The sequence below is a fragment of the Foetidibacter luteolus genome (assembly GCF_009650435.1).
Lineage (GTDB): Bacteria > Bacteroidota > Bacteroidia > Chitinophagales > Chitinophagaceae > Foetidibacter > Foetidibacter luteolus.
Window position 1 is genome coordinate 1 of sequence record NZ_VVIP01000044.1, and the last position, 57,671, is coordinate 57,671.

General features: G+C 43.3%; 54 protein-coding genes and 3 pseudogenes. 26 read left to right on the plus strand and 31 right to left on the minus strand.

The window, feature by feature from the left end; genetic code table 11:
- Positions 1-208 (plus strand): annotated as a pseudogene (locus F0364_RS14010) (hypothetical protein); the annotation flags it as partial.
- A gap of 875 nt (positions 209-1,083) precedes the next feature.
- The gene (locus F0364_RS14020; RefSeq protein ID WP_153798422.1) at positions 1,084-1,626 is read left to right on the plus strand and encodes a hypothetical protein; all 543 of its coding nucleotides are present in this window, start codon (positions 1,084-1,086) and stop codon (positions 1,624-1,626) included.
- A 24-nt stretch (positions 1,627-1,650) separates the two neighbouring features.
- On the opposite strand, the gene F0364_RS14025 is transcribed toward F0364_RS14020, so the two are convergent.
- From F0364_RS14025 to F0364_RS14060, 8 genes and pseudogenes are all read right to left on the minus strand, one after another.
- Positions 1,651-1,875 (minus strand): hypothetical protein, encoded by a 225-nt coding sequence (locus F0364_RS14025; protein ID WP_153798423.1) that lies wholly within the window; start codon positions 1,873-1,875, stop codon positions 1,651-1,653.
- Between the two features lie 180 nt (positions 1,876-2,055).
- Positions 2,056-2,328, minus strand: coding sequence for a hypothetical protein (locus tag F0364_RS14030; RefSeq protein ID WP_153798424.1), 273 nt, complete (start codon positions 2,326-2,328; stop codon positions 2,056-2,058).
- 375 nt (positions 2,329-2,703) lie between these two features.
- Positions 2,704-3,872 (minus strand): annotated as a pseudogene (locus tag F0364_RS29440) (IS91 family transposase).
- Positions 3,873-3,886: 14 nt separating this feature from the next.
- Positions 3,887-4,330 carry a tyrosine-type recombinase/integrase gene (locus F0364_RS14040; protein ID WP_153798425.1) on the minus strand — a complete coding sequence of 148 codons (444 nt, stop codon included), beginning with the start codon at positions 4,328-4,330 and terminating at the stop codon, positions 3,887-3,889.
- Between the two features lie 114 nt (positions 4,331-4,444).
- Positions 4,445-4,783, minus strand: a complete 339-nt coding sequence (locus F0364_RS14045; protein WP_153798426.1) for a phage integrase N-terminal SAM-like domain-containing protein — start codon at positions 4,781-4,783, stop codon at positions 4,445-4,447.
- A 367-nt stretch (positions 4,784-5,150) separates the two neighbouring features.
- A complete protein-coding gene (locus tag F0364_RS14050) occupies positions 5,151-5,984 on the minus strand; it encodes an oxidoreductase (protein WP_153798427.1) in 834 nt (277 codons plus the stop codon).
- 35 nt (positions 5,985-6,019) lie between these two features.
- Entirely contained in the window at positions 6,020-6,748 is a 729-nt protein-coding gene (locus tag F0364_RS14055; RefSeq protein WP_153798428.1) for a pirin family protein, read from the minus strand.
- A gap of 102 nt (positions 6,749-6,850) precedes the next feature.
- Complete coding sequence (locus F0364_RS14060) at positions 6,851-7,426, minus strand: isochorismatase family protein (RefSeq protein ID WP_153798429.1); 576 nt, start codon at positions 7,424-7,426, stop codon at positions 6,851-6,853.
- A 195-nt stretch (positions 7,427-7,621) separates the two neighbouring features.
- Between F0364_RS14060 and F0364_RS14065 the strand changes: the two genes are divergently transcribed.
- Complete coding sequence (locus F0364_RS14065; protein ID WP_153798430.1) at positions 7,622-8,200, plus strand: Crp/Fnr family transcriptional regulator; 579 nt, start codon at positions 7,622-7,624, stop codon at positions 8,198-8,200.
- Positions 8,201-8,350: 150 nt separating this feature from the next.
- Here the strand turns inward: F0364_RS14065 and F0364_RS14070 are convergent, their stop codons facing one another.
- Positions 8,351-9,205: a fibrobacter succinogenes major paralogous domain-containing protein gene (locus tag F0364_RS14070; RefSeq protein ID WP_153798431.1), complete on the minus strand. Its 855-nt coding sequence runs from the start codon at positions 9,203-9,205 to the stop codon at positions 8,351-8,353.
- A gap of 1,332 nt (positions 9,206-10,537) precedes the next feature.
- Here F0364_RS14070 and F0364_RS14075 point away from each other — a divergent pair.
- Entirely contained in the window at positions 10,538-10,720 is a 183-nt protein-coding gene (locus F0364_RS14075; RefSeq protein WP_153798432.1) for a hypothetical protein, read from the plus strand.
- A 307-nt stretch (positions 10,721-11,027) separates the two neighbouring features.
- Here the strand turns inward: F0364_RS14075 and F0364_RS29445 are convergent.
- From F0364_RS29445 to F0364_RS14105, 6 genes and pseudogenes are all read right to left on the minus strand, one after another.
- Positions 11,028-11,228: pseudogene (locus tag F0364_RS29445) on the minus strand (helix-turn-helix domain-containing protein); the annotation flags it as partial.
- Between the two features lie 408 nt (positions 11,229-11,636).
- Complete coding sequence (locus F0364_RS14085) at positions 11,637-12,149, minus strand: hypothetical protein (protein ID WP_153798433.1); 513 nt, start codon at positions 12,147-12,149, stop codon at positions 11,637-11,639.
- Positions 12,150-12,165: 16 nt separating this feature from the next.
- A complete protein-coding gene (locus F0364_RS14090) occupies positions 12,166-14,367 on the minus strand; it encodes a peptidase domain-containing ABC transporter (RefSeq protein ID WP_153798434.1) in 2,202 nt (733 codons plus the stop codon).
- Positions 14,368-15,225: a hypothetical protein gene (locus tag F0364_RS14095; RefSeq protein WP_153798435.1), complete on the minus strand. Its 858-nt coding sequence runs from the start codon at positions 15,223-15,225 to the stop codon at positions 14,368-14,370.
- On the minus strand, positions 15,222-16,265 hold the full coding sequence (locus tag F0364_RS14100) for a glycosyltransferase family 2 protein (protein WP_207632674.1): 1,044 nt from the start codon (positions 16,263-16,265) through the stop codon (positions 15,222-15,224). Before F0364_RS14100 ends, F0364_RS14095 begins: the two co-directional genes overlap by 4 nt.
- Before the next feature lie 333 nt (positions 16,266-16,598).
- Positions 16,599-18,248 carry a vitamin K epoxide reductase family protein gene (locus tag F0364_RS14105; RefSeq protein ID WP_153798437.1) on the minus strand — a complete coding sequence of 550 codons (1,650 nt, stop codon included), beginning with the start codon at positions 18,246-18,248 and terminating at the stop codon, positions 16,599-16,601.
- Positions 18,249-18,748: 500 nt separating this feature from the next.
- Between F0364_RS14105 and tnpA the strand changes: the two genes are divergently transcribed.
- Positions 18,749-19,042, plus strand: coding sequence for an IS66 family insertion sequence element accessory protein TnpA (gene tnpA, locus F0364_RS14110; protein WP_153798438.1), 294 nt, complete (start codon positions 18,749-18,751; stop codon positions 19,040-19,042).
- Here tnpA and F0364_RS14115 read toward each other — a convergent pair.
- Both F0364_RS14115 and F0364_RS14120 read right to left on the minus strand, forming a co-directional pair.
- Positions 19,039-19,848, minus strand: a complete 810-nt coding sequence (locus tag F0364_RS14115) for a hypothetical protein (protein ID WP_153798439.1) — start codon at positions 19,846-19,848, stop codon at positions 19,039-19,041. The genes tnpA and F0364_RS14115 overlap by 4 nt on opposite strands.
- A 236-nt stretch (positions 19,849-20,084) precedes the next feature.
- The gene (locus F0364_RS14120; protein WP_153798440.1) at positions 20,085-21,596 is read right to left on the minus strand and encodes a serine hydrolase; all 1,512 of its coding nucleotides are present in this window, start codon (positions 21,594-21,596) and stop codon (positions 20,085-20,087) included.
- A gap of 274 nt (positions 21,597-21,870) precedes the next feature.
- Between F0364_RS14120 and F0364_RS14125 the strand changes: the two genes are divergently transcribed.
- From F0364_RS14125 to F0364_RS14140, 4 genes are all read left to right on the plus strand, one after another.
- Entirely contained in the window at positions 21,871-22,788 is a 918-nt protein-coding gene (locus F0364_RS14125) for a hypothetical protein (protein ID WP_207632675.1), read from the plus strand.
- Positions 22,789-23,389: 601 nt separating this feature from the next.
- Positions 23,390-24,265, plus strand: coding sequence for an AraC family transcriptional regulator (locus F0364_RS14130; RefSeq protein WP_153798441.1), 876 nt, complete (start codon positions 23,390-23,392; stop codon positions 24,263-24,265).
- Between the two features lie 79 nt (positions 24,266-24,344).
- A complete protein-coding gene (locus tag F0364_RS14135) occupies positions 24,345-25,055 on the plus strand; it encodes an FAD-binding oxidoreductase (protein ID WP_153798442.1) in 711 nt (236 codons plus the stop codon).
- A gap of 166 nt (positions 25,056-25,221) precedes the next feature.
- The gene (locus tag F0364_RS14140; RefSeq protein ID WP_153798443.1) at positions 25,222-25,446 is read left to right on the plus strand and encodes a hypothetical protein; all 225 of its coding nucleotides are present in this window, start codon (positions 25,222-25,224) and stop codon (positions 25,444-25,446) included.
- A gap of 156 nt (positions 25,447-25,602) precedes the next feature.
- Here F0364_RS14140 and F0364_RS14145 read toward each other — a convergent pair whose 3' ends face one another.
- From F0364_RS14145 to F0364_RS29455, 5 genes are all read right to left on the minus strand, one after another.
- The gene (locus F0364_RS14145) at positions 25,603-26,760 is read right to left on the minus strand and encodes an ankyrin repeat domain-containing protein (protein ID WP_153798444.1); all 1,158 of its coding nucleotides are present in this window, start codon (positions 26,758-26,760) and stop codon (positions 25,603-25,605) included.
- 445 nt (positions 26,761-27,205) lie between these two features.
- Positions 27,206-30,010, minus strand: coding sequence for a hypothetical protein (locus F0364_RS14150; RefSeq protein ID WP_153798445.1), 2,805 nt, complete (start codon positions 30,008-30,010; stop codon positions 27,206-27,208).
- A 689-nt stretch (positions 30,011-30,699) separates the two neighbouring features.
- On the minus strand, positions 30,700-32,349 hold the full coding sequence (locus F0364_RS14155) for a hypothetical protein (RefSeq protein ID WP_153798446.1): 1,650 nt from the start codon (positions 32,347-32,349) through the stop codon (positions 30,700-30,702).
- 385 nt (positions 32,350-32,734) lie between these two features.
- The gene (locus F0364_RS29450) at positions 32,735-32,842 is read right to left on the minus strand and encodes an endo-1,4-beta-xylanase (protein WP_153798479.1); all 108 of its coding nucleotides are present in this window, start codon (positions 32,840-32,842) and stop codon (positions 32,735-32,737) included.
- 656 nt (positions 32,843-33,498) lie between these two features.
- Positions 33,499-33,705, minus strand: a complete 207-nt coding sequence (locus F0364_RS29455; RefSeq protein ID WP_207632676.1) for a DUF892 family protein — start codon at positions 33,703-33,705, stop codon at positions 33,499-33,501.
- A gap of 226 nt (positions 33,706-33,931) precedes the next feature.
- Between F0364_RS29455 and F0364_RS14170 the strand changes: the two genes are divergently transcribed.
- The 3 genes from F0364_RS14170 to F0364_RS14180 all read left to right on the plus strand — a co-directional run bounded on the left by F0364_RS14170 (position 33,932) and on the right by F0364_RS14180 (position 35,510).
- A complete protein-coding gene (locus F0364_RS14170) occupies positions 33,932-34,579 on the plus strand; it encodes an alpha-ketoglutarate-dependent dioxygenase AlkB family protein (RefSeq protein ID WP_207632677.1) in 648 nt (215 codons plus the stop codon).
- A gap of 177 nt (positions 34,580-34,756) precedes the next feature.
- Complete coding sequence (locus F0364_RS14175; RefSeq protein WP_153798447.1) at positions 34,757-34,978, plus strand: hypothetical protein; 222 nt, start codon at positions 34,757-34,759, stop codon at positions 34,976-34,978.
- A 259-nt stretch (positions 34,979-35,237) separates the two neighbouring features.
- Positions 35,238-35,510, plus strand: a complete 273-nt coding sequence (locus F0364_RS14180) for a hypothetical protein (RefSeq protein ID WP_153798448.1) — start codon at positions 35,238-35,240, stop codon at positions 35,508-35,510.
- A gap of 125 nt (positions 35,511-35,635) precedes the next feature.
- Here F0364_RS14180 and F0364_RS14185 read toward each other — a convergent pair whose 3' ends face one another.
- Genes F0364_RS14185 through F0364_RS14195 form a run of 3 tightly spaced genes read right to left on the minus strand, consistent with a single transcriptional unit; the run spans position 35,636 to position 37,960 of the window.
- The gene (locus F0364_RS14185) at positions 35,636-36,508 is read right to left on the minus strand and encodes a tyrosine-type recombinase/integrase (RefSeq protein ID WP_153798449.1); all 873 of its coding nucleotides are present in this window, start codon (positions 36,506-36,508) and stop codon (positions 35,636-35,638) included.
- Positions 36,505-37,389, minus strand: a complete 885-nt coding sequence (locus F0364_RS14190; RefSeq protein WP_153798450.1) for a tyrosine-type recombinase/integrase — start codon at positions 37,387-37,389, stop codon at positions 36,505-36,507. Before F0364_RS14190 ends, F0364_RS14185 begins: the two co-directional genes overlap by 4 nt.
- A gap of 34 nt (positions 37,390-37,423) precedes the next feature.
- Positions 37,424-37,960 (minus strand): hypothetical protein, encoded by a 537-nt coding sequence (locus tag F0364_RS14195; RefSeq protein WP_153798451.1) that lies wholly within the window; start codon positions 37,958-37,960, stop codon positions 37,424-37,426.
- A gap of 372 nt (positions 37,961-38,332) precedes the next feature.
- On the opposite strand from F0364_RS14195, the gene F0364_RS14200 reads away from it, so the two are divergent.
- The 6 genes from F0364_RS14200 to F0364_RS14220 all read left to right on the plus strand — a co-directional run bounded on the left by F0364_RS14200 (position 38,333) and on the right by F0364_RS14220 (position 45,399).
- Positions 38,333-39,193, plus strand: coding sequence for a tyrosine-type recombinase/integrase (locus F0364_RS14200; RefSeq protein WP_153798452.1), 861 nt, complete (start codon positions 38,333-38,335; stop codon positions 39,191-39,193).
- Complete coding sequence (locus F0364_RS14205; protein ID WP_153798453.1) at positions 39,190-40,077, plus strand: tyrosine-type recombinase/integrase; 888 nt, start codon at positions 39,190-39,192, stop codon at positions 40,075-40,077. Before F0364_RS14200 ends, F0364_RS14205 begins: the two co-directional genes overlap by 4 nt.
- The gene (locus tag F0364_RS14210; RefSeq protein WP_153798454.1) at positions 40,070-40,282 is read left to right on the plus strand and encodes a hypothetical protein; all 213 of its coding nucleotides are present in this window, start codon (positions 40,070-40,072) and stop codon (positions 40,280-40,282) included. Before F0364_RS14205 ends, F0364_RS14210 begins: the two co-directional genes overlap by 8 nt.
- Before the next feature lie 472 nt (positions 40,283-40,754).
- Positions 40,755-43,901 (plus strand): TonB-dependent receptor, encoded by a 3,147-nt coding sequence (locus tag F0364_RS14215; protein WP_153798455.1) that lies wholly within the window; start codon positions 40,755-40,757, stop codon positions 43,899-43,901.
- Positions 43,902-44,146: 245 nt separating this feature from the next.
- Positions 44,147-44,320 carry a DUF6496 domain-containing protein gene (locus F0364_RS29190; RefSeq protein WP_235921111.1) on the plus strand — a complete coding sequence of 58 codons (174 nt, stop codon included), beginning with the start codon at positions 44,147-44,149 and terminating at the stop codon, positions 44,318-44,320.
- A 224-nt stretch (positions 44,321-44,544) separates the two neighbouring features.
- Positions 44,545-45,399, plus strand: a complete 855-nt coding sequence (locus tag F0364_RS14220) for a DMT family transporter (RefSeq protein WP_153798456.1) — start codon at positions 44,545-44,547, stop codon at positions 45,397-45,399.
- A 171-nt stretch (positions 45,400-45,570) separates the two neighbouring features.
- On the opposite strand, the gene F0364_RS14225 is transcribed toward F0364_RS14220, so the two are convergent.
- Positions 45,571-46,680, minus strand: a complete 1,110-nt coding sequence (locus F0364_RS14225) for a class I SAM-dependent methyltransferase (protein WP_153798457.1) — start codon at positions 46,678-46,680, stop codon at positions 45,571-45,573.
- Positions 46,681-46,775: 95 nt separating this feature from the next.
- Between F0364_RS14225 and F0364_RS14230 the strand changes: the two genes are divergently transcribed.
- The 5 genes from F0364_RS14230 to F0364_RS14250 all read left to right on the plus strand — a co-directional run bounded on the left by F0364_RS14230 (position 46,776) and on the right by F0364_RS14250 (position 51,532).
- Positions 46,776-47,372, plus strand: coding sequence for a PPC domain-containing DNA-binding protein (locus tag F0364_RS14230; protein WP_153798458.1), 597 nt, complete (start codon positions 46,776-46,778; stop codon positions 47,370-47,372).
- Positions 47,373-47,598: 226 nt separating this feature from the next.
- The gene (locus F0364_RS14235; RefSeq protein WP_153798459.1) at positions 47,599-47,790 is read left to right on the plus strand and encodes a hypothetical protein; all 192 of its coding nucleotides are present in this window, start codon (positions 47,599-47,601) and stop codon (positions 47,788-47,790) included.
- Positions 47,791-47,815: 25 nt separating this feature from the next.
- Positions 47,816-49,897, plus strand: a complete 2,082-nt coding sequence (gene ligD, locus F0364_RS14240) for a DNA ligase D (protein ID WP_235921112.1) — start codon at positions 47,816-47,818, stop codon at positions 49,895-49,897.
- 193 nt (positions 49,898-50,090) lie between these two features.
- Positions 50,091-51,083: an SDR family oxidoreductase gene (locus F0364_RS14245; protein WP_153798460.1), complete on the plus strand. Its 993-nt coding sequence runs from the start codon at positions 50,091-50,093 to the stop codon at positions 51,081-51,083.
- A 173-nt stretch (positions 51,084-51,256) separates the two neighbouring features.
- Positions 51,257-51,532 (plus strand): hypothetical protein, encoded by a 276-nt coding sequence (locus tag F0364_RS14250; protein WP_153798461.1) that lies wholly within the window; start codon positions 51,257-51,259, stop codon positions 51,530-51,532.
- A 24-nt stretch (positions 51,533-51,556) separates the two neighbouring features.
- On the opposite strand, the gene F0364_RS14255 is transcribed toward F0364_RS14250, so the two are convergent.
- Positions 51,557-52,126, minus strand: a complete 570-nt coding sequence (locus F0364_RS14255; protein WP_153798462.1) for a Crp/Fnr family transcriptional regulator — start codon at positions 52,124-52,126, stop codon at positions 51,557-51,559.
- Positions 52,127-52,241: 115 nt separating this feature from the next.
- Here F0364_RS14255 and F0364_RS14260 point away from each other — a divergent pair, with 115 nt between their 5' ends.
- The 3 genes from F0364_RS14260 to F0364_RS14270 all read left to right on the plus strand — a co-directional run bounded on the left by F0364_RS14260 (position 52,242) and on the right by F0364_RS14270 (position 54,964).
- Positions 52,242-53,021, plus strand: a complete 780-nt coding sequence (locus F0364_RS14260) for an SDR family NAD(P)-dependent oxidoreductase (protein ID WP_153798463.1) — start codon at positions 52,242-52,244, stop codon at positions 53,019-53,021.
- A 190-nt stretch (positions 53,022-53,211) separates the two neighbouring features.
- Positions 53,212-53,952 carry an SDR family oxidoreductase gene (locus tag F0364_RS14265; protein ID WP_153798464.1) on the plus strand — a complete coding sequence of 247 codons (741 nt, stop codon included), beginning with the start codon at positions 53,212-53,214 and terminating at the stop codon, positions 53,950-53,952.
- A 778-nt stretch (positions 53,953-54,730) separates the two neighbouring features.
- Positions 54,731-54,964, plus strand: a complete 234-nt coding sequence (locus tag F0364_RS14270) for a hypothetical protein (protein WP_153798465.1) — start codon at positions 54,731-54,733, stop codon at positions 54,962-54,964.
- A gap of 358 nt (positions 54,965-55,322) precedes the next feature.
- Here F0364_RS14270 and F0364_RS14275 read toward each other — a convergent pair whose 3' ends face one another.
- From F0364_RS14275 to F0364_RS14290, 4 genes are all read right to left on the minus strand, one after another.
- The gene (locus F0364_RS14275; RefSeq protein WP_153798466.1) at positions 55,323-55,508 is read right to left on the minus strand and encodes a DUF3606 domain-containing protein; all 186 of its coding nucleotides are present in this window, start codon (positions 55,506-55,508) and stop codon (positions 55,323-55,325) included.
- 111 nt (positions 55,509-55,619) lie between these two features.
- A complete protein-coding gene (locus F0364_RS14280) occupies positions 55,620-55,982 on the minus strand; it encodes a hypothetical protein (RefSeq protein WP_153798467.1) in 363 nt (120 codons plus the stop codon).
- Between the two features lie 34 nt (positions 55,983-56,016).
- Positions 56,017-56,796: an exodeoxyribonuclease III gene (xth, locus tag F0364_RS14285; protein ID WP_153798468.1), complete on the minus strand. Its 780-nt coding sequence runs from the start codon at positions 56,794-56,796 to the stop codon at positions 56,017-56,019.
- Positions 56,797-56,802: 6 nt separating this feature from the next.
- Positions 56,803-57,069 (minus strand): hypothetical protein, encoded by a 267-nt coding sequence (locus tag F0364_RS14290; RefSeq protein ID WP_153798469.1) that lies wholly within the window; start codon positions 57,067-57,069, stop codon positions 56,803-56,805.
- Between the last annotated feature and the right edge of the window lie 602 nt (positions 57,070-57,671).

Consider the following 57,671-nt stretch of genomic DNA (forward strand, 5'->3'; position numbering starts at 1 on the left):
GCTGGAAAAGGGTGTGGATGTCAAATATATTAAGGATCTGCTGGGTCATGCGAGCCTGATGACCACGGAACGCTATTTACATGTTGCCAGGGAGAAACTTGTTGTTATTGCCAGCCCGCTCGACTACCTTTTTAAACAGCCGGAGGCAAGTCCGCAAAACGGATTTGCGCAACTCAACGACAAAAAACAGAAAAACGTAACAAATTGATAATCATCACTATTGATACCGTAGTTTTTGGATATCCTGTACCCCCTAACCGCGGATATTAATAGTTATGTGCCATTCGAGATGAACTTCCTTCAAAAAATATTCGGACATAAGCAACCTGACAAGCAATCGAACGAACCTGCTTCCCAGCCTCGTACAGTCGAGCAAATTCAGGAAGCCACAAACAGGCTTTGGGCATTGCTTCGAGAGACCGTAGAATATTATAAGTCGGTTGCTTGTCCTTGTGCTTTTCCTCGTTTCATTCAATATACAAGCATTGACTGTCGGGAGACACATAACTCATTTTATACGAGCGAAACAGAAGGGTTCATTCAGACTTCGGGTGACTGTTTTGAAGGCAAAGAGATTGACAAAGACGACGAATGCTATAAAGCAATATATACTTGCAAAACTTGTGGTTCGACATACCTCAACGCATGGAGCGACTTCAGCATACGGGTGAGCCGGACATACTTGAAGCCAATTGAACTCAAAGCGAAACAAATTGGCGCTGACGCTGAGCAACCCACGCCTTTCTTTGTTGGACTGTTCGGACACAGTTATCCAGACAGGGCAGACTTTAAACATTTGGGCTTTGACGAATTCCGAGGCTACGTCCGAGCATTGAAGAACGGCACATAACAACAGTTTTGCAATAGGCTGGCTGACGGAGGAGCGATCGGCAACAAATCGCTAATCGGTAGCAGTCATCAGCAGGACGTTCACTAATCATCTTTTGTTTTTATTTTCATCTTTAGTAAACGTATCGACATTTGTATCGGCAGACGAAACACAGAAGTCCAGCCCATCGCAAAGCTGATAAATGTTGTATGTAACCAATTAGCGACACTGCTTACATCAGCAGATAATTAATTATGAGCGACCATAGTATTTCAATTGTACCAAGACAATCGGTGTACCCTGACAAAGAAATTAAAGCAAAGGAAATTTTGGATTGGCTTGTTTCTCTTGACATAGTTAAGCCGACAACTTCAGACTGTATTTTAAGTTCCACTGACGGCTATCCAATTTCGGAAGGGGCAAGAACTGTATCAAGTGATCCAGATTTATTACCATTTGGCTTATGGACGAGTGGACTTGAAATAATAACAGAGCGACAAGTTTTCCATACAGGACAAAACGGAATGGAAGGACTTATCTGTCCTAATTGCAAACAAGACATTGCGAATGAGGATTGGGATTTTTTAAGTGAATGGGGCGACAATAAAAGTAACCATTTGACTTGTCCATTATGCAATGTTGCTACTGACATTCATCAATTCAAATTCACACCTGAATGGGGGTTTAGCGACTTAGGATTTACGTTTTGGAATTGGTCAAGCTTGACCGATAGTTTTATTAGTGACTTCAAGCAGAAGTTAGGCTGCGACATTAATTTGGTTTATACATGGATTTGACATACATCAACTGACTGACTTTGGCTACATACAACAGGCGGTTTGGCAATATGGCGGGGCGACGAATATATGTTCAGCTTTTTGTTCACTAATCGGCTTCAGTTCCTGCCGACGAATAGCGCCGAGCAATAGAATAAACAATGAGCTTTTATTTATAAATTTAGCAGCGGTTACGGGCTGACGATTTTCAAATGCCGCCACATCGCCAAGCCGTAGCCGTTGCAAGCAATGCGGCAACTGGTCTCCCATTCGCAGGGGTTAGACAGAAAACATTTATCAAAGCATAGATTGACTTGAAGAAAAGCCCACATAGGCTTGACGTTCGCCGTTCATCTTTTGTACATTTTTTGTTCTTTGGTTTTTCAATTGGGCATTTGTATCGGCTGGACTTTTATTCAAGTCATTTTATGGCGGGACACAAACGCATTTTTAGGTCGGACACTGCGGACAGACAAAAACTAATTGCCGCATCGTTTGCAACGACCAACAACAGTTCTTTATTTTTTTTGCAGCAGCTTTTAGGTTGACAAAATCTGCTTCGCCAGACACCTGCTTTTTTTGCGGAGAAAAAGATTGCAAGTTGCGTTTGTTGTTTGCGGCAGCTTTCGGTGGACACAGGACTTGTGGTTTGACACAATCAATTTTTGAAAAATGAAAATTTTGAAACCGTATTTTTTTTCGCAATTGCTTTTTGGCAGACAAAGAACATTTGCTTTTGTCAACATTGTCTTGTACGACAATTGACAAAAACAATTAGCAGGCTTCTAACTGAATGCACTGCTTGCAACATATAGGGCTTAAACGAAGCGGAGCGCAGCGGAGGTTCGATTTAAGCCTATGTTGACTGAAGCTTGGGTAGCCGTGCAAATTAGTTATGGATTTTGAATGGAGCGAATGCCTGCATTGTAAAGATGCTGACGGGCTTGCCGGGTTGTTGATGTCGGCATTATTTATTTGGGTTAAGCTTTTTAAGGGTGTTCTCTATGCAAAGACAGTTCTTTTTGTGCCTGTAAAGGTTGTTTTTGTACGCCAGCTACAATAGGGTTCCATTTCAAAGGCCCCGCTTTGAAAAAATAATCAGCCATTTGTTTTCTGCTGTTGTGTTTTCCATTGGGCCATCATATCACAGGGAGGGCCGTTGGCGCCGAAACTTAACAGTGTTATCATTTTGCCTGTTTTGCAGCAGGGACACTGTTCTACATCAAAATGCAATTTTTCTTTGGTGATGATTTTCCAGTCCTGTTTTACTTTTTGTTGGGGCACTATGCCCATCTGCATTTGCTGCATTTTTAACCGCGGCCTGCAGCGGCTGGATAAAAACCCATAATGCCTTATTTTCCTGAAACCCTTTGGCAATATATGCAGGCAGAAACGCCGCAGGAACTCTTCCCCATCCAGCACCATCAGCTTTTGTTTGCTGCCATCGGCATAATCTTTATAGCTGAAGGTTACTTTTCCATTGTCAATGCTTTTGATGCGGTGGTTGCTGATGGCTACTTTATGAGAATAACGCCCCAGGTATTCTATTACCTGTGCAGGCCCTCCAAAGGGTTGTTTGGCATATACCACCCACGCTTTATTGTATAATGTTTGCCGCAGGGTGGCATCCATGGCCAGGCCTTTGTTCTTCAACAACAACAGCAGGCCTTCCATGTACTTGTGCTTAAAAATGGGGCTCATCACTTTTGCCGGGAACAAAACCTGCCTTTGCTTTTGGCGGGTTTCCATACACCTGTATCATCTATACCACCACCTGGTACAATCATGTGCATATGCGGGTGCAGGCTGAGGTTTTGCCCCCAGGTATGCAGCACACTGATTATGCCCGGTTGGGCGCCCGGGTGTTTTTCATCTCCTGCAAGCTGAACGATGGTATCCTTACTGCACCGGAACAACAGGTTATACATCTCACGGGGATGGTGCAGGCAATAGCTGTTCAACTCCTGCGGCAGGGTGAATACCACATGAAGGTAAGTTGATGGCAACAGGTTTAACTGCCGGGCATCTATCCATCTTTCCCTGGCGGTATTTTGACATTTGGGACAATGACGATTACGGCAACTGTTATAGCTGATGCGCAGGTGGCCGCAACTATCACATGCATCTACATGGCCGCCCATCGCTGCCGTACAGCATTGCTCTATGGCATGCAGTGCAGACAGGTGCTGTTTAAGCGGATGATGTTGATGGATGAAGGATGCTTTGTACAAGCTTACCACCTGCGCCAGTTCATATACCGGCTTCATATTGTGCAGATGGTTTACTTGATGTTATACAGGCTGTCCAACGGACTATGCGCCGGTTTTATCTTTACCTGTGCCACATGCAGGTACACCAGTGTGGTCATCACGTCTGCGTGCCCCAGCAGGTGTTGTATGGTATGTATGTCTATACCGTCTTCCAGCAAATGGGTGGCGTAGCTGTGGCGGAGGGTATGCATGCTTACCTGTTTTTTGATATTGGTTTTTTGCAAAGCTTCGGTGATGATGTACTGTATGCTGCGTTCGCCCATGGGTTCCGCGGAGGTAAGACCTTCAAACAAATACACCTGCGGCTTCACTTCCTGCATGTAAAGGGGCAGCTTGCGGGCGATGAATTTGGAGAGGCCTACATACCGGTTTTTTTTGCCTTTGCCCAGGCGGATATGGATTTGGTTGCGCTGCACATCTACATCCGTTATCTTGAGCAGCCGCAGTTCATTCATCTGCAGCCTGCGTAGGCAAAGGTTAACAGGAAGCGGTGCTTTAAGGTGCGGGGGCTTTGAACAACTCTTTGCATTCCTGTTTGGATAACACGACAGGCAGCTTCTTTTCTTTCTTTACAGGCGGCATCTGGATGGCCTTATCTTACTATTAAACAGCCGGAACCAGTAACGCAGCGCAAAAACCGCATGCTTGAAATAGGTAAGGGAACATTGCTCATGCACCATCATGCGGTAGAGGTAACTGTTAATCTCTTCTACCGTGACAAGGTGCGGCGGCCGGTTAAAATGAATAGCGATATACGCCAGGCTGCGGCTGTAATTTACCAGCAGGCTTTTACTGCTTTGTTCTATTGTTGCCTTTTCAATAAATTTGGCGTATGCATCTGAAAAACCCGGTACGCCTTTCTTTGCCTGCGATACAACTGTGTTGTACTGTCTCTTGATGGAACTCATAATGTAATGTTTTTGTTGAACCTATAAGTTCCGAATTTGGCATACGGCAGGAGAGGCTACCGAAGGTTTAGTTCAACATGGGGTTTTCTGCTATGCTGGCCGACAAATATGTGCTGATCGTCCCGTTCGCTTATCGGCTGGAGTGCGGGCTTAACGTATAAAGCCCAGCAACAGAATATAACATCAAGAGTTATCTCCCGACTGAAAGTTGTTACATAAACATACCCATTGGCTGTACCTAATTTAGAAACTTGAATGTAAAATGTCCCTTGCTCTTCTAAGAGTCGAGGTTTCACGGCAGAGTTATAATGAATTGTTGCAACAGACTGTGAAAACCCTCCGAGACAAAAAGCAAATTGAGTTGGAGTTAAAAATCAGTTGACTGGCTTACATGCTTCCATTTTTCTAATTCCTGTAGTCGTTTTTCATCATTTGCTGCCACTGCAGCCACTGCATCTGACCCCAGCAAAAGCCGCAATGGCGGCTTCCCGGTGTTGACTATTGCTAAGATAGCCGCTGCTGCTTTGTCCGGGTCGCCAGGCTGGTTACCGTTATACTGCTGTTGAAACCATGCGGTTACACCCACCGTTTCTGCGTAGTCAGGCAATCCTGCTGCAATGGTGTAAGACGCTCCCGCAAAGTCTGTCCTGAAACCGCCGGGTTCAATGATCGTTACTGCAACATTGAATGGCTGTACTTCTTTTGCCAATACTTCTGAAAAGCCTTCCACACCCCATTTTGCAGTAGCATATGCCCCTCTCCCGATTGGCCCTATTAGGCCGCCTACAGATGAAAATTGTACAATATGCCCTGACCTGTTTTTCCGCATAAAAGGTAACACTGCCTTCGTTAAGATGATAGTACCAAAAAGATTTGTTTCTATCTGCGCCCTGAAATCTTCCAGCGATGTTTCTTCTATCGAGTTGATGTAGCCATACCCTGCATTGTTAACCAACACATCAATCCTGCCATATTTTTCAATGGCGGCGTGTACCGTTTCATTTGCATTAACGGCATCAGTCACATCCAATTTTGCAATCGTTACCTGCTGAGGGTAATGCATTTTAAGGAAATCAATGTCACCGGTGTTGCGTGCTGTTGCAATTACATGGTCACCGGCATTGAGCGCGGCTTGCGTAAGTGCTTTTCCTAATCCTCTTGAAGAGCCTGTTATCAGCCATACTTTAAATCCTGTTGCCATAACATTTGTTTAAGTAAATTTAATTGTAGCGCAACTTAAGACTGGTTGCCGCTAAACATCCCGGTATCACTATATTTGGCGCCTTTTAATATTTGAAACATTAACAAATCACTTTCCTTAGCAGCTACAATACCGGGTGACTGTATATCCAACACTGCACTATCTCCTTTGCTTAACAATTGGTCGCCGATATCGATTGCCCCGTTAAAAACGTACAGGAAATTAACCACTTCCGGTTCGGAAAAAGGAATATTTATTTTACTGCCTGCGCTGAGCCTGATGTCATAAATATTTGTTTGCGCACGCAATTGCAAAGGCGCTACTGCGGAGTTGCCTGCCACAAGCCGCCACTGATCAATACTGTGAACCTGATTAAACTGGTGAAATTGTACTGCAGGCGCAAGGCCGTTTTCAGAAGGCCGCATAAAGATCTGCAGCATTTCCACACCCTCCTCCGCTATTTCCTCATGCTCTATCCCAGCTCCTGCATTCATCATCATCAGCCTTGATGCGTTTAAATGTTCAGTATGTCCTTTGGTATCCTTATGTATTTGAGCACCCGATCTCATGTAGGAGAGAATCTCGTCATCCCTGTGCGGATGCATGGGCACCACGCCTGGTGGCCTGAAGAAGGCATGGTCAATCCGACCAATCGTTAAAAAACCGGTGTCGTTTGTATTCAATGCGGCACCAGGATAAAGGATGTCTATATGAAAAGGGCCGCCGCCGTAATTGCGTCTTTTAGATGCCTTGATGATTTTCATTGTTGATTTTTTAACTGATGAATATTTGATCGTAACATCAAATATTTAAATAACAGTGTGTGCCATGCAACCTGGGATCGCACACACTGTGATAAGAATTGATTAATGGTAATTTAAAATTCCCATCAATTTTTGGCCGTTAGGGCTTGTCCAGTCAATGGCCAGTTCTGAAATGATCTGGTCTACTGTAGTAATGGCAGCACCTGCCTCACGCATTCTTTGCAATGCTAATTCGTCGCCATATTTAGTGTAAGATGCAGAAGAGTCTGCAGCCACCTGCACATCGTAACCTTCGTCTAACATTTGAAGCACCGGGAACAACACACAAATTTCAGTGGTGATACCTGCCACAAACAGTTTCTTACGGCCCAGCGCTTTTACTGCATTGTTGAAGCCTTCATGATGCATGGCATTCACAATGCCCGGGCGCTGGATTCTTGCTGCGAATGCTTTAGGTAAGATCTGTTCCAGTTCAGGTATCAACGGGCCCTGTACATTTGTTTCCATGCTTGAGGTGAGTGCAACCGGTAGATTCAATGCGGCAGCAATCTTGGCCAGCTTAATGGCATTTTGTTTTACAAGATTTACGTCGTGTGAGTGTGTCCACCCCATGGTGCCTGTCTGGTGATCAATAAGCAGCATGGCTGCGTTGTCTGGATTGAATGCATTTTTGTGCACGATTGATAATTTTTTTGTTATTAATTTGTTTTTTAAAATTGTAATTGTTCGTATCAATTACGATGTAAAATTGCACTGCGATGAATGCTCAAAACGATGACCGACGGCAAATAAAAACGTTGACCTGCGTCAACAAAAACGGGTTGAGCAAATGCTGTGATTGATAATGTGTGCACATGATTAAAGAATGATTTTATGTACGAGAGCCTGTTTAACTACATCAGTTTATATTCCACCGAAAGTCTTTCAGAAACTGAAAAGGAGTTGATAAAAAGTATTTGGGAACCAAAGCGGCTTAAGAAGCATCAATTCTTTCTTGAGGAAAACAAAGTGTGCACCTACACAGGTTTTATTCTCAAAGGCGCACTGCGACAATACCGGGTGGATAATGTCGGCGTAGAACACATCATTCAATTAGCCATTGAAAACTGGTGGGTGGCAGATCGTGACAGTTTCTTTAACAGAACGCCTTCTAAATACTACATAGATGCCTGGGAAACTACTCAACTGCTTATTATGCACCGTGATAACCTGGATGCATTTTTAAAAATACCTGCAGTAAAAGAAATGTTTTGGGAGATGAACCAGAAGAATCACATTGCTTCGCAAAAAAGGCTGGATGACGCGATGAATTTATCAGCCGCAGGCAAGTATCATAATTTCCAGGATCAATATCCTGAGCTGATACAACGCTTTCCCCAGCACCAAATTGCTTCCTACCTAGGTATAGCTAAGGAAACATTGAGCCGGCTCCGAAGGCCTAGCGCTAAATAAAGGCTGGTATCTTATCCCCTTACTTTGGCGCAAGCGTCCGCTTGCGCCAAAGTAAGGGGAATAGCAACAAAGAATTTTGTAGAAATTATTAGTAACAATGCCCGTTGCGAAAGGAAACTACTCAACTACTGTGTGGATTTGCCGTCAGCCTTAATCTTTTAGGCACCGCACCGAATAAGCAAACTCTTTATAAATATCCGTTGATGTGGCGATGCGGCTGTCATAAGAAAGGCCCAGAAACATCGCGTTTTCGCCAGTGGTTCCAGTGGTGCTCCACCAACCTCCTTTTTGTTTCAGACTGTAGAAGCGGCCCACAGCATCGCGATAGCCACCTGGCAGAGCTGAGAACCCGACAAAATCGTTTGCCGAAGTATTTGGCTGCTGCCATAGTGAAGAGACCGCTTTAAGTTGCCCCCCAGCGAAGAACTCTCCGGATAAATATCCAGTCAGCGCAGCCCATTCCTGCTTGGCTGGTATATGCCACCCGTCAGGAGCGAGCCCACGGGGATCCGTCACCGCGTACCAGTTATAAAGCTTACCATATAATGCTTCGCTTGATGGATCATTGTTATAGTAGCACCAGGCGCCGGATTTCAAATTGCGCCATTGATTTGCATCAGTTACATGGGGTATTGAGTCGCCATTGCGATACCTCGTTATATTGAGATTTCTGCGAGTCCAGTACTGATTGCCAATTTTCACACCTAAGGTGTCCGATAATTCGGATATCATTCCCACATTTTTAGAAACAACGAAGATCGCTCCGTCGCTGATCTTTAATGATGCTCCGTTAACTATAATTTGTAGAACATCCAGGATGCATTTTCCGCCGGCTTGCGGTCTGATAACAATATTGCAATCAGGAGGCAGGGTGGAAGGCGGCAACAAATTGTCTTGCCAGTTAGATACCTGCGACCAGTTTCCGTTTCCGATAAATGTGTATGTGTTTTGAGCAGACAGTGCGGTGCTGGCCAACAACAAAGCCAGACAGGTAAGCAATTTCATTTAAGATTATTTGGTTGACTGGCTAAATATAACATACGGTGGCGGGTTATACAAGCTTTCCAGTTTAAAGTTTGAAATTTTTTAAGCTCTCTGAAGAACAAAAAGCCCGGCATGAACATACCGGGCGTCTCAACCCTAAACCCTTAAAAAATTGTTTACAAGATAAAAAAATGGGTAATATATCGAATTGGCCCTCTGCTCAATGCAGCTATTTAGCTGTTTTTAATAGAATGTAAGGAGTAATTAATTTAAGTCTTTATTGATAACCAGCACCTTTGTACTGGAGTTTGGTCAATCTCTCTGAGCCTATTTTATACCCCAACAATCAACTACAGGTACTTCGTCAGCCCCGTTTATTCGGGGCTTTTGCTTTTAAAAAATTGAGGCCCCCGAGAGGCTCACAGTAGTATTTTTCAGGCCCGAAATATTAGCAAACACATGTGATTACAAAGCAAAGTGGGTGCCAGAATTGTTGGCATAAGTTGTGCGGTGTATTAATCATTTCTATTGCAAGTGCATATAGTATGCATCCAATGAATAACATCAGGCGGCCGTAGTGGCCGCTTTTTTATGGGAGTTAACCGTGCGTAAGCTGTGCACACATCAATGATAGCAAGGGATTATGCGTGAGGAGGTGCCAAGTTTGGGATCGCTTATAGTTAAGCTTATTACCACAATAGAATATGATGCTAAAGGTGCCATTTAAAATGTGGCGTATTGGATCCCAAAGAACCTCCATTAGGTAGACTTCAAATTCCTGAATTTATACGCCAGTCAAATCCCGTAAAATAAATGGTGCTCAACTGGATTTTCACTCGGTATTACTTCACCGAAATGAAATGCGCTTCAAAGCGACATCAAATATGCTTTACAAAATGACACAATAAAAATGTGAAACACACCTTTACAGATTTAGGATCTACAGGAGGTCTATAGCTATTCTATACAGTAAAATTAGCTTTTTGGAAACAGGTGCGTGCAGTCCCGTTGTTTTTCTTCACGGAAATCCAACTTGTCCTTTCATGTGGCGCCATATTATCCCTATTGTCAGTCAGACAGCGCAGGGTATTGCTCCGGACCTGATCTGAATGGGGAGTCTGGGAAACCTTCCGGGGATCATAACGGGTTTCATGACCATTTCGGGTATAATGAGTGGTTCCGTGAAATGGATTTTATTGATCAGGTTATTCTGGTACTTCATAATTGGGATCGGCACTGGGATTTCACTGGCTTATCAAAACCGGATAAGGTTAAAGCGATCATTTAAATGTAAGCCATCGTTCGACCTGGATATGATCTGATTTCCCTGATGAAGGGGATAAAATATTTAACATGCTTAAATCTGAAGCAGGTAAGACGTTAATGTATGAAGAGAATTTCTTTGTAGAGACCGTTTTGCCTAAAAGTATTATCAGGCAACTGAGCAAGGAAGAGATGGAAGTATTCCGGGCGGCGCTTACTGTCAGGCTTGACCGAAAGACAACGTTAGATCTGGCCAGAGATCTCCCGATCTAAGGCGAACCTACAAATATCGTTGCTATAGTTGAACAATATGGAAGATGGCTTTCCGGCTCTTCTGTTCCTAAATTATTGATCGTTGCAGAACCCGGTGCCTTCCTGCATGGACGCAATCTGGAATTTGCGCGGACCTGGGCGAACCAGAGCGAGGTTTTTGTTAAGGGAATACATTATATTCAAGAAGATTCGCCTGTCGAAATGGGACAAGCAATAGTTACTTTCCTGCGCTCATTAAATTAGTTCGTCGGCTGCTAAAAAAATAAACTCGGAACATAATATTTTAGTGGTGTTTTATTTTGTATAACTATTTTTTTGCGATTGCGTTTGGTGACACTCCAAACTTTTTTTTAAATGGCATGCTGAAATGCTGGGGAGATGAATAACCCAGTTCATATGCAATCTCTGATACAGATTTAACTTTTTTCAGCAGATCCATCCGCCCCAGCTCCAATCTCTTTTCTGAAAGAAAGCCAAATACCGTTTGACCGAAAACCTCTCTGAAGCCTTTTTTTAGTTTGAATCATTCAATCCGCAAATCCTTGCCAGCTGGATTAAAGAAGGCGGGTTGGCCAAGTTTTGAATAAGGTACTCTTTTGCAAAATAAATACATTCAGTGTCGTAACTGCTCCTGATAACGGTATTGTCAAAGTGCTCCATCTTTTCAAATCCGAAGTAGCAATTTTCGGTTGGGGGCAAACAGGTGTGTTGAATTTGTGTAGGCGTATCAATGGGCAGGCCGGGAGCATTGGTGGCCAATCATTAAAAAAACATAGTGATGAAAAAAGCACGCAGTAGAAGCATTTGCAATATATGTTTTTGAGTGTTTGAAGAAATTTTTCGTTGGCAGTGTCGAATGCCCGCTGCCTTTTTGCTAAAAAACGTAAACCCTAATACAGAAGCCTTTAACCATTTGTCAAAAAACAATACCTAGCAATGTTTCTGAACTGTCTACAAATTGGATTACAGCATTGAATCGCATCGTCGTATTCGACAGCCTGGATATATCTGACGTAAAGTTGCCAGCAACACTGATAAGCAAGCCCAAGCTGTCGGGAACATCACATTGGTGTATTTGCTCAATATTGCCTGAGATAGCCGGCAGATCACGCCCTTGCTCAAGTTTAATTATTATTGAGGCGTTTCGTCCGGGAAGCAACCTCATAGCCTGTTGTTTTTGTACGCTTGCCTGTATGTAATGGGTGTCTTTGCCACCATTCTCAGGAAGCGAAATGAAAGCATTTAGTTGCTTTTGTTGGGGGTATCTAATTAATGCGGTGAAAAACAGGATTAGGGCAACAACAGTTGTCAGCAAGAGCCACGTAATATTCGACAACTTGTCTGTTCTGCCGAATACAATTTTTTCCAATGCAGGGCTTCGGTAGTTTTCGCCCGGCTTATTTTTAGCACTTGCATGATTTGTTTTCATATTTCTTTTGGTATTGCTAATTATCCAGCTCCAACTGATTTCTAACAAGTTCGTAATACCTGCCTTTCAAAATTGAAAGTTCGTTATGTGTGCCCTCTTCCACGATGCAACCATTTTCTAGTACTACAATCTTATCAGCATTCTTAACAGTACTAAGCCGGTGCGCCACTACCAGGACAGTTCGCCCTGAAAAAAAATGACGAAGGTTACCCACGATGACTCTTTCGTTTTCAGTATCTAATGAGTTCGTTGCCTCATCGAAAAATAAATATGCAGGTTCTTTATACAGCGCCCGGGCGATGAGTAGCCGTTGTTTCTGACCCTCACTCATAACCGATCCGTTTACCCCCAGACTGGTATGAAAACCATTAGGAAGCGATTCGACAAACTGAAGGATATTAGCCGTAAGGCAGGCCTGAAGCAAGCCCTGTTCCCGGGGATCTTCCTCACCCACGGCGATATTCCCGGCAACCGTATCATTGAAGATATAGCCGTTTTGCATAACAGCGGAACAGCAGCTTCGCCATGCCGCTGGTCGTATATTCTTCAAATTCAACGGCCCCACCATAATTTCTCCTTCATGGTTATCGAAAAATTTAAGCAACAGTTTTATCAGAGTTGTCTTGCCACTGCCACTTGCCCCCACAATCGCCGTTACTTTTCCCTCGGGTATACACAGCGACAAGTTTCTGATGACTTGCGGATTACCCGCGCCGGGATAACTAAATGACAGGTTTTTAATCTTAACATCGCCACTTATAGTATTGTCATCGGAATAATTTCCATCGGTTTCTTCATTCTCAGCCTCATGAACTTCATTCAACCGCTCCATGCTTATTCCTGCATCCTGCCCCTGCTGAAGAAAGAGGATGAATTGCTCAATTGGCGCAGCAAGCTGACCAATGATATATTGGATTGCAAGCATCGAACCCAACGTAATACGGTTTTCAAACACCAGCTTCGCAGCCATAAAGCTGATGATGATGTCTTTGCCCTGACTGATAAGTATTGCTCCGGCCTGCTGGAGCTGCGTATAAGAAAGCTTTTTGAAGGTCAGCTTAAAAATCCGCGCCTGGATGTTCTCCCATTCCCACCTTTTAGCTTGTTCGGCATTATGCAGTTTAATTTCCTGCATACCGTTAACAAGCTGGATGGTAGCATTATTTTCCATCGCGGACAAAGAAAATGCCTGGTAATTTAACCGTCTTCTCAAGCGCAAGAACAAGCTGACCCATAAGTAGTACATGACGGACCCCGTTGTAAATATCAGGAAGAAAACAGGGTTATAAAATGCGAGTACTGCTGCAAACACCAGGAAACTTACGAAAGCGAATCCGGTATTAATCGCAGTACCGGTAAGAAACTCCTGAACCTGCCGGTGGTCACCTAACCGCTGCATGATATCGCCCGCGGGATGCAGGGTAAAGTAAGCGATAGGAAGCCGGGTGAGTTTATGCCAAAAGTCTGAAAGTATGTAAAGGTTCAGCCTGCCTGATATCAGCAGGAGAAGCCTGTTTCGGACAATATCTATAATGGAGCGGCTGACAACCAGCATCAGTTGCGCCATAAGCACAAGCTTCATATAGGACATATCCCTGCCGGTGATGCCGATATCAACAATACTTTTGGTAAGATAAGGAAATAAAAGCTGGAGGGCTGTGGTAATGATTAGGGCAAAGCTTATCTGGACTATTTGCCAACGGCTTTTCTTAAGGTACTTAAACATGCGCGACCAGTTAAGCGGGTGCTGGGGATCTGCTTGCTGCCGGTAAAATTCGGGTAGCGGTGCCAGCAACAACGCAGTTCCTTTTTCCTTTTGAACTGACGTATCTGTTATCCAGTGACTTTTAAATTCTTTTTCAGTTAAAGAAAGCATACCATTGAGGGGATCTGCAACCCTGTACCGCCGCGCCAACCGGCTACTGAAAGGGTATAGCACAACAAAATGATGTTGGTTCCAGTGGAGGATGGAAGGATGTGCGGCATCTCGTATCAATTCATCCATCGATAATTCTACCGGAGATGTTTCAAATCCTAACTTTTCGGCCTGCTGCCTGAGTCCTAAAAGGGTCATGCCCTCTCTACCAGAAGAATCATCACCAGAGAGTCTCGGACTATCGGCCTTTAAAAACAGACCGTAGTATTTGGCCACCATCCGCAGGCAGGCAGGCCCACAATCGGTTGTTCCTGTCTGACGGTAATAAGGAAACTGTTTCATTCAAAAACCGTTATAGCTTGCGCTTTTTTGAAAATGTGTCTTCATGAGCTGCTGAGTGAAATAACTGATTATTCCACGGCCATTAACTGGTATGCCGAGGTGAAAATACAGGTGGCTTAAGAGCATTGGTAGGTTAGGGCCAAGGGCACAATAATTCCTAAAAAGCAAAGACCAGTCTGCAATGGCCTTCAGACGCGGGTTTGGACTACCCCGGATGATGGACAAACAGTCCTCGTAAATTTCATTCAGCATACCGCCTGCCTCTTTATATCTCTGGTCATATCCGCCCCGGACCGCATCCATCTCTACCATTTTCCCAAGTTCATGCGTGTAAGCCCGTGCATCAACTCCTCCATCCAGGAGTACCAGCAAGGTTAAATACAATGATGCGGAGAACAGGTCTTCCAGGTCAAAAGGATCAGTTTCAAAAGCGAGGTAAAGCTGCTTTGTAGACTGGCTCCACAAATACCGGTAAGCCGCCCGATCACCTGTTGCGGCCTGTGGCAAAAACTGGTGAAGACTATGACAAAGCGTATTAAACGGTATATTCATATACACTTGTTCAGTTGTTGCCAATTCGTCGTTATAACTTTTCAGGCCCGGAATAGATTGAAAGTATCCTGTAAAAAAATCATTAAATCTGCTGATGAAGGCACCACACTGCCCAGCAGATACCAGGCAGGACAGTCCTACATGATCCCCCTTGTTGGTTCCGAAGTGGATCAGATAATCTTTAAGACCTGGTGGGGAAGAATTAAAGAACGGATAGAGCCCCTTCAGCAGCAGGTCATGCCACTGATGCTGCGGGTAAAAAATGGAGAGAAACAGCCATCGTTCCTGTGTGTCTATTTTCATCATGATACTATAATTATTCCTTCCCCAAAACACCCGTTGTTCACAGCGATCCTTTTCTGCTTTCGGTTAGCATTCATTTTATTACGGTTACTTATCATTGAATGAAACAACAGCAGGTGGTTCTGGAGCTGATAATCTCTTATCTTCACGAACCCGGATAAAGCTAATGTTGTTCCCGGAACAGACCCTGACAAATAAACGGCCTCCTCCTCCCTGACATAGGTACCCCTCTCCCAATCGTGCGCCAATAGAGATTCCTGGTATTTATATCGTTTCGTTTTTAGCAAATCGGAAAGCCGCATGGCAGACCGGATGGAATGATCCTGAACAATGCCCCTGCTATACGTATTATCGTTAAAAAGGTATAAAAATTCACTTCTGGCAGGATCAAGCTGTTTGATATAGATACCTTCTTCACTTAGCTGAGCTTCCTGCCCTTTGGTTCTTTCCTCCTGGCTGTGGCTAATTGCATTGAGGTATTTGGGATTGTTTATAACGACCCGGCGCCGGCCGAGCTGCTGTAGCCTGAACGCAAAATCATAATCATCAAACCCGTAGTTATTCATAAATTCGTCAAACCCCTCTACAGCCATAAAATCTTCTTTAGTAAAACATACTCTCCCGAGCACGTCCCGTTTCGTCATCGGCTTCCTCTCGTAAATAGTTGTCAAAAAAATATTGTTGTTTCTAGTAAAGCACCTGCTCACAAAAGCAGCATAATCTTTACCGGTATAGTTATCAGCATCTACAAGACATACAATATCGCCGCCGGCAAGCTTTGATACCATGTTTTTGGAATGAGCCATTTTAAACTGCCGCGGCTCCGTAGTGCGATAATATTTCAACCTTCCTGAAGATAAAAGTGATCTAAACTTGGCCCTCACCCATTCCTCCATGTGATCAGTAGAATGATAGTCCAGAAGTACATGCTCCATATTTTCATATGAAGCATTATCCTCTATGTTTTGAGGCAACGTTTGCTGCAGATGGTATAGGCGGTTCATACTCACCGTACACAGGGAAATTTTATACTTTTCTTTCATACGTCTTCTACTTGAAAAATGGGACGCCCTGACGTTACTGCCAGGACTGTCCCAAAAACCATTGTACATGCAATCGCTGCTGCAACTGTTTTAGTTACAGCCTCCGGTTCCCGGAGGGACGTTGGGCCCAACACAAACGCATGCGCCCATAACAGGTACACAATAACCACCGTTGCAATAAGTGAACTGCATGCAACCGTCCCCACCTTTGATAGCTTTTTGCTCTTCAGAGGTAAGAACTTTACCGATGTTTTTGATTTTTTTCATAAACCATTGAACTTTTAATGAAAAAAAATTGCCTACTCTCAAGGTTTTCGGCACCCCCTTTGGAAATCACAGATATTGGAGATCTGAAATATTGTACTGTTCGGGTAAATGATACCCGTTTACAAAAAAAGTTGGAGTGAACATGATGCCGTTCGCTTCACACCATTTATACATTGCAGCTATCCTGGCTTTTTGGGCAGGAACCTCTATGTTGACAGGATATTTAGCTGCAAAGACATCGTATTTCTCCTGATTACTCGGATAGGAAGAAAGATACCAGTCATCGAGCGCCCGGGTCTTCATCCATGATTTATTTTCTTTTTCAAATATTTCACTAATGGACATCAGATGGGTGGCAGCAATGAACTTCAAATCATTTTCCACAGCCTTGGCTGAAAAAATGATCTGAACTTTCCAGTTATCGTTGTTGTGTATCAACTCTTCTATTTCCGGGTGGGCCTTCGCACAGGGACCGCAATAAGGATTACATACCTTGATAAGGGTGTTAGAGGCTGCCGGATTGCCTAAGGTAATGCCGACCTCTCCGGGCTGTGGCTGGCTGGTCACCGGTACCTGCTTGTGTAGCATAGCATAAAAAACTTCGGGGCTGTTTTTAAATCTCGCCAGAAGGTATTCGAGCTTGTTTTTTGTTTTTGCCGAGTAAACATACTGTTTCGAAAAAAACCACGCAAATGAGGGGATGAAAAAAGAAAGAACCAGTAATAACCATGTATCCTGAGTTCCTGTCCCCGAAAGGCTGAAAAATCCATTAGATGCCGCAAAAACACTCAAGAATTCTGTAACCAGCAGAATTTGGGTCACAAGACAAAGCACGCACCATTGCTTTACTTTCACAGCCTGGTAGGTAACAGAGAAGATAACATACGGCAAAGCTGCAATATTCAACCAAAACATCAGGGGAAGTGCGGCAGTGCCTGCCATCAGCAGAAAAAGAGCACCGCCCATGAAATAGATAAACCCAACTTCACTCCAGGACAAACCACCCACGGTTTTGGCAGCTTTACTCGACAATACGGCTGAGCAGTTGGTTTTTTTGCCGGAAGAACAGAGTTGTTTCAGCAATGCGTTCTGGCTGTCGTAGTCGTGGAGTAGCAGAATAAGCGCAATACAGAGCCCTGTTATTTTACAGGCTGCAAGCAGGGTAAAATAGAGTCCTTCAGTTTCAACATTTGTCAAGAAAACGAAAGATGCCCGGGTTGAAAGCAGTAGTACCAGTCCTACCACCAGCCCGGGAATTTTGTAATGCCCCAGTTTTTCTTTTTGCAAAAGCGCTTTATAATCTTTTTCACCACTTTGCGCTGTTGCTTCTGCTGCCAACATCACACCGTCCCAGTACAGCAAAAAATCCGCCATCTCCATCCTTCGTTTTTTGTCCTCGTCATCAAAATACCAGATTGCATCATCGCTCGTTTCCACAATAACGATAAATTTTCTTCCATGCCACAGGTAAGCAATGAATGGGCATGTAATATCCGCCAAATCAGATGCCTGAATTTTTAAAGGATATGTGTCCAGTTTCCATTTTTGCAAACTTTCATTGATACTAAACAAACTCAGGTGATGCGGGTGAGACAGCAACGCTTTTTGTATACTGGTGACTGTTACGTTCACTTTTAAAATTTCCAACAACTTAGCGGTCACATACAAAACGTTTCTATCCTGTTTTTCAAGAGAATGGAAGGAATTTTTATTCATGGCAGCAAGGCTAGTTTTAAGTGATAAAACTCATAGTCTACCAATAAGGGGTGCAAAAAGTTTTTTAAAGCGGAGAAAGAAGGGATAATATTAGCACTGGCACGACCATAAACACACTTTCAGGTAAACATAGATTTTTTTTTCAAAACGGTCAACTTAATTTTCATCCACAATCGCTTTGCTGTGTGATATTTGAAGTTCCTGAAGGCGGAAATAATAATCGCGGCACCAAACCCAAAAGCGATCGCGGATGATTTGACATTAAAAGAAATTAGCTACAATAACAGCATAAATATTCCCGATATTCTGCCAATTAACTGTCTCAGTGAAAACATTTATACAGAATCAATTATTTAATATGCGTTTTGTTCGTCGCTACTCACATAAAAAGCAATATAGTTGAGTTAAAAATTGTCGCCGATTAGCAAATAGCTAATTTTTGAACATGAAATTTTCCGCATTCGTCATGGATTGCGTCAAACCGGTTTCAGCTGTGCCACATGAAGTATAAAGATAGTAAACAGGCAGATGAAATGCGCCTTCACATAGAAAGCTGCAAAGCAAGCGGTCAAACGGTTATCGCCTATTGCCATCAGCACGGGTTAGCCCCATCAAAGTTTTATTACTGGCAAAAGCGCCTGCAAGATGCAGATGTTTCATCTGGTTTCCTGCAAATACCCGCTCATTCAACACAGAACAGCAATGCTTCCATCCACTTTCCCAATGGCATCAGTATTTCATTTGCAGGCAATGAAAGCATAACTGTTTTAAAGGAGTTGGCATGCTGCATCTAACCTTTCGGAATGCCATTCCGCACTATTGCCGATGAGCAGTTACTCGTCACCCCCTGCTGACGCAAAACTGCCTGTTGTGTGCTGTATTTCTCGTCCTTAAGTATTTTTATCACCCATGCAATTCTTTCTGATAATTCTGTCTTTTCAAATCGATAGAAAGCTTTAGTCAGTTTTTCAATTAAGCTGTCAGAGAACAACCAATTTTTAAATACAAGAATGTTTTTTGTACTTTTCTCATTTACTTTGATATGTTTTTCCCGGAAAAGAGTGTGAGCTTCGTCATAAATATAGTTGCTCAAATGTTTAATGGCGCTAAAAGAATTATTTATCATCCATAAATCTGTCAAGTCATTAAAACTCGGATAGAAGTGTGCAATTGTAGCAAAATAATCATCGAATTCCCATTCTGCTTTTTCGCTGTTATCAGAAAGCAAATTGCCCCACAATGCTAAGCTAAACTCATTGATTGCATTTTGATCTTCTGTGTCCCATTTTTGAAAGTTGCCATCTTGAAGCTTCTGATACAAAATCCAAATGTCGTATGGCGTGTCAAGCAGCGCTGTCAATTCAAATAATCTCGGCAAGAAATGTTTCAAGTCGTTTGTGTCGCCCCACGTAGAAATAACCTTGCCGGAAAATCTTGAAAGGTCTTCACTTGTTAAATTTCGAAGTGACTTTGAAAGTAAAAATTTATTCCATTTCGCTACGTCGTCATATATAGGACTCCCTGTCATGTTTAGGTTGCCATGATACTTGGCGAAAGTGTCGTAAAGATTTTCGACTGATATTTTTAAACGAGGAGTCATTTTTAATATAGCACACGACGGTCACGGCTTGGCGAAGTGCGGATAATAACATTCCGCCTGCCTGGAACCTCTGCCAATTTTTATTTAGAGTTCAAGATAATTTTTTTCCTGGGAAATATTCCGTCAGACCGGGACAAAAGCTGATTACAGATATGTTGCTGATTATTCTTCCGTCCAGCCCGCATTTTACCAAACCGCATGTTGTGCATTCGTACCGTGATGCAATGTATCACAGGTTATTGCAACAGTTTTTCTAGAATTTTTTTTCCATTCTCATTTTCAGGATTTAACTCGATTGACTTTTGATACATTTTGATGGCTTCTCGTTTTTGTCCATTTGCTAAAAGGGCTTCAGCATAGCTGTCATAGGCATTCCAACTGTTTTGAAAGAGAGCTACATTCTTTTTTAGTGTTTCCACGGCTAGTTTATAAAGGTGTTGCTGGGGCAAATGGTAAGGATTACTGTTCCCCATAAAATCGTAGCCCAGCGTATTCATTTCGTCTTCATTGAGATAATAATTGGCTGTATCTTTTTTCAGTTTCTCTAATATTTCATTTGCGGCAATTACGCCTTTGCCCACCAGGGTGTTTCCATAGATTTTGGCTAAACTTCTTTTGGGCATATCCACCTTTTTACCATTTAATAGCATCATTAGTTTTGAAGCATTTTCATGTGCATTAAAATGTGCATTATCAAATATGATCACTGTTTGGCGTTTAGTTATATTACGTAAAATATTAGAACTTAGTCCCATCGCCGCACCACTGTGGTAAACGAGTTTACCCAGCGAAGTATCTTTCTCCATTTCCCAGCCTAAGCCAAAATAATCAGGATTAGTTTCGCCGCTATTTAATTTTATGGGTACAAATGCTTCTTCCAATGTTTGTTGTTTTAGTAAAGTATTTTTGTACAAGGCATTATCAAATTTCCATAAATCCCTGATGGTACTTACATAATCCGCAAAGCCATTAAAACCGTAAGAGTGCCAGTATTCTCTAACGTAAGGAATAGAGTTGGATTTTACAGGTGTCGCTTCATAAAAGTGCAAATACACATGTGGAAAGGCGAAGTCCTTTATTTTTCTTCCGTCAAATTGTTCGGGCAAGGGGAAGAGTGAAGTTTCAGCCATATCCGCAGGTTGCAAAATGTTTTTTTCGATAAAGTTTTTATAGGGTATTCCTGAAACCTTTTCAACAATCAGGGCTAAGACTAAAAAGTTGACGTTGTCATAGTTACCTTTTTCTCCAGGTTGATATTTGAGCGGTTGCTTGTGAGCAACAACCTCTAGCATAAAATCTTTGTTCGTGAACGTTTTGTCCGGGCTTTCTTTTTTGGCTTTATCAAAAAAAGCATTGTAGGGTGGAAGCCCTGAAGTATGTGAAAGTAAATGTTTGATGGTAATTTCAGGATATGGAAATTCGGGCAAATATCGGATAATGGGATCTGTTATATTTAACTTGCCTTTTTCATTTAACTGAAGAATTGCCGTTGCAGTAAAGATTTTTGAAATACTTGCAATTGGAAAACGAATACCGGTTGTGTTAGGTGTCTTAGTAGTATAATCTGCGTATCCAGCAGCGCTCTCATAAACAATCTTATCATTTTCTATGACCAACACACTACCACTGAATTGTTGGTTTTTAACCAGCGCTTTGAAATAGTCGTCAATGTCTTTTTGTTTGGATTGTCCCGACACATATAGTCCTGCGAAAATCACCAGGCAACTAACGAAGACTTTTTTAATCATAATGTAGGCTTTGTTTGGTTATAACGCAAAAAGTTTCGCTATCGTATGACGCACGAGTTTTCAGGGATTGGCGCAGTTGTGGAAACAGCATTCCGTCTTCTCGGCCTGGACTGATCATAAAGAAACGAATTTTAAAATTAATCCTAAATCTGTCTATCTTTAGTCCACTTTCTAACAAATAAGGGAAAAAGATTGCATGAATAAAGATGGCAGCGATACTACTCAAACTTTGTATGAATGAATTACTTGTACGCCGTCAACCGTAAGAAATATCATGAAATATTTATTGAATACCCGTCAACTTCTCAGCACCATCAAGTTTTTGTTAATGATGCTGCTCTTCGCCATACAATCAAATGCTCAAACTTTTGATAGTCCCAAACCTCTAACGGAAAGGGTTACCCCAACGCCTGCTAATGCCATAAAGATTTTCGAAGAAGCAGAGATGCATCCCTACGAGCACCTGCTTACACAGGAAGAGCGCCAGGCTGTGGTGCAGGCATTTGAATTATTGCCGCCACTGCACCAACGTATTTTAAAAGAGCATTTAGAAGGGATTAGCTTTTTAGACAGTATGCCGAATACGGCATTAACTTCCACCATTGAATCTGGTGACAGTGTGAAGCGCTTTCACATCAGTTTCAGGGCAGGTATATTAAAGCAAACCATCTCCCAATGGCTTACCGAAAAAGAAGCTACCTGCTTTACTGAAAATAACGGCGATTACAAAGCGCATTACAATGCGGGTTCAATGAATGCAATTGTGTATGTGCTGCTACATGAAACCACCCATATCGTGGACGGCTCACTGGATATCTTTCATCATAGCGATGGGGGCTTTGCCAAAACATTTACTGGCGGTGTGTGGAAAGACCGGGTCTCGCTGGAAACAACAGACAGCCTGCTCAGCAAAAATCATTTTCGCAGGGGCAAACTGTATCCTTATACGCTTGCCACCAGTGTGTACAACCGCCTGCAGCAAACACCCTTTGTGTCATTGTACAGCACCAGTAGCTGGAGTGAAGACCTGGCGGAGTGCCTTACTGTTTACCATTTAACGCGGCGATTAAAACAACCCTTCCAATTGTTTGTAAGCAAAAAAGGAAAAACTATTTTCTCGTATGAACCAGTAAAAAACAAACGGGTGTTTGCTAGGATGAAGGCGCTGGAACAGTTTTATGCTGCCGGGTGATAACATCGAGTATATGATGTTTATCAAAACAATTGCAGGAATTCTGGGTCGTCTATTCAAAGCTGTTATTAAAAGAACTATTGTGCCAGGGATGCCAAATATTTAGACCGAAAGACCGAAGGTGACTCACCGGGGGGAGAATACCGTTGCTACTGTTAGTCCCTTGCGTTTGCTGCTTTCATCTTTTTAACCCAAAACGAAGTCTGGAAACAATTGGTTGCGCTTTCAACAGGACTTACTATCCTGGTGCCACTTGCCGGTAAGGCGTTTGGACGAAATGATATGGCCCTGAATGATAAAAGTGGCGGACACCATGTAGCATAATCTACCATTGAAAAACCGCAGTGAAAATCATGCCCATAAAAGGTTTTGGTAAGCCGAACGACCACATACTGTGTATGTATACTTTTTTATATTGGGTATAGCAATTGGACTTACCAGTGTGGTTAGCTACTCAGGCCGGCGATGCTTGCCCGTTGCCGATAATTATTTTTGGTGACCTACATTTATCTTTTTTCGCCGCTACAATTTTAAATGCACCCATCACACCAGCAAACGATACAATTAGCTATTTTTGACTTGTGTTGAGAATAAAAAAACAATGTCGAGAAAAGTAAACCATATTCCTGTGAATCCTATGATAGCCGATTTAGGCACAGGCATTTTTGTAGGCAAAATATACAGCAAAGATTCTCATTTATATGAGCAGTTTGAGGAATTTGACAACATAAAACAATCTCACAGAGACGAATATCACTTGTTTTTCTTGCAAGAAAAAGGAACAACAACTATTGAAATAGACTTTAAAGAATACACATTAAAACCTTCTTCAGTTGTTTTAATTCATCAAAATCAAGTACATAGAACCTTATCGTTCAAGAATGCAACAGCAAGCATTTTGGCAATTAGCAATGAAAATCTAAACCCAAAATACTTGAAATTATTGGAAGATATAACGCCAGTCAACCCTTTGTCATTAAAGCAAGAAACGTTTTTGCTTATTACAGAAGCTGCATCATTTTGCTTAAAATTAGCCGAACGTAAAAACGAAAAACTATATTACTCTTTGTTAAACGGCAGTTGCAACACTTTAATTGGTCTTGTTATTTCACAGTATTTAGTCCAACCAAAACCATTTGACAAACTTTCACGGTATGAAATTGTAACCAAAGCCTTTAAAGAGTTGTTGGAGCAAAATTTTGCTATTGCCAAGCGACCAAGAGAATATGCCCAACAGTTAAACATTTCCTCATCTTACTTAAATGAATGCGTGAAAAACACAACGGGTTATTCTGTTTCGCATCACATACAACAACGTGTCGTTTTAGAAGCCAAACGCTTACTTTATCATTCGGATATATCTGTAAAGGAAATTGCTGCCGAATTAGGCTATGACGACTATCCTTATTTTTCAAGGCTATTTACGAACGTTTCTGGAATGACCGCTTTGGCGTTCCGAAATAAAAACCACGATTAGTCTAATATTTACCATTTTCCTGCATTGTTTGAAATTTTCAATCGTTGTTCCTTTACATTGAATTAAGAAGCAATAAACAATGATTTCAAAAATACCAAAATGGGTGGGTGATTTATTCGAAGGTACACTTCGACCCAACGCAAGAGTCTTAGAAATTTCCAACATCAGTTCAAGAATAAAAAAAATACGTTTTGAAGGAAATATATCAAAAATGAATTTTCAGATTGGCTATGCTAATGTACTTCGTGTTTCCGAAACTGAATACAGGAATTATACGGCTGCTTATCACGACAAGGAAAAAGGAATAATAGACATAATCTTTCATATTCATACCAATGGAGTTGGAAGTACATATTTTGATTCTTTAAAAACAGGCGATGAAACATATATTGGTCCATCAAGAGGAAAAAAAATATACGATCCCAGTATAAAAAATCAATTCTTTTTTGGTGATGAAACCTCGATAGGCGTTGCGTGTGCATTACTACCTCTGTTGAGAAGCAATAATCAGCAATTTCAATTCTATTTTGAATTGGATAGAGAGAACAAAAACGTTCCCGAACTTTTGGGATTTGAAAACTTTACTGTTTTTCCAAAGGACGGTTCATTCAGAATTGAAAAATGGATAATTGATTTGCCTATTTTCACAACTAAAGATTGGAATAATGCCAATTTTGCATTAGCTGGAAATGTGAAATCTGTTCAGACATTCAGAAAAGTTCTGAAAAACAAAACCCAGGGAAATGTCTATTCGCAAGGGTATTGGCTTGAAGGAAAAAAAGGTTTGTAATTACTAAGGTTACGTACTATGATGTATGTATTTGAACCTCGGTGAAGACATAAAAAGCCATAAAAGCAGTCCTTTAGTCGCAGCTTCGGCTTGGATGCTGAGAAACTAAGTGCCCGTTATAACGATGGGATATGCGGTTTTCCTTATCTTGCGAGGAAATTTTTTTATGGAAATAGTAGATGGTAAAGTATTAATCAATGGCCTGGAAAAAATTCCATCCATTATATCAAAAGCTAAATACGCGCTAGGCCTGAAAAAAGAAAAACCCATCAACCAACGCAAATGCAGTCCCGAATACTGGAACGAAATTGTATCGGAGATGGGTAAATATTACAAAGTCCCCAAAGACAAGATTGAAAAAGCCAAAAGAAGCAGGATCTATTTAAAGTAAAGGGCCGTATTGCAGTAGCGCGATCAATCAACGCTTAGTAATGCGGCTTTCAATCATAGCAATTATTTCCCTGCTTACCCAGCCCCGTTCAGGGAAGTCTGACGCCCATTCCAGCGGGGTCACACGGTGCCTGATATGCCAACCCGGTTCGTCGCGTCAATCCAGGAACTTTCGCAGATTAACCCGCACGCTGATGTCCGCGCCCAATTCCAGTAGTCGCCGGCCCATATAAGCATCCCGCTGCAAGCCATTCACATACGCATCGCTGACAATCGCGTTGAAAAGCGGGGTATGTCCGCCGAAGCCCTCCTTATCGGTTACAGCGGGAGCGTTTACATCTGCCCCTTGCTGAATCAGCCAGTCAAAAATCTCTCGCTCATCAAAATCAATTGCAAGGTGCAATAGTGTAGTGCCGTCAATGGGCGTACCATGCAGGCCTGAACGGCCATTGTCCGCGCAACCCACTTCGGGCGGATAAATTTCGCGGTAACTGAACCGCCTATATAGCAAGTCCGGATCCTTTTGGAAATGTTTCTTCAGTAACTCAAGGTCGCCGCAATGAAATGCCATCATGATGGTATCAGGCCACACATATCCCCTCGCTTTAAACCGTTTAAAAATCTCATGCTTTGCTTTTGGGTGCCGGCCGTATGTTTCCAATACCATGGCAAATGGCGCCTGGCTGTCGCCTTTTTCGTCCGTAAACGGTGCACCTTCATCATCTAAAAATCCAAAGCCATACGGGTTCAGTGTTTCGCAGGACCCCATGATGATTCCCGGCTGAAATGAAGCCCCTTGTCCCAGCAACCACTTGGCAATTTCGATATCGCCATGCAATAATGCGCGATCAAATGCATGCTGAAAATCCTTAGCGCCAAGCGCTGCGATCGTTTTTACCATCTCCAACTGATTGAGATTAGCCGCATGGCTCATAGGCGGTCCCCAGTTGCCATTATTGACGGGCACATGCAATAAGTTAGGGTAAGCCTTAAGCAACTGTGTTAATGATGCCGCATCGCCCGCACGGATTGCCTTATCTATTAATTGTGCCGCCGTATTGCCGGTAATGCGCTCTTTCAATTGCGCCCAGGATGAAAAGCCATATTCACGCGCAATGACAAGCTGGGCGTCACTGAGTTTTAAACGCTTTATCAGCGTTTCATTTTCCGCATGGTAAAATTTTGGATGCCGTTGGCGAATGCGGTTAATTGCATCGATTGACGATTCCCTGCACAGCTTCACCAATTCACGGGCCTGCCTTTTTGGGATGTCGAGATGAGGATTGGCGGGTAAACCGCGGGAGACGGTTGACATAACTTTCCTTCTTTATGATATGCCGTGTCCACATGCAGGCAAGAAGTTAAGTTAATGAGTATGTGTTATAAAAAACCACACCGGCAGGCTGAGCCTGTTTCCGTGGACGGGATGCTTCCGGAGAGCTCTACGAAGATATTAATTTTCCGGATTTGAAAGGCGTACAAAACAAAGATTAAAGGGACACTATAGCGCACGTACAAAATGCCCCCCGATTAACCCAATTACAATTTACAACTTGGGTAATTTCTTGCTTGCCTCAATCACGTCCATTGCCTGAACCCTTATTTACTAGCCTCAAACGTCTGCCATTCAAATGCTTCAACAAGAAGTCCGGAGTAAAAATTCGGTTTAGCCAGAACAGGTTATCCGGTTTTCTTTGAAGTGCAATCTTTTGGTCTCCACAGTAAACAGAATACTCGAAAGCCCGCTTATAAATCAGCTTTCAATTTGAAGCCGCCACAAACAAACTGCTTATGCCATAGGCCATATTCAGACCTCCGGCAGTAACAATGAGGCCAGCCTGTACCTCAACATTGTCCTCAGACAGTGCAATGGCAGGAGATAATATACCGGATGCATTAAAGCAGGTATTTCCTACGAGCCCTGCAATATCAGCCGCTTTTCTATCTGAGGCCAGGTAGGCAAATGTTGTGGGTACCTGCCAGGCCAGGTTAATCATAAAGTCGTAATAGGGAGAGGCCCCCGCCCAGAATTCATCACCTTCGTTACCGGGGTTGCCGAATGGTATATCCAGAAAGGTTTTAAAAAGGCCGATGGCCGCGAAAAATGCATTCGCCCCGTCATACCATCCCCCTGAGTCGCTTTCGAGGTTGGCGGCAACCTGTAGGATGTCGGGAGCGATGTAAGGCAAATAGATAACGGCCACGGCAACAGATAAGCCCATATTTGACTTTTTAGTGTCTGCTTCATATGCAGACTTGGCGCCGCCTACAAGAGCCATGGCCATCCCGCCAAAGAAGGCAGAGATATTTCCTGAAAAAACAATTTTGTCGGAAATAGAATCCAAAGCCCCCACGTTGCTTTCTAGGCCTGTGGAAACATTCGCAGGATGTGTTTTTTGGGAAAAACAAATAGCCGCTATACTTTTCAAATCCGGCGCGTAAATTAAAGACCTGGTCACATCATCATCCGGAAACGGAACTTTATCATGGTTAATTATCTTGTAGATAAAGGTGACGGGTATTGCTGCTACCAGGCAAGCCAGATCCAACAGGCTTAGTTCACTGCCTTCTGAAAATATTTTATAGAGCGGGCTTAACACCGGTATGTTTAACGGTGCATCGAGTATCTTGATAATCCCGTTCAACAAATACGCCGCATTATTCAAAAGCGCCGTTAGGGCGTTGTCCAGGGATTTAACAAGGGCATCTGAAATAACACCGATAATCTGTTTGATAAACTCAACGGTTGAAACTGAAGCATATCCTTTGATAACGTCCTGTAGTTGCTTTGAGGTATCACCAAGAATGTTGCGTTCGTTGGAAATCGCCGCCAGGATATTACCCATAGCTGAATTATGAATGCCTGCCATAAATATGGGATTGGCATTTTCCATATTACCTTTGGCATGATGGTTCACCCAATGGCAGGATGGATTGTTTTGTCCGTCAATCCTGCGGCCCGCTGAGACCTGCTGTTGATAACTGTCTGTCGGCAACCCGGCCCAGTCATCGATTTTCTTTACCAATGACTGCGTTAGGTCGCTCAGGCTTCGCTGATAATTGCCTTTTTCCAGGTTGTCAAGGCAATGCTTCGCGTAGTTCACAAAAAGAGATTTTAAAACCTTGTGTGTGCGAATAACATCGTCCCAGCCAAATATATGCCCAACCCATTGCACAATTTTTTCCAAAACAACTTCGAGCTTGCTCAGGACAAACTGGATACCCTGCATAATATCGCTGATGCAGGCGATGGCAAAATGGTAAATTTCACCCGCAATCGTCATCACAAAGTGGGTGATGCCGTCGATGATCTTTAAAATGAAATCTTCAAGTTTCAGAAAAAGGTTTTTCAACCACTGCCATGCATCGCCGGTTGAAATCTGTGTTGATTCAGATCCTCTGAACGTAAATGTATGATCTGCGTTTATCAAGAATCCGATAGATGCTGCCTGTTCCGCACCTTCGTAATATCTTACACCATCTTTTCTAAAATGTAGGATGGTAACTTTGCTTGTACCGGCGTTAAAGGATGCGGCCGGCTTAAGTTGTCCCTGTTTTCCGTTAGCAGGGAAATTGTCCTGCAAACTGCTAAAGCCGGAAATATGGCTTGCCGCAGCGCTTTTATCGTTGTTGTATTTTGGATCTATCAGGGCACCAGGTTGTCCTCTTTCATTTTTTACTGTATCAGGAAAATCTTTATCGGTTTGTACCTTTTTAAGGGTGCCCAGTACATCAACCATGGGGTTGATATCAATTGTTTGTTCTCCGTCATTAACATGAATATGATAACAAACGCTTCCGATACAATCAATAGATTGAGTAATGTTAATCGTCCCTGAAATGTCAGATTTTACCTGCAGAGGCACTGACGTATGCAGCAGATGATAATAATCGTTGATATACACGCTACAGGTTTCTGTTGCGGTAATAGTGACGTCCGCATCGTTTAGGGGAACGCCAGAGTCATCCATACAGTTAATATGTGTTGTATAGGTATGGGTCTGTATATAATCGTGGACATCTGTAGATGGCAATACTATGGTGCGCGACCTCCAGAGCGTAGTGGCTGCATCTTGCATTAACTGATGCAGGAAATTGTCTCTTGTAGAGGCAAACAAGGCTGTGTTTCCCAGGCGGTTGTTCACGAAACTGGCAACTGCATTCACATTCTCCTTAATCGGCACGGGGTAGTTCCAGGCACTGCCACTCAATTCATTTCCTGCTGCAGACTTTAAATAGAATATTTGTCCCTGCTTGTTGAGCCCCCATATAACTACGGTTGCATTGTCATTATTCACGTGAAGGCTTGTTACTTCATTTAGCAAAGGATGGGTACAAACAGCTGTCATGGGCTGGCCATTTTCCTGTTGTGTGCTGGCCAGATAATACAGGGAACCAGCAGCTGTCACAAACAAATCGCTGTGTATTCCATCGGGAAAGGAAAGCGCCATTGCAGTTGCACCCGGCGGCGAACTGATTTTAGTGGGAACGGGAGGAAGATCCGGGTTTCTGGCATTGTAAAGTGGCGTGTAAAGAAGTTGCGCAGTCTGATTGTCAATGCCCATCGTATACATAGCATCAATGCTATTGCCTGTCTTTCGCCCAATACAGTTGGTAATGCTGCCAGCCTCAAGGTTGCCGGAAAGATCATGGGGATGCCATGCTGTTGGATAGGTTTTTTTTAGCGGGTCAACAAAATACCTGAATATGCTATTGGAGTAAACGTTGCCTATTACATCCACAACCAGGAATTCATTGCCACCAGATTGACTGATGTAAACACCGTCAATAAAGAGCGGACTGAAGTTGTGAGATGTATCATCGAATTTTATTTCCGTAAATACAATGGGATAGTGGGTCCAGTCATCTGTAGTATTCTTGTTGCCAAAGGAAATGAACAGTTTGTCGCTGCCATCTGCCGTGGCCGCAAAAGCTATATCCATAGTGCCACTCGCAAGATTTTGTGCAACATCAAAGCATTTGGCCACAATCGCCGTATATCCGGATTGTTTCGATAAGGCATCAGTAAAATTCATCCGGCTCCATCCATGTTTATCGGCAGGGATTTCACGCGTGCAGTAAAAAGCCAGGTCTGTTCCGATAGAGAAAAAAAGTGAATGGCCTTCCTGCGTTTGCAACACTTTAAACTGTGCGTCGGGAGCCATGATAACCGCATGTTTTTGATTTTTCATCAGCTCTGTAGCGTATTCTATTTTCATGGTGTCTGCTTGTGGATAACACTTAAATGATTTTATCAGATGGAATAGGTAATCTTTACTGTGAGGTCCTGGTAATCAGAGAACATCGGGTCTTTAAAAGAAAAGACGGCGCCGGCCGGAAATACAAAATTCTTAAGAGGTAACGATATATCCATGAAGTTTTTATTAACAGAATTGTCAATCCATGCCATAATATTGTCCGTAACATCGCGCTCGCCATTTTTTATCCGTACAGAGTCGTCTGTTGGAAGCGCAACTGGCTTGCCCAGCTCCATGGTAAGATTTCCATTATCATCAACTTTTATGATATACGGATCCGTTCTGGTCTTATCAAATATATTGGCTGTCCTTCTAATGCCCACCGGTGCATAATCCATGAAAACAACGAGATGCTGTTTTATAATCACTTTGTTTTCCAAGAAATCAATAGAGGCTTCGAGCCTCGTGGAGAGGTCTAATGTTCCGAGGGCACCATGCCAGCCATATTTATCGTTTACCGCATGCGTATACACCGTTGACATAACCGGTGAATGAAAGCTGCCATGCTGCCAGGTCAGGGGGTTTGTTGAAGGAGAGCTTGTGGCCGACCAGGTACTTGTATCGTTCCCGGTAATTGCCAGCACGAGTGCATTTTTTTGAATGAGTGGTGCTAAAAGTCCGGTCAGAAAATCACCAATAATTTCCCGTCTAATGGCGATGACGCCATCGCAATCTGCTTCATCGGCCTTATTGTCCAGCCAGTTCCATGAAGGGATGTGCGGCGTAGGTCCACCGAACGGCCCCGTGGCACAGTAATAGTTAAGGGTAGACAGTTGTTTTTGCTCTTTTGTAGGATTGGCAACCGGCCAGTTGTCTGCGCCAACGAAACCCCAGGCATAAAGCCTGACGCTTGTTATATCCAGATTGGAGGGAGCTGCGACCTTCGCGATTGGCATATAATTCAAGACTGGATCGCCTTTCGTTTTAAGCGAGTTGATATAAGTGTTGATAAAAACGTTATTTAGCGCATTGTAAACAGCCGACCCTTTATCCACTCCTGATATTTCAGGTGTGGTTTGAAGGCTGGCAGTGTTCAGGTCAATGATAAATTGCTGGACCGAAAAATTCTCATGCAGAGCGCCCAGCTTTCTTTTTAACGCGGTGGGAATATCCCGGGCATCATTGCCTGCCAGCTTTACCGTCGAAGTAAAAGTCCACGCATTATCACCCTGCGATTGATTGAGGTAACTGGTAATTTTGCTGCCGGTATAAGTGGCCTGTACTATAATAAATTTTTGGCAGAGGAGGTTGAAGATTACCTGTGGATCATCATCCGGATTATAATCGGGCAGCAACGTGATAATATCCGGAACCGGGCCGTCTCCGTAGCATGGAGGCAAGCCGATTGCTGCCTCGAATGCACACAAGAAACGGGCATTGCTTATACACTCAATTGCGGCGTCAGGAGATGTGGAACCGTCCCATGAGGTTATACTTAGCGGGTCAATTCCGCTTGTCCTGGTCATGAGTGCCCCACGATCTATCAGTTCCGGTTCTCCATCGACCCCAATAACGTAATACTTGGTCACCGATGGCAATTGTGGATCGCTAAGGTAATCTTCCATGATGTTATTGATACTCGCCTGGGAAGTAGCCACGATAATTTCGTAACCACCATTGTTCAGATAAGATTGTTTTGCGCTCATGCGAAGTTATTACAGGCAGCTTGGGGACATGCCTATGTTTACGGCAAGCAAAATGCTAAATGAAGGGTGGGCCTGATTAATCGTTAGCGTATTGCAGGCAGCACATCAGTACCCTGTGGCAACAGCAGTTCATTGCATGAAAATGTATATATAGATTACATGTTTTGAAAGTGTTCAACAGAAAGTTAATTCATTGGGTTTACTCCTGCAAGTAATTGTTTTGCTTTTTTTTCATTTACACTAGGTGACAGTTCAACAATCGCTATACCGGCAGGCTTATAATAAACACTGCACCTTCAACGTGCTTTGTTTCTAGTTCATTGTATCCTTGTGCTCTTTGGTGATAACTCAAACTCAGCCCAACCCCGTTGGAGTGCCTGTTGATTTAGTGGTAAAAAGGCTGAAAGATTTTTAGACCGAACAGCCATGCCGGTGTTTGACTATGCCAGCAAAGTGTATGGCCGCGCACTCTCCTACCATGGCGGATGCAAATGCAACAATCGAGTCGCCATCAGCCACCTCTTACATCCCAATACTTTGCAACACGTCAAGGGATTCAAGCAATAGGTGTAAGTCTATCTTTATTCGTCATCGCGGGGGCTAGATTGGGTTGTTTAGCAAACTAAATGAAGATGAAAAGGCTGTGTTTCATATTGACTGCAACCCTGTTTTGTCTCTGTCCTGATGCCATCAGCCACTGTCCATCTTATTCAGTACCTCATTGACTGTGCGTACCGGATGGTTCCTTGCAATCAGTTCATCCAGCGTAGGGGTAATGCCATCACCTGGTTTTGATGGTTTTCTTTAAATACTACCTTGAGTGTGTGCCTCTTGCCATGCCTGGCAAGACACCTAAAATCAGCTGTCTGATGGATATCATGCACGTTTTATTTATCCACCACTCCTGTTTATAAACCCTCACTAAAAATTAAAACTAAAAAAACATGGTGGATAACCCCTACCCTAAAATTGAAAACAAAAAAAGGCCACCTCTTTTACTTTTGAGACAGCCTCTCTTTTTAGGCGATAACTTAGCACGCCGAATTAATGATAGCTTGCTTCATTGCGGTACTCGCAGAAAAGTAAAGTTTTAATATTGAAAGCCACAATAAAAACCTGTTCCAGCCTTTCTAAGTGTGTTTTTGTTTATTAGAGGTGTTCCTCAAAGCATCCAACTAATTCCTCAGATGTGGCCGCTCTTGGCATTTTGGGCAATGCTTTTGTTATGTGTTTTTCTGCCGGAGAGTTGTCCTTTAGTTCGTCCGTACAAAAATCTCTTCCTAAGAATGCCTTCGGTTGGCACTGTTGCGGGAAGGCCTTTTTTGCGCTAACGATTGATATATGATAAAGGAGCAAAATAATGCCACGGAGAATTCCGATAAGGCTGAAAAGTTAACTGGGTAGAATTATCCCTCATACCAAAAAAATACGAGGCAAAATTCATCATCCCCTGCTGTATTAATGGCCAGGTGACTGGGAGGACTAGATTATGTGGAAAATGAGGATTGGCCAAAATTTGCTGGCGGATTCCGCTTTACAGCGCCTGAAATGAGTAGTTGCTGATATAGGTAATACAAATAAAATGAAAACGCTAATTTATTTAGTATTTCCTACCTTTGAAAACATGAACCTATTCGGCGATACGGAACTATTTGATTGTGGCAGGAAGAATTTTAAAGATTTCCGTTTGCCACAGGCAGATTTAAGACTATGGGAACAATTTTTTCATAAGGAAGAATCCGACTACTATTACTCAGTTTTTAAGACCTCGACGCCCTGGCAGCAGCGGATCCGGAAAATGTACGACCGGATACTGCCCGATCCCAGGCTGACCGCCTACTATGGAGGAGTCGATGGGTTAGCCTGGACAAAACCATTACTTATTATTAAAGATAGGGTGGAGCAGGTATGCGGTATGCGGTTTAACCGCGTGCTGTTAAACTATTACCGCGATAATAACGATTCTGTTGCGTGGCACAGTGACACTTTGCCACAGGACGGTGTTCATCATCCAATAGCATCTGTGAGTTTTGGAGAAACAAGGATTTTTAAAGTACGGAACAAGCTTAACAAATCAGCGAGTAGGATTGACATAGCGCTTACGCATGGAAGCTTCCTGCTGATGGGAGATGGTATGCAGGATCATTACGAGCACCACGTACCAAAAACCGCCAGGAAATTAAATGGCAGGATCAATTTGACGTTTAGAACCTCTGGCCGTGACACGTAGTTTATGTCTTGTGATGGGAAGAGGTCTGAGCATCATGCCCGGCCAGATGGCTCGATAGCTGTAAGGGTATGGACAGTCATTTTATTTCAAAAATGAAGGTTTGGGATGTAAGAATTCTGACAAGTACTTCGCATGTTTGGCTCGTAGTTTGATTTTATGGAAAGATAAACGAAAGGCATGGCTGAAGCGCTTCAAATCTCGTTTGCCCATGCCGGAATTACCTATTCAGGCACAGCAGTGATATGGAATGAAGAAGATGCGGCAGACAATACCCAGCATTTCTATGTTGTGTTGAAGGGTGAATTCGAGGGCATGATCTCCCATATGCAGTTGGGATGGAAGCTGGCGGGATTTGGCAGTCAGCTTTTCGCCGATTCATTGGGGAAAGCTATAGAGTAGGCAGCTCAGGGGTTGATTAACAAATACATTGGTTACTCGTTTTTAATGGTTTTGTCTTTGGCCATTTTTGTTCATTCCGCGAGGCTCTTTTTATCCTATTTTCTGACAATCTGCATGCCTGGAATCATGTTGCTGCTATTATAGAATGCGGTATAAACCGTCCATTCACCTTAGTCATTAAGTTATAACAATTCTGCTAACCTTGCTACGTGTCTTACCGGCACAATGCTTGTGATGATTATTTCTTAAAAACGAAAAGATGTCAGAAACTACAGGCAACAACACCGGGAATGGACTGTCAGCAGAAAGCGGTATATCATCAGATACAAGTGGGAATACGCGCGTGAAAAACATTGCCGATGAAATAAAGCAGGCTGGAGAGAGTACCACTACCGAAAAAGACAATTCGGACAAAAACGAAGCAGAGTGTCCGGCCAAGGGCCTCATTGATGAACCTGGGGAGGATAAGATTGTGTTGTCAGGCGGCAGCGGTGTGATCATTGAGAGCCCTGTAAAAAACGAGGAAGGTTGATTAGTTTTGCCTTGCACCTGAAGGATTGCAGTTCCTTATCGAATATCGCCGTCGAATATGTTTTTAAGACATGGACGGAATGGACTTTAATAAACTATATTATTTTTTTGGGAAGACATTCGCTGTTAAGATTGATGAAATGGATGATAAACTTCCACTGCGCTTTTCAGCAGTTTAATATTGCTTTGCTTATAGCGCATGGTAGTTTCTGGTTTATGATGGCCGGCAAAAGCTTGAACAATACTTACATCATATCCCTGATTAAACAAATTGGCAATCACACTTTGCCTGATGATTTTGGGACTAACACATCTCCCAGGATAGCTTGTCTTGAACCGTTTCGTGATATAGGAGGTTATAGCTTCTGCAGGGAAAGTTTGGCCTCTGTTACTTACTAGAAAGCTGTTATTAATAGTCTCTTTATTTATCAATCTTGGACGCACAGTATCCAGGTAATGAGCAAACAAAGTAATTTGGCCAGGCTTCAGAGACAAGATTCGACTGGTTGTTTTGCCCATTCCTTTAACGGCAACAAATCGTTCTTCGAGGTTAATGTCTGTTAGCGTCAATGTCCCAGCTTCCCCGGGAAGCATTGCCTGATAAATAAGTAGTGAGATAAGTACTTTGTTTCTCCATCCTGTATCATAATGACGTTGTTTACAAGACATCATTTTTTCAAGTTGAACTTCAGTAAATAAATCCTGTAATTGTATGTCATTGCTCTGTTTGTCTTTGAGCTTGATGGCCTTTGCCGGGTTATCTGTTCTTAGCCCGGCATCACACAGGTAGCTATAATATACTTTTAAACTTGAAAGTATTCTGCATAGATTTCTCCCATTACCATACCTGCTCCTTTGCAACCCTACATATTGTAAAACATCCTCGTATTGTGCATTTTCGGGCCTCTGTACCTTCGAGATATAAATAGCTATTTCTCTTTGATAAGATTTAATGGTTGAATGAGCATAATGAGTTCTCAGGTACAAGCTTAATGTCATATTGATCTTATTTGTGCTTTATCTGCTTTGGCATAAATTAAAGTGCTTGATAATTCGCTATGTCCCAAAAAATCCCGTACAAGTTCCATTGGCATACCAGCATGCAGAAGGTGCGTTGAAATTGAGTGACGTAAATGATGCAGACTTATCTCCTGCTTTTCAATACCTGAGTTGCCCAGAATTTTTTTAAATTGCCTGTAATAACTATTACATCCCATTCTTCTACCGGCATATGTCAGCATAAAAGCATCATCAGCCAATCTGTCTTTATATTTTTGTTTGCTACGCGTCGTTATAAAGTATTCCTCAAAGTCACCGATGACATTTTTTGTTAGCGGAATAACTCTTCGTTTTGCACCTTTCCCCTTTCTTACATACAAAAGTCCTTCTGTAAAATCAATGTCTCTGGTGTTCAGTAACATGGCTTCACTTCGTCTCAATCCGCAACTATAAAATAGATGTAACAATGCTCTTTCCTTCAAATTTTCAGCTGCACTAAAAAGTTGATTTATTTCGGTAGCAGATAAAGGATGCCTTGTGCGTTTGTTACTTTTCCTGATAAATTTTATCCCACTAACCGGGTTATACTTGATCTGCCCTGACCTCTCCATCCATTCGAAGAAGGTCTTCAGGGCAAATACAAACTGCCGGATCGTCGATGGGCTCAGGGAACCGTCCCTGCGTCTAAGGGGACGTGTTTGAAGGTAGCAATAAAAATTCTTTATATGATGTTGATTTACCTCCGTAAAGCAGGTGATATTTTGGTGGGAGACAAACTCTAGAATCATTGATTTTAATTGGTGTTGCGTTTTTTTTGCATACCCAACCTGGTATAAGTAGTTATGAAAGAGCTGAATATTTGACTGAAGATTAAGTACCATTTGAATCACGCGACTTTTATATTAAAACCGTCCGTTACCTAAAGCCTAAAATCTGGTTGACTTCTGTTAATAACCCATTAGCAGTCACATCATCCATTCCTCCCGCCAGTTGGGTAGCTTTACCTCCTGCTTCAACATCTACCGAATAGCTGATTTGTTCCAGCATATTGCGGATATCATGGCCTATTCCCACACCGGTTGGAACTGTTTGACCTGTGAGATGCAGCCGTGGGGTTTTATCATAGGCATTTTTGATAATCACCCGGTGGATATTCTCTCTTACCAGTTTTTGGCCATTAACTTCAATGTAGCCGGGATAAACACTAAAGGAACTGGGATGGCGATGGTTTTTCTTGCGCATATCCATTTTGAGGAAACACCATGCAGCTATACCAATGAATGCGATAACAGAAAGGATGGAACTGACAGCGGAAAGTATCAGTGCGCCGAGGAAGGCCAGTAAAAGGATAAAAAATATTCCTGCACAACCGCCGATCACTTTGGGTGCAGGTGTAACGTAAAATGTGTAGCCGTCATCTTTTGGAGTTGTTGTGTATTCCGCTGTTTTCATTTGTCTTAAATTTTATTACTGGTGATAACGTTATTGTCCATGTTTCTTAATCAAGGGATGGAAACAAATCCGACATGATGAATTACAGGTAAAAGAAAAAATATTTTCCATAATAAAGCCCTTGCGTTTATTGTTCGCCTGTAGTGATTGATTATATGCTGTGGCCCGGTTGACGCTGTTAGGAAAAATGGGAGCTTATGATCAGCTATGTGTTCCGGAACGCAGAAATGATCGTTTTGACCTTTTCCAATCCTATTTCCAGGCATGTGCCGCATTATCTTTTCGTTGATGGAAATTTTATCGTCAAAAAGCAATATTTATGTAAGATTTATTATTTTAAATCCTCCATAAACAGAACTAACCTAAAAGAAAATGCACCTACAAATCAATCAATTTGCAACATATCTTTCTCATGTGGGCTATCAATCACAAACGCAGAAAACCATCATATCCCATGTTAAAGAATTCTTGTCCCGTGAAAAATGCGAGGCCTGGTCTGATTGCAGCATGAAGCAAATTCTTAATTTTCTTTCCTACCTAAGAAACCGGCCACTTATAAGAAAACCGGGGGTACTCAGCTCCAGTATGACCGGGCAATACATATTCGCCCTAAAAGTCTTCTTACGCTGGGGTGAATTGTGTGGGAAGCTGGTGATTAACCCTTTTGATCATATCAAGTTGCCTGTCAGGGCAAGAAGCACTAGTCACAAGCCATTAAGCCGGAATGACATAATTAAACTTTTTGATGCATGCGCTGATTATCGGGAAAGAGCTTTGCTTCACCTGTTTTACAGTTGTGGCCTGCGTCGCGGAGAGGTATTGCGCCTCAAGCTAACTGATGTATCGCTAAAGGAACACACAGTCTACATTAGAAACGGTAAAGGAAAAAAACGCCGACTCGTTCCCTTTACTGAGGAAGTTGGTCTTGACCTGGCAAAATATATTGGCGAATCCTCTATTAGCCGCAAGAAAGGAAGCGAAGCCTTTATGCTCACTTATTCAAGAAAAAAGATGTCCTCCACTACCTGCTACAGGATATTTAAGGGTATCATTCATCGCTCCGGGATGACAGCGCGGTCTATTGGTTTCCATGATCTCAGGTTTTCGGTCGCTACTCATTTACTTGAAGCTGGTATGCCCATGCATATTGTACGTGACTTTTTGGGACATTCCTGTCTTGCAAGTACACACATTTATGCCAAACCTCACCCGTCAAAAGTATTAGAACTATGAACTTTAGTGACTGGTTGACTCAACACTATTCGCCTGATACCGTAAAACTTTATAACAGGGAAATTGAGCTGTATCTGGGAAAAAAGCAACATCCTGAGGAAGCCAAACCGGAGGATATTCTTAATTATATCGGTACTCTTAGAAATAAATACAGCGTAACTACGCTGCACAAAATTCTTTCCTGCCTTAAAACTTATTATAAATATTTGTTTGAAATTGGAATTGTCATAAAAAATCCCACCCGCGGACTTCGTCTTGTTGATAAAATCAGTAGTGATAGACAGTTGCAAGATCTTTTTTCAGAAAATGAACTCTTTAGTGTTCTACAGGGTTGTAACAGTCTTACATTTTGTGGCTTAAGGAATCGTTTTTTAATGAGTTTATTAATTTATCAGGGATTGCATCCAAAAGAGCTAAGTTCAATGTTGCTTTCGGATCTGAACTTGGAGGAGCGGATCATAAGCATCCAGGCTTCAAAAAGAGTGAACCAAAGATGCCTTCGTCTGAGGGAAATTCAGGTGACTCTTGGGGACTGTTACCTCACGCATATACGACCAATCTGGAGTAGCCCTGACAGTAAACAACGGCTGTTCATTACTTCCGGTGGATTACCGATTACGAGAAGTGACATAAGTAAGTTAATCATAAAGAACTTAAGAAATCGGTTTCCTGGTAAAAATGCTAATGCGAGGCTTGTCCGTGAAAGTGTTATTGCCAGTCTATTTAAGCAAGACCATGACACGAGCCTGATACAGGCATTTGCAGGGCATCAAAACCCTGTAACGACACTTCGTTATTGGGAGAAACCACTGGACGAAATGCGTATGTGTGTTAACAGATATCATATGTTTAATGGAATTAAGGAGGGCATTAGATATGAATGACAACCCGACTGTTGAATATATTAATGGTTTGAATACCGGTTACTGGGTCAGTCAAACAGATGCGGGCTTAAGCAAAATAGCCGGCATACTCTCCAAACAGTGTACCTATAATAATTGGATGCAGGGTCTCAGAGATGGCCGGAAACTCGCTATTTTGGAAAAATTTGGTGGGGAACCGGAGCGATTAAAAATCCGTTGTCAATAAAATGATCAATTCGGTCACTCAACCGAGTCGGAACCTATCCCTCCTTATAGTATTATTTAATAGTGATTGACTTTTAAATAATTGTAACATTAATCAATTTTTAGATCCAGGGGCTATTTTTTATGGAATGATAGTCAGGAATTATTGCACGAAAAGAAAGCAGGAATCTAAATTCAGCAAGAGGCTGTCTCACAAGTAAAATGGCTTTGAGAATTGAATAAACGGAAACTGACTCCATCAGGTGTCCGAGTAAAAAGAGGCTGCTTAGTACTTTTGAGACTGCCTTGACGGAGATTGCTAACGCAGTCCTGCCCCGCCCCTTGCATAGCTTAGGTACACCCCTTAAACATTGCTGCAAGGCCCAATACGCAATCGGTGGATGTACAATGAACTGAAAATCAACAGAAAAGAATACAATAAGTTAACGTTAAGGAAACACTGGCCTGCTACTTTCGCCGCAAATTGAACTGCAATGCGAAAACATCTTTTGCTTAACCTGGCACAGTTTTTTTTGTTTCTGTGCCTCAGCCTGTCATTACAGGCGCAGACTACGCAGGCCTCTTTTACGGGTAAAGTTTGGGAAGACCAGGCCAAACCCCTGCAAGGCGCCAGCATTTCTGTAAGGAATGAATCCACCGGATTTACCGCTACTACCGTAAGCAACGCCAAAGGTGGTTATGTTTTTAAAGAATTGCCGCTTGGCGGGCCTTACACCATCACAGCCAGCTTTACAGGCTTTGCCAGCCAAAAAAAAGAAGGCTACAGCCTTAACCAGGGTGATGTGCTGACGGTTGATTTTCAGATGCAAACTGAAACAGGCGAGATTACCGCTGTTACTGTTACTGCCAGCCGTACTATGGGAAAGGTAGAAAACCTGGGTGCTGCCACCACCGTTTCCTCACGCCTTATGACACGGATGCCGGTTAATGGCCGCAATTTTACCAGCCTAATGGACCTATCGCCCCTTAGCCGTGGCGGTAACATATCCGGCCAGTTAGGTTCATCCACCGGCTATACCATTGATGGCATGACAGCCAAAAACCCCACTTCTGCCGGCGCTACTACCAGCCGCAGCGGCGCACCTTATTCAATTTCTATTGAAGCGGTGCGGGAATTTAAAGTTGTTACCAACCAGTACGATGTTACTTACGGCCGCAGTGGTGGTGGTACCGTTAGCGCCGTAACCAAATCTGGCACCAATACTTTTACAGGTTCTGTATTTGGCTTTGGCCGTGCTAACTGGCTGGCAAGCCCTTACGATATACGCGGCAATAAACGCAACAACGATTACTCAACTTACCAGTTCGGGTTCTCGCTGGGCGGCCCCATTATTAAAGACAAGCTGCATTTTTTTGTGGCAGGGGACCACCAGATAGACAAACGTTCGCTGGTGATAGCAGACATACAGTCAACGGATGATGAGAACCGTTTTAACGTTACCCGGCAAACGCTTGACTCCGTTATAACCATAGGCAGGCAGAAATATGGACTTTCCAGCCAGCCGCAATATGGCTCGTTTGATAAAGTACGCCAATCAGATGCCGCCTTTTTGCGGCTTGACTGGCAGATTAACAAGCGCAACCTGCTTACGCTGCGCAATAATTTTACTTACGACGCTAATAAACTGGGCCTGGTTGATAATACAGCCATTAACCTGTACGAATCTACCGGTAACGATTTTAACCTTGACAATAGCCTGCTGCTTACGCTGCGTACTTCTGTAAACTCAAAAGTTACCAACGAATTGAAACTGCAGCACCTGTACACCTATCAAAGCAGCGAACCTGGCGACGCGTTGCCTAAGCAAAATATCCCAAGGGCTATTATTGAACGTGTGCCTTCAGATATTGGCGGCAGCACCAGGCTTACTTCTATACAGTTTGGCGGCCACCGGTTTGCACAGGAATCTTTCCGGAATAATGTTTTGCAACTGGTAAATAACCTGTATTACAATACTAACACGGTTAAATATACTTTCGGTGCAGATTTTATGTACACCAGGTCACGCTCTGTTTATGGCAGTGAGGTAAATGGCCGCTTTCATTACGATGGCCTGCAGAATTATATTGACAACAAACCTTACCGCTATTTTCGTGAAGTGCCCTTGCTGGATGACCCGAGTGTGGTTTCCAACATCTGGAACCTTGGATTATATGCACAAATGCAAACCAACCTTGGCAAAGGGATGGATATTACCGCGGGTTTACGTGCAGACTACTCCATTTATCCCTCATCTCCGTTTAACCAGTTGGTGTATGATGAACTTAAAATACGTACCGATAATAAATTACAATCCTTTATACTGCAGCCGAGGTTTCAGTTTACCTGGGATGTTGCTGAAAAGCATACGGACTACCTGAAAATTGGCGCCGGGATATTTGCTTCAGACATTAATAATTACATGATTATTAATAACCTGGTTTTTGATGGAAAACACCTGGCTACCGTAGATGTAAGAAACCCCAATGTGCCTGTGCCGGATTTTCCGGGCTACCGTGAAAACCCTGGTTCTGCACCAACGTTACCGGCTTTTCAACTGCCTACCATTAACACCAACGGACCTGATGTTAAAATACCTGTGGTATATAAGGCCAACCTATCTTACACCCGTTTTATTACCAGGCAGCTTAGGGTGGGCGTAACAGGTTATATGACACTGGGCAGGAACAACTACCTGTACGTGGACAGAAATATGGCAACCACTCCGTTCTTTCGCCTGGAAGAGGAGGGCAACCGCGGGGTGTATGTGCCTTTGAACACTATGCCCGCCAATGGCAATGGAGATTGGTTACAAGGCCGCATAAGCAATAAGCTGGGCCGTGTGCTGGAACTTAACAGCAACGGGCGGGTAAACCAGTTTGCTGTTGTTATGGATGTTAACTGGCAATACTTTAAAGACGGTGAATTAAGCTTTAGCTATACCTGGAACGATGCCAAAGACAATATTTCGTTTAACGGAAATGTGGCAAACACATCCACGCTTTCGCTGCCGGTGAAAGACGATCCGAGAGATGTAAGCCTTGTTACCTATTCAGACAACCAGTTCCGCCATAAAATAGTGTTTTATGTTACTTCTCCAACCTTTCTTGGATTTAATGCAGGTATTCGTTTCTCAGGCATTGGCGGCACACGCTACAGCCTGCTTTCCGGCGTAAACAGCAATGCTGATTTTGTGGCCGGTACCAATGACCTGGCTTATATCTTCAATTTTAAAAACAGCGGAGGCTCAGAAGATGTAAGAAACGGTTTGCAGGCCATACTGGATAACCCTGCGGCCAGCCAAAGCATGAAAGATTATATTAACAAATATGCCGGCGGCATTGCTGTGCGCAACGGTGGGGTTAACGGCTTTTACGGCTCTGTTGATTTACGGCTCAGCAAAAAAATCAATATTAAAAACAGGAATGCAATTGAAATTTCCGCTGACCTGTTTAACGTAGCTAACCTGTTTAATAAAACCTGGGGCGCTGCCAAAAACCTGGGTAATCAGACCTTATACTCTAACAGGGGTTTTGATGCTGCCAACCAGCGGTTTGTTTATGGTGTAAATACAGCCGGTGTACCTACACCCTCAGGAGACCCTTACCAGTTTCAATTGGGTGTGCGGTATAGCTTCTAACTATTGTAGCCACCCAAAAAAATTCAAATACAAGAGACACGAGACATAACAAAAAAGAGGCTATCTCCCGTTTTAGTATCGTATTAAATCGCCTGTCACAGAAAACCAATGGTCCTCTAATTGTGCTGGCACATTTGAACAATACTAACTTGCCTCTCTTATGGCAAAATATTCCAAAAAAGGAGGGGGGAAAAGTTGAAAAGGCAATGCAGGAAAAAAGCATGGCGAACTGAAGAGCGGCAGAAGTGGCAAAAACTTTCACCAGTCGAAAGCAGGCCATCGCTATTGGTTTATCGGAAGCAAGAGAAGAGAATGCGATAGTCCCTAATAAGAAAAGTAGCAGAAAATTCGCTCCAAAGAAGGCCGCAGCAAAAAAATCCGCGAAAAAAGCGGCTCTTAAGAAATCTGCCGGAAAATGAGTGTAACTCGCAATTAGGGTAAGAATGAGGCATTTGTTCTTCCACGGTTGAAAGATGCTGGTATCATGTATCCGACACGGGTTAAAAACTTGCGGAGTACAAGTATTTGAAGCACTAAAGCAGTAGGACGGGTAATCATTGATAATATTCCCAATTGACTAACTTGAATAAATTAAACGAATAAGTTTTATTTTCAAGTCCGATACACTTTACTTTATCAGCAAATGAGCCCACATGCTTTGCTACTGGTACTAACCGCTGCTTTTTTACATGCTTCCTGGAATTTGCTTTCAAAAAAAGCAAAGGGTAAAACTCCTTTTATCTGGCTAATCTATGTTGCAGGGAATATTGTGTACCTACCTTTCTTGTTTTTTCAAACACATATTGTGTATTCACTGCCTTTATTGCTGTTCTCGTTTAACAGCGCTGTACTACATCTTGGTTATTATATTGTTTTACAGAAGGGCTATAGAAGCGCCGATCTTTCAGTAGTATATCCACTCGCACGTGGATCTGCACCACTGTTCTCTTCAGTTACTGCTGTTTTCTTTTTACATGAGCAGATAAGAATAAGCGTAACCATCGGTTTATTCTTAATTATAACAGGTGTATTATTAATAACCGGGGTAAGCTTTAAAAGAGAAAATAATCTCAAAAAAATGCCAGGTATTACCTATGGCCTGCTTACCGGGTTATTCATCGCCTTATATACTATTAACGACACTGTTGGCGTAAAATCATATGCGGTGTCTCCTTTTATACTTACACTCGCCACCAATCTGTTTGGTACTTTATTGCTCACGCCATTTGTAATATCAGAGAAAAAGGAACTAAAAAGAGAAATTAAACAGCATAAATGGATCATTATCTCTATTGCCATATTAAGTCCTGCAGCTTATATATTGGTATTGGAAGCTTTGAGATATGCGCCATTAACGGTAGTTGCACCAGCAAGAGAAACAAGTATTTTATTAGGCGTGTTTATGGGTACAAAAGTACTTAACGAAGCAGATGGCAAGCGAAGGCTTGTTGCAAGCCTGTTAATACTTGGCGGTATCATTTCCTTGAGCTTGGGTTGAAAGTCTAAATGACCTGGTTTCTCCAAAAAGAGGGAGATAGTTGCCTGAACATCCCTTATTGTCTGATCTCGGACAGCTACTACCAGCGTATTTTTATCTCCTATGCATTTGATGTAAATATTTGATTTATGGCTGGCGTATTTGGCGGCAAAGAATATGGGCTAACTTTATTTACAATATAGAAATAGTGCCAAACTGCAGACCAGACAGGTTTTTGCTACCAGTCTGTTTTTGTTGTATCAGCACTTTGAATTTCACACCCATATCCAGCAACAGTGTTCTTGTAAGCAAAGCCTCCTGAAATGCCGATTTTACAATATCCTTACCCTTTTCAAAAAAATGACGCAGCCAGGATTTAAAATCAAGCGAAAGAAGAAAACCGGCCTGCGATGTCAATCCGCAGGTCGTCAATCCGCATTTATTTCCAAAGTGCGCCAGTGCAGAAAAATTGACGTGTGAAGTGATGTCCTGTTCTCCGATATGAAGGTACGGATTGGTAGAAAGCTGATGTTTGTAATAGCACATCAGCGTTCCATTGTTTCTTTTGTCAATATACATTTCATCGGACGCAAAGCCGTAGTCAATTGTAATGATCCATCCTTTTTTAAGCATTGTGGCGGCGTCTTTTACCCAGTCAGCCGCCTCCAGGTTTACCTCGGTTCTGAAACCTTCCGGCAAAGTAACGCCCATCTCATCCATGTAATTTATTAGCGCAGCCGGTGCAGGAATAAGAATTTCTTTAAAGCTGTCGGTGTAATCCACAAAAATCTCTTTCATCCCATCTTCCATGACAATCCTGTGAACAGCAAAATTGTCCACCAATTCGTTGGATAAAATAAGCCCCTCCACATCTCCCACTTCTTCAGCCGATTTGCAGAAACGAACCTTGGTTTGAGGATATTTAAGGTTTGTCTTTGACAGAGAAGCCGGGCTCTTCTCCACGATACAATAATAAACCGCTTCATAGAGCGCTTGATTTTGTTTAAGGTACCCAAGGATATCATCACAAAGCAAACCTGTTCCTGCACCATATTCCAGAATAGTGAAGTGATCAGGCCGCCCCATGAGGATCCACATTTCTTCGATCTGCTTTCCCAACATAGCTCCCAAAACCGGTGACAAATGTGGTACGGTAATATAATCTCCCCGTTGTCCGATCTTACTCCCCGGTGAGGTGTAATATCCCAGTTCCGGGTAATAAAGGGCCATGCCCATGAAATCGTAAAACGAAATAGGACCACCGATTTTAATCTTATCTGCAATAATGCTGGCCAGCGACATGATAACTTTTTATTGCGTCTACCATATCTATACCACTAAAACTGGCATATCTACATTTACTGTCCGATTACTTTGCCGCCGCTTATTTATATGGCTTGGCTTTTGAAATATCCCTATTAAAACAGGTTGTGAAAATGGTCTTACTGAGAATTTATTTTAGTTATCTGATTGTTGTATCATGTACAGCATCAGCCATGGCACAGCAATATGTCTCGGCTATCAATCCTGTAATACCCGGAAAAGCCCCAGGCATGCTGGTGAAATTATTGGATAGTGCCGCAGAAAAAAGAACTTATGCTATTGTGTTTAAAGAAGGAGATGAAGTTGTATCTGGAATGACTGACTTTGCGACAAAGTTTAATATAAAAAGTGCTCACTTCAAGGGGATTGGCGATGCAACCAGTATCAAGGTTGGGTGGTTCGACTACACGAGGAAACAGTTTAAAGTAATCGCCATCGACACGGCAGAGGTAACCTCCCTAATAGGGGACATAGCTATTTATGAAGGCAAACCTGCGGTTCACAGTCATATCAGTGCCGCAACAAGTGATGGCATAGTGCGTGGCGGCCATTTGCTGGAAATACTGATAGGTCCAACGCTGGAAATAATCGTTACGGCAGAACCCGTTCCTATGTACAAGACATACGACAGTAAGTTTGATGCGGCCTTCATTGATCCTACGAAAGATTGAACGACTGAAAATACCTGCTCACCGTGTCATCCGTAGAAATACTGGTATGGTCTGAAACCTGTTACCGTTGAATTATTTACCAATTCTGTCTCACCGGCTGCCTTTGATGTCATCAAACAAAAATCCTACGCCGGCCCCGGACATGATCAGTCCGCAGCCGAAAATACCACGGGCGGATGCCAACGCTTTGCATCTCCTCCATTTTTTGACGATTAAAACATCCCTTATGAAAGCAGCAGTTTCTTATAAAGTACGCGTGCTTGCTACAATAAAAGCCATCTTTGCAGGTGGTTTTATTCAACCGGTGCAATTTTTTAAACCAGGAATTTTTTGGTTAAATAGATCCCTTGCTAGTACAATTCTTTATTCCCTTCCTTTTTTGGCACAGATATTTAAGTTTAATTCCCCTCACCGTTGAATGGAAAAGCGTATAAAAGTCATCCATGCGAAAAAAATCAACTTCTGCCACATCTATCGCCAACAAAAAAATCAAAAAAGCTGCCGTTAAGAAAGGCCCTACTGAAAGCCAGGCAACCGGCAGTGCAGCCCATATTTTAAATGGCACACCTAAACAGGCATTTTATACAGCCGTTGAACCGATGCTGGCGACGCTTGTTGACAAGGCCTTCGACAGCGAAGGCTGGCTCTATGAAATAAAGTGGGATGGCTACAGGGCTGTAGCGTTTATGAACGAAGGAAAGGTGGAGCTGAAGTCGAGGAATGACAAGAGCTTTAACGAGAAATTCTATCCTGTATATGATGCTTTGAAAAAGCTACGGCTAAATGTGGTGCTCGATGGAGAGGTGGTGGTTGTCAATGACAACGGGCAGGCTAATTTTGGAAAGCTGCAAAACTGGCGTAGCGAAGCTGATGGTGAGCTGCTCTATTATGTTTTTGATATTTTGTGGTACAATGGCCATAACCTGAGGAAGTTGCCATTAACTGGGCGCAAAACTATTCTACGAGCCATACTGCCGGAAAATGATCTCCTGCACATCAGCCAGGAGTTCGAAACCTCCGGCACAGAGTTTTTAGAGGCCGCCCGGAAAATGGGGCTGGAAGGCATTATGGCAAAGAAAAAAGATAGCCAGTATTATGTGGGAGACAGGAACCGTGAATGGCTGAAAATTAAGGCCAATAAGCGGCAGGAAGTGGTCATTGGTGGTTTTACACGCAATGATGATACCAGTAAACTTTTCAGCAGCTTGCTTGTGGGTGTTTATAAAAGCAAAAGGTTGGTGTACACAGGCAAAGTAGGAACGGGTTTCAACGATAAGATGCAAAAAGAAATGATGGAGCAGTTCCGCCCGCTTATTACAGGGAAAACGCCGTTTGCGGAAGAACCGGATGTCAACAAACCTTCCCGCTTCAGGCCCAATCCTCCTCATGCAACCGTTACCTGGCTGCAACCAAAACTGATTGGTGAAGTGAGTTATGCGGAGCTTACCAGTGATGGGGTCATGAGACACCCGTCCTTTGAAGGAATGCGGACTGATAAAAAAGCAACGCAGGTGGTTTTGGAAAAAGAGCAATCAACAAAGGTTGTCATTGCCACTAATAAAAAAATTATTACGCCTCGAGCCCGGCCGGAGCGTAAGACCCTGCTGAATCCTAGTGAGCAAACGCAGGTTAAAAAAATAGGGGGGCATGAATTAAAGTTTACCAATCTGAGCAAGCTTTTCTGGCCCCGTGAAAAAATTACCAAGCGCGACCTGATTAATTATTATTACCAGATGGCTCCATTTATACTCCCCTATCTGAAAGACAGGCCGCAGAGCATGAACAGGTTTCCGGATGGTATCAACGGTGAAGGTTTTTATTTTAAGGATGTCTCCGGCAAAGCACCGGCATGGGTACAGACTTACCTCTATCACAGTGGAACCGATAACCGTGACCGCAAATACCTGGTAGGGCGTGACGAAGCCACTTTACTGTACATGGCCAACCTGGCCTGCATTGAAATGAACCCATGGAGCAGCAGCATCAAAAAGCCTGATCATCCTACCTTTTGTATTATTGACCTTGACCCGGACCGCAATTCATTTGATCAGGTTATCCAGGCTGCGCAGGTCACCAAAGCCATACTGGATGACATGGGTATTACCTCCTACTGCAAGACGAGTGGTTCCAGCGGACTTCACATCTATATCCCCCTTGGCAATAAATACACTTATGAACAGTCCAAAGAACTGGCAAGAATTATCGTAACGATGGTGCACGCGGAGTTACCTAAATTCACGAGCATCGAAAGAGCTGTGAAGGATCGTGGCGGTAAAATGTATCTGGACTTCTTACAGAACCGTCCGCATGCCACCATTGCCGCTGCCTATTCCGTGAGACCAAAACCTGGCGCCACAGTGTCCATGCCACTGGAGTGGAATGAAGTTAAAAAAGGGCTCAAGATGTCTGATTTCACTATTCAAAATGCCCCTGAACGGGTAAAAAGTATAGGGGACATTTTTAAGCCGGTTTTAGGGAAAGGCGTTGACCTCAGAAAAATCATCAAAATCCTTTCGGAAAAATAACAGCGAGATGCCGGTTATAATAAATGCTTTATTCATGGATCGCCGCGGCTTTTGAGGCATTGCAAAGGCAACACAATTCAAGCCATGATTTTGATTGCGACATAAAAATATTCAGTGATATAGTTTTCACACAGTTGGAAACGCTTAAACGGGACTGGCATGCTTTTATGCCCTTCCATCCTTAAAACGGTTTATGAAAAAAGCAGCCATTTACAAAAAACAGGCGGAAGCCTTAGCTACCAAACACAGGCAGATACAGGATGAGATAGCAAAAGCGGACAAACAAAATAAAACCAAGCCATCCGGCAAACCCGTCCAGGCAGGGGCGAGAAAATACCCAGGTCTTCCCATGCCCGGCAAACACTTAAAAAAGCCAGGAAAGGAGGCCAGCCTGCCCCTTGAACCCATGTTTGATGCGCCCTTCTATAAAGGCTCTGAAAAGCTGCAGGACAAAGTGGCGATCATCACGGGTGCGGATTCAGGTATAGGACGAGCGGTTGCGGTACTATTTGCCAGGGAAGGCGCCGATGTCGCCATTGTCTATCTCAATGAACACGAAGATGCGGACAAAACCAGGGTGATGGTGGAAAAAGAAGGGCGGCGGTGCGTGCTGCTTTCCGGAGATGTCACTAACCGCAGTTTTTGCAGGGATGCGGTTGCTGTTACGGTAGAAACTTTTGGCAAACTGGATATCCTGGTCAACAACTCGGCCTTCCAGCTGCATGTACCCCGTTTTGAAGATTTGAGTGAAACGCATTTTGACACAACGTTAAAGACCAACCTGTACGGGTATTTTCATATGGCCCAGGAAGCAGTTCCCCATATGACTCCAGGAAGCGCGATCATCAATACAGGTTCTGTTACCGGTATGATGGGAAACAAAGACCTGTTGGATTATTCGCTGACCAAGGGTGGCATCCATGCCTTTACAAGATCGCTTGGCAGCCACCTCATAGACCGGGGTATCCGTGTCAACGCTGTGGCACCGGGCCCGGTTTGGACGCCCCTGAATCCAGCCGACAAGCAACTTGAAGATATCGCTGAATTTGGCGGAAAAACGCCCATGAACCGGCCTGCGCAGCCCGAAGAGATTGCACCCGCCTATGTATTTCTTGCATCCCCGCAATGTTCGAGCTATATTACGGGTGAGGTGTTACCCATCATTGGAGGATACATGGGTGGTTAGCACATTGCCTTCAATAGACAGGCAAGTGACGGCTACCTCGCCCGGTTAAACCCGCAATATTTTGAATTTTGAGCCTGATATATAGCTAAATCGGTTGAAGCAAACCCTGCTGAAAAAACCTGATTGCGCTGTATGGATTTCTGCATCCAAATCAGACTTATACGCTATCAATTATGGAGAACCTTTATACCATTACCTTTTCAGCCTATGCAAGTATGTTAACAGCTTGCGCATTAGTTAAACTCAGCTATTTTATGCGGGCTGGCAGAAACGATTTCCCCGGCTTCGTCAAAAGCTTTTTGAAGACTTATGGACAATACAGGATTGTCTATGCTTCAGATCAGGCACGTCTGTATATGAAAGCCAGCAATATAGTCAACCGCATTCTCTGGCTATCCACCCTGTTGATAACCGGGATTGTTGTTTTTTTAGCCAGACTCAGAAAGTAACAACCGGACTCAACAACTATCCAGTTAAGGCACGTTCCTTCTAATCCTGCTCAATGACTGAGGGGTAATGTTCAGGTAAGAAGCGATGTAACTCTGGGGGACACGGTTGGCTATTTCAGGTTGCTCGTTTATAAACACCCGGTATCTTTCAACGGCGTCTTGGCCGGCGTAAGCGTTTTTAAGCCTTATTTTTTCCAGCATGCGTTGCTGGTTAGCCTGGCTAACCGCGTCTACCATAAAAGGGAAATTTGTATACACTTCAAGCAAGTCCTGCTTACCTATGGTTAAAACATGCGTATCGCAACAGGCCTGGATGCTGTCGGCTGCTGTTGTGCCCTGATTGAAACTTTGTAGTAAAGTGCATAATTGCCGCTCACCAATAAAATAATAGGTAACATCCACCCCCTTATCGTTGGTGGCAACAATGCGCAATACACCCGAGACAACGAAATAGAGTTTCCTACAGACATTTCCACTACGAAAGAGGTACTCTCCTTCCTTTATAGCCCTGGGACGAAAATAGGTTGTAATACCTGACGCCTCATCGTCCGTGATCGGGTGGAAAAGGCGGAGAAATTCGATAAGCGCTTCCATGTATACAATTATTTTATAAAATTAGTGGTTGTCAATAAAAAGCCAGCCGCTGGCATTTTACCATATGATAAGAGGGCTTGCAATAAGTTTGTAAACTTTGCCTAAAAAAAAGTGCATGTCAAAGATTTTTATCACAGGTTCTTCTGATGGCCTTGGGCTGCTGGCGGCCAAAGAGCTGCTGGCCGCTTCGCATGAAGTGGTCTTGCATGCGCGCAACGAAAGCAGGGCAGAGCAGGTGCGTAGCTTACTACCCGCAAGAACAACAGTGCTTACCGGCGACCTTTCCAGCATCGGAGAGACCCTAGTACTGGCAGAAAAGGTGAATGAACTGGGAACATTCGATGCAGTCATCCACAATGCAGGTATTGGTTATCGTGAGCCCGCCCGCAAGGAAACAGTGGATGGCCTGCCAGAAGTTTTCGCGGTCAACAGCCTTGCCGCCTACCTGCTTACTTCGCTGATCAATCGGCCCAAAAGACTGGTTTACCTCAGTTCTGCACTGCACATGCAGGGTGATATGGATATGACGGATCTGGGTTGGACAAAGCGGTCGTGGAATGGTTTTCAGGCGTACGCGGATTCCAAACTGCACGACCTTATTTTATCACAGGCAGTGGCAAGACTTTGGCCCAATGTTTTGTCCAACGCCGTAGAACCCGGATGGGTAGCCACCAAAATGGGCGGCCCGGGTGCACCTGATGACATGGCAATGGGTGCAAGGACCCAGGTATGGCTGTCGGTGAGCCGTGACCGCGATGCCATGGTATCCGGAAAATACTTTTATCACCAGCGGCCCGCAACGTTTAAGGCTATTTCGAAAAACCCGGATATCCAGGAACGCTTCCTGAAAGCCTGTCAAGATTTTTCAGGGGTAGCCTTTCCTGGCCTTGTGTAACCGCAAAGGCCTCCCAACAGCGCGCAGCAAAAAATATTTTACCTGGTAACCTGTACCCATCTCCCAAAGCGCTGGTGACTCCGTGACCTTTTACTAAATAAATTTCTGTCGCAGGCGTTTTTTACCAAATGGTAATGGCAGCGCTGTTGATGTTTTTAAGCTTTGCATTATCAATTAAAACAACCAAATCATGGAAAAACAAAGTAAAACAAGCGAACTGACGGGCAAAAGAGTGATCATTCTTGGCGGCAGCTCCGGCCTGGGCCTCGCCACTGCAAAAGCCGCGGCAGAACAAGGCGCCGATGTGGTAATTGTATCGAGCAACAGGCAAAGGATAGACGATGCGCTGGAGCAGTTACCAGCGCAAAGCCAGGGTTACGCAGTCAACCTGGCAAGCGAGGCGGACATCAAAGCATTCTTTAGTCAGGCTGGCCGGTTCGACCACCTGGTATATACTGCCGGAGAAAATATCTCCATGAGCATGGTAGATGATACCGATTTAGCTAAGGGAAAAGATTTTTTCACCATTCGTTTCTGGGGAGCATTTGCAGCCATCAAATATTCAAAACAGTATATCAATGAAGGTGGCAGTATTAATCTAGTGAGTGGCAACTTTGGCCAACGTCCCGCCAAAGGCTACAGCCTGGGCGCGGCCATTTGCGGGGCGATGGATGCCTTTACTAGGGCAATGGCTGTGGAGCTCGCCCCCATCCGGGTGAATAACATCGCAGCCGGTGTAATAAAAACCAATTTGTGGAACAACTTGCCGGAAGCAGACCGTGAAGGTTATTTCAAACATCTTCAAAACACACTGCTATTGCAGCGGGTAGGAGATGCAGAGGATATCGCACGGGCATTTGTTTACCTCATGAAACAATCTTATGCGACAGGGCAGTCGCTGGTCATCGACGGCGGGGCTGTACTGGTCTAAAGGCATCCCAACCTGGTTGAGAAGTGAACACAAACTTTTTTTACTAAGTTCTCCGCCGCTCATGAAAACCGGGTCCCTTACCCTGCCGCTGGTCTTTGACAATCCGGGGCTTGACAGTTTTTTCCTTCGAAATCGATGGTGGCAAATTATCATACATGGCGCCATTAACTGAACGAAATGTTGCGGCAGGATTATGCAGGTTTAATCCATCGTCATAGAAATACGATCTACGGGTAATCGGATCAATGAAAAAAACTTCCTGATGATACTTCATTTCCATCAAGGGAGGCAGAAAGGGGCTTCGCTTTTCGATATTGTATTCGAGGCACATGGCTTCAGTTGAGGGTCAAAGATGGAAATGAGAGTAGGACGGAATTCACCGTTTTTGATAGGAGGCAGTAAACTTTAGGGTGGATCAAGTCGCAAAATACTGTGCTGCAAAGAGATAAAATATGACCACTAGAGAGATAGCGGCCCGCTATGAGAAAAGCTGTAGTTGCTTAATACTGCTTCATCCCTCACATTGCTTGCTTAGACAAAGAGGAGCACCGCATATGCCTGTCTTAGTCATGTGAGCCCGGTACAATTATACCTCAACTCCATGCAGGGAAGGAATCATGGGACTAATTATGAGGCATCAAGCACGGAACTTATGATGATGGGGATGAGGGTTGATGGCCGTCCGGACGATAGTCAATTTTAATTTTCTTTAAAAGGCGGAGTATTATTCACCTGCTGTTTTTGGAATAAGGAAAACTATCTTGTTATTTTAGCGGCCATGAGGAATTTCACAATCGAAATAAAGGGTCAAAATTTTGAGTTCAAAACGATGAATATCCGGGAATGGAAATTATTTCAGGTCTATGTAGTGGTTGACGGTATTAAGAGAAGGTTTCATATGGCAGGAGATAAAACCGGGTTCAGGATAACAGACAGCTTTGATTCAATAGCGGCATTGGAAAATACTTTATCAACTGCGATAGTTACTGAGATAAACAAAACAGGGAATTGACGGCGTCAAGCAGTTACTAAAAAATCAAGGTGTCACCTCTCAGGATTAAATGGCAGGGGCAATATCATTCTCACAATTGTCCGCCACAGCCTTAGCCCTTCTGTTTAAGGATTTGATTTTTCAAGACGTCCGATAATATCGCCTTATGCCTTCACCTGCTCCTTATCTTTCGACTTGGCGGTGATCGCTTTTAATGCAGCAATAGGTGCGGCACGCAACGCATCTTCTTGGCAGAAGGATAAACCTTCATAATTTGGAAACCGTGAAAAAAATTCAACAACGGCGAAAAATTGCCCAGCATACTATTAAAAAAAAGCCCCGTATTTAACAGGGCTGGCTTATGGGACCTTACATGCTTCTATTTACCCTTTAAATGTGATTCCACTTTCTTCCTGGAATTCCCCGCAGCCTTTACGGCTTTGCGAACGTGTTCTACGGTGGTTTTCATTTTACCTGCTTCATAACTAACCTCATGATCTTGTCCGCCTGCAACCTTTGCCCTGTCCTGTGTACGGCCCCTGGTGGAATTGGTAGTTGATTTCATATGATAAGTTTTTACGGATATAAAATACAATATCGTGCCAATTGAGGCAGGAAGTCTACTCACAGGCAAGATGAAAACAGGTTATTAACATCGCAATTATAATGAGGTACTTTAGAAGTCCAGCGCATGGTAGTCTTTATTGAACACAGGATCATGTTCATAGAGATCCAGGAATATCCTGGTCCTTTCGACATCTACCTGATACCGGTACACGTAGGCATCCAGCATTTCATAGGTCTTGTCATGAATGTCTTTGCCAATAGCTTCCAAACGTTCAACATTATCGAAAATATACCACATCACTTTTTCCCTAAGTACCTCCCTTGTATCGCTTTGAAGCGGCAGCGATCCAAACATTGAAATGACTGAATGATTTAACGCAGGGATTGTTTCTGTTAAGGCATGTCTTGGATCAGCGAAATCCATATGCACAATTGTAGCAAGCAGTTCGTAGAGGGGTTCAAAATCTTTCATGTATACAATTTAATGCGTTCGAATGATTTGATGGTTACTTATCCTCGAGTTCTATCCAAACCGGCGCATGGTCGCTTGTCTTTTCCCACCCCCGAACTTTCACATCCACACCGGCGGACAACAGGCGACCTCTGAAATGTTTGCTTAGTAAAAAATGATCTATTCTCAATCCTGCATTACGCTGGAATGCGCGACGAAAATACTCCCAGAAAGTATAAATGCGCTCCTTAGGGTATAATTCCCTGATGGCATCAGTCCAGCCCAGCTTCATCAGCCTTTCAAAGGCCTCACGGGCTTCTATCCTGAACAGCGCATTATTCACCCAGCTTTCCGGTTTATATACATCAAGCTCCGTAGGCATCACGTTAAAGTCACCTACCAGCATGACGGGGACGTCATGGGCGAGCAGAGCTTTAGCATGTTTAGTTAATCTCTTAAACCACGCGAGCTTATAATCAAATTTTGGCCCCGGCCAGGGGTTCCCGTTGGGCAGGTAAATACAGGCTATTACAAAGCGGTTTGCGATGATCGCTTCCAGGTACCGGCTATGCATGTCTGTCGCATCGCCAGGCAATCCCCGCCGCACTTCCAAGGGTCTTCCAAGCTTTGAGAGGATGGCTACCCCATTCCAGCTTTTCTGGCCATGCCAAATGACTTCATAACCTGCGTCGTTGATCGCTTTTAAAGGAAACCGGTCGTCAGGGGCTTTTAGTTCCTGCAGGCATACGATATCAGGGGCGGCCTCTTTCAGCCATCGCAACAATACGGGCAACCTGCCATTAACGCCGTTGATATTATAGGTGGCTATTTTCATGGTCTGTCAAGCCGAAAGTGATTGAATAGCTTCGCCTACTTTATCTGCGAATTCCGGATCAATCTGATTTGCCCTTCCGACCAGATCCATTTCCTCATTCTCCGCCACCCACTGCGCATCATCACCTAAATGTAATAGAAAAAGATACTGGCCATTTTCGCAGATACGGTAATACAGTGCGTTACTTTCATACATGAATTCCACCTCCAGGCTTCTTCCATCAACATGCAGGGTTAACTTACCATGCGAATCCAATAATTCTACTTCTTCCATGGAGCTTTTTTGATTTATGTATCAAATGGCCTGCCAGCAAAAAGTGTAACACCGGGATTATCGGATTATCGCCTTTTTATTGTAGCTGACTACCATGCTGGCACCGGATTTGAATCACTGTCTATGAATCAACACCACAAATTGCATGAACCCATCACAGCAAACTTATATAGCCCGGTTTGAAATGTATTGCAGGCAGATGTACCGCAAATATGTTTCGGACTCCCCTCTTGCCTATATTGATATGATCTCCTGCATTCGGCCGAACGATTCGCTCCCCATCCATTTAGCCAGATATGCAAAGCCGTCGCCAGGGAAGCCAATGATATCCTGCTGAAGGCCCGGCATAACTCATCCATCCAGCTAGACGCCCTAAGGTCAGAGCTAAAATTGAACATAAAAATGGCCGCCTCTTTACTTTTGAGGCATCCTCGATATTCAGAATCCAAAGAGCCGATTAACGCTAACTCTTTGGATAGCACCACTCTTTTAACTGCATTCTACAATCGGCGGGCGTATGCCACCAACAGCTTGGGACCAATTTAAATACCCTCGCCAGATATTTCGTGGCAATCTGTAGACTTCCAACCGGCAGGATGCAG

What these genes read in the sequence shown, in the direction of transcription:
- F0364_RS14020 (WP_153798422.1), top strand. Translation starts at nt 1,084, where the DNA reads ATGAGCGACCATAGTATTTCAATTGTACCAAGACAATCGGTGTACCCT.
- F0364_RS14025 (WP_153798423.1), bottom strand. Translation starts at nt 1,875, where the DNA reads ATGGGAGACCAGTTGCCGCATTGCTTGCAACGGCTACGGCTTGGCGAT.
- F0364_RS14040 (WP_153798425.1), bottom strand. Translation starts at nt 4,330, where the DNA reads ATGAATGAACTGCGGCTGCTCAAGATAACGGATGTAGATGTGCAGCGC.
- F0364_RS14045 (WP_153798426.1), bottom strand. Translation starts at nt 4,783, where the DNA reads ATGAGTTCCATCAAGAGACAGTACAACACAGTTGTATCGCAGGCAAAG.
- F0364_RS14050 (WP_153798427.1), bottom strand. Translation starts at nt 5,984, where the DNA reads ATGGCAACAGGATTTAAAGTATGGCTGATAACAGGCTCTTCAAGAGGA.
- F0364_RS14055 (WP_153798428.1), bottom strand. Translation starts at nt 6,748, where the DNA reads ATGAAAATCATCAAGGCATCTAAAAGACGCAATTACGGCGGCGGCCCT.
- F0364_RS14065 (WP_153798430.1), top strand. Translation starts at nt 7,622, where the DNA reads ATGTACGAGAGCCTGTTTAACTACATCAGTTTATATTCCACCGAAAGT.
- F0364_RS14070 (WP_153798431.1), bottom strand. Translation starts at nt 9,205, where the DNA reads ATGAAATTGCTTACCTGTCTGGCTTTGTTGTTGGCCAGCACCGCACTG.
- F0364_RS14075 (WP_153798432.1), top strand. Translation starts at nt 10,538, where the DNA reads ATGCTTAAATCTGAAGCAGGTAAGACGTTAATGTATGAAGAGAATTTC.
- F0364_RS14085 (WP_153798433.1), bottom strand. Translation starts at nt 12,149, where the DNA reads ATGAAAACAAATCATGCAAGTGCTAAAAATAAGCCGGGCGAAAACTAC.
- F0364_RS14090 (WP_153798434.1), bottom strand. Translation starts at nt 14,367, where the DNA reads ATGAAACAGTTTCCTTATTACCGTCAGACAGGAACAACCGATTGTGGG.
- F0364_RS14095 (WP_153798435.1), bottom strand. Translation starts at nt 15,225, where the DNA reads ATGATGAAAATAGACACACAGGAACGATGGCTGTTTCTCTCCATTTTT.
- F0364_RS14100 (WP_207632674.1), bottom strand. Translation starts at nt 16,265, where the DNA reads ATGAAAGAAAAGTATAAAATTTCCCTGTGTACGGTGAGTATGAACCGC.
- F0364_RS14105 (WP_153798437.1), bottom strand. Translation starts at nt 18,248, where the DNA reads ATGAATAAAAATTCCTTCCATTCTCTTGAAAAACAGGATAGAAACGTT.
- tnpA (WP_153798438.1), top strand. Translation starts at nt 18,749, where the DNA reads ATGAAGTATAAAGATAGTAAACAGGCAGATGAAATGCGCCTTCACATA.
- F0364_RS14115 (WP_153798439.1), bottom strand. Translation starts at nt 19,848, where the DNA reads ATGACTCCTCGTTTAAAAATATCAGTCGAAAATCTTTACGACACTTTC.
- F0364_RS14120 (WP_153798440.1), bottom strand. Translation starts at nt 21,596, where the DNA reads ATGATTAAAAAAGTCTTCGTTAGTTGCCTGGTGATTTTCGCAGGACTA.
- F0364_RS14125 (WP_207632675.1), top strand. Translation starts at nt 21,871, where the DNA reads ATGAAATATTTATTGAATACCCGTCAACTTCTCAGCACCATCAAGTTT.
- F0364_RS14130 (WP_153798441.1), top strand. Translation starts at nt 23,390, where the DNA reads ATGTCGAGAAAAGTAAACCATATTCCTGTGAATCCTATGATAGCCGAT.
- F0364_RS14135 (WP_153798442.1), top strand. Translation starts at nt 24,345, where the DNA reads ATGATTTCAAAAATACCAAAATGGGTGGGTGATTTATTCGAAGGTACA.
- F0364_RS14140 (WP_153798443.1), top strand. Translation starts at nt 25,222, where the DNA reads ATGGAAATAGTAGATGGTAAAGTATTAATCAATGGCCTGGAAAAAATT.
- F0364_RS14145 (WP_153798444.1), bottom strand. Translation starts at nt 26,760, where the DNA reads ATGTCAACCGTCTCCCGCGGTTTACCCGCCAATCCTCATCTCGACATC.
- F0364_RS14150 (WP_153798445.1), bottom strand. Translation starts at nt 30,010, where the DNA reads ATGGGCATTGACAATCAGACTGCGCAACTTCTTTACACGCCACTTTAC.
- F0364_RS14155 (WP_153798446.1), bottom strand. Translation starts at nt 32,349, where the DNA reads ATGAGCGCAAAACAATCTTATCTGAACAATGGTGGTTACGAAATTATC.
- F0364_RS14170 (WP_207632677.1), top strand. Translation starts at nt 33,932, where the DNA reads ATGAAAACGCTAATTTATTTAGTATTTCCTACCTTTGAAAACATGAAC.
- F0364_RS14175 (WP_153798447.1), top strand. Translation starts at nt 34,757, where the DNA reads ATGGCTGAAGCGCTTCAAATCTCGTTTGCCCATGCCGGAATTACCTAT.
- F0364_RS14180 (WP_153798448.1), top strand. Translation starts at nt 35,238, where the DNA reads ATGTCAGAAACTACAGGCAACAACACCGGGAATGGACTGTCAGCAGAA.
- F0364_RS14185 (WP_153798449.1), bottom strand. Translation starts at nt 36,508, where the DNA reads ATGACATTAAGCTTGTACCTGAGAACTCATTATGCTCATTCAACCATT.
- F0364_RS14190 (WP_153798450.1), bottom strand. Translation starts at nt 37,389, where the DNA reads ATGGTACTTAATCTTCAGTCAAATATTCAGCTCTTTCATAACTACTTA.
- F0364_RS14195 (WP_153798451.1), bottom strand. Translation starts at nt 37,960, where the DNA reads ATGAAAACAGCGGAATACACAACAACTCCAAAAGATGACGGCTACACA.
- F0364_RS14200 (WP_153798452.1), top strand. Translation starts at nt 38,333, where the DNA reads ATGCACCTACAAATCAATCAATTTGCAACATATCTTTCTCATGTGGGC.
- F0364_RS14205 (WP_153798453.1), top strand. Translation starts at nt 39,190, where the DNA reads ATGAACTTTAGTGACTGGTTGACTCAACACTATTCGCCTGATACCGTA.
- F0364_RS14210 (WP_153798454.1), top strand. Translation starts at nt 40,070, where the DNA reads ATGAATGACAACCCGACTGTTGAATATATTAATGGTTTGAATACCGGT.
- F0364_RS14215 (WP_153798455.1), top strand. Translation starts at nt 40,755, where the DNA reads ATGCGAAAACATCTTTTGCTTAACCTGGCACAGTTTTTTTTGTTTCTG.
- F0364_RS14220 (WP_153798456.1), top strand. Translation starts at nt 44,545, where the DNA reads ATGAGCCCACATGCTTTGCTACTGGTACTAACCGCTGCTTTTTTACAT.
- F0364_RS14225 (WP_153798457.1), bottom strand. Translation starts at nt 46,680, where the DNA reads ATGTCGCTGGCCAGCATTATTGCAGATAAGATTAAAATCGGTGGTCCT.
- F0364_RS14235 (WP_153798459.1), top strand. Translation starts at nt 47,599, where the DNA reads ATGAAAGCAGCAGTTTCTTATAAAGTACGCGTGCTTGCTACAATAAAA.
- ligD (WP_235921112.1), top strand. Translation starts at nt 47,816, where the DNA reads ATGCGAAAAAAATCAACTTCTGCCACATCTATCGCCAACAAAAAAATC.
- F0364_RS14245 (WP_153798460.1), top strand. Translation starts at nt 50,091, where the DNA reads ATGAAAAAAGCAGCCATTTACAAAAAACAGGCGGAAGCCTTAGCTACC.
- F0364_RS14250 (WP_153798461.1), top strand. Translation starts at nt 51,257, where the DNA reads ATGGAGAACCTTTATACCATTACCTTTTCAGCCTATGCAAGTATGTTA.
- F0364_RS14255 (WP_153798462.1), bottom strand. Translation starts at nt 52,126, where the DNA reads ATGGAAGCGCTTATCGAATTTCTCCGCCTTTTCCACCCGATCACGGAC.
- F0364_RS14260 (WP_153798463.1), top strand. Translation starts at nt 52,242, where the DNA reads ATGTCAAAGATTTTTATCACAGGTTCTTCTGATGGCCTTGGGCTGCTG.
- F0364_RS14265 (WP_153798464.1), top strand. Translation starts at nt 53,212, where the DNA reads ATGGAAAAACAAAGTAAAACAAGCGAACTGACGGGCAAAAGAGTGATC.
- F0364_RS14270 (WP_153798465.1), top strand. Translation starts at nt 54,731, where the DNA reads ATGAGGAATTTCACAATCGAAATAAAGGGTCAAAATTTTGAGTTCAAA.
- F0364_RS14275 (WP_153798466.1), bottom strand. Translation starts at nt 55,508, where the DNA reads ATGAAATCAACTACCAATTCCACCAGGGGCCGTACACAGGACAGGGCA.
- F0364_RS14280 (WP_153798467.1), bottom strand. Translation starts at nt 55,982, where the DNA reads ATGAAAGATTTTGAACCCCTCTACGAACTGCTTGCTACAATTGTGCAT.
- xth (WP_153798468.1), bottom strand. Translation starts at nt 56,796, where the DNA reads ATGAAAATAGCCACCTATAATATCAACGGCGTTAATGGCAGGTTGCCC.
- F0364_RS14290 (WP_153798469.1), bottom strand. Translation starts at nt 57,069, where the DNA reads ATGGAAGAAGTAGAATTATTGGATTCGCATGGTAAGTTAACCCTGCAT.